Consider the following 56,123-nt stretch of genomic DNA (forward strand, 5'->3'; position numbering starts at 1 on the left):
GCCCCCGCCGGCTTCCGGCGCTGTTGCGCCGCCCCCACCGGGGCCCCCCATCCGGACGCTGCCGACGGAAGCCTACACGCCGTGGCTCACCAGGGTGCTGGCCTTCATCATCGATGTCATCCCGTACGCGGTGGTGGTCGGCATCGGCACCGTGATCATGATCGCCACGCAGCAGACGTCGTGCGTCACCGATATCACGCAGTACGACGTCAACCAGTACTGCGCCAGCCAGCCCTCGATGATCGGTCAACTCGTGCAGTGGTTGGCGCATCTGGCCGGCCTCGCCTACCTGTTGTGGAACTACGGCTACCGCCAGGGCACCACCGGGTCGAGCCTCGGTAAATCGGTGATGAAGGTCAAGGTGGTCAGCGAAATCACCGGCCAGCCCCTCGGTTTCGGGCTGTCCATCGTTCGCCAGCTTGCACACTTCGTCGACGCGATCATCTGTTACATCGGTTTCCTGTTCCCGCTGTGGGACGCCAAGCGACAGACTCTGGCCGACAAGATCATGACGACGGTCGTCCTGCCGATCGAACAGGGCTAGCAATGGCCGGGCTGGCTAGGCTGATCGTCGATGAGCGGAGACGGTAAGCGACACCACGAAATCACCGGCCTAGCCACCAAAGCCATCCACGCCGGCTACCGGCCCGATCCCGCGACCGGGGCGGTGAACGCTCCGATCTATGCCAGCAGCACGTTCGCCCAAGACGGTGTCGGGGGCCTGCGTGGCGGATTCGAATACGCCCGGACCGGCAACCCGACCAGATCGGCGCTCGAAGCCTCGCTGGCGGCCGTCGAAGAGGGCACGTTCGCACGGGCATTCAGTTCCGGGATGGCCGCCACCGACTGTGCCCTGCGGGCGATGCTGCGGCCCGGCGATCACGTCGTCATCCCGAATGACGCCTACGGCGGCACCTTCCGGCTGATCGACAAGGTCTTCACGCGATGGGGCGTCGCGTACACGCCGGTGGCCCTGTCCGACCTGGACGCCGTGCGCGACGCGATCACGCCGCACACCCGGCTGGTCTGGGTGGAAACACCGACCAACCCGCTGCTCTCCATCGCGGACATCGGGGCCCTCGCCGAAATCGGCCAACGGCACTCGGCAAAGGTGTTGGTGGACAACACGTTTGCGTCACCCGCACTGCAGCAGCCGCTGACGCTGGGCGCCGATGTGGTGCTGCACTCGACCACGAAATACATCGGCGGTCACTCCGACGTGGTGGGCGGCGCGTTGGTCACCAACGATGAAGAGCTGGACGACGCCTTCGGTTTTCTGCAGAACGGGACCGGGGCGGTGCCGGGCCCGTTCGACGCCTATTTGACGATGCGCGGGTTGAAGACGCTGGTGCTGCGGATGCAGCGGCACAGCGAAAACGCTTTGGCCGTAGCGGAATTCCTCGCCGGGCATCCCTCGGTGGGCACGGTGCTGTATCCGGGTCTGCCCAGTCACCCCGGGCACGAGATCGCCGCGAAGCAGATGGGCGGCTTTGGTGGCATGGTTTCCGTGCGGATGCGAGCGGGCAGGGCCGCCGCCGAGCAGCTGTGCGCCGGCACCAAGGTGTTCATCCTGGCCGAATCGCTGGGCGGGGTGGAGTCGCTGATCGAGCACCCCAGCGCGATGACCCACGCATCGACGGCCGGCTCGCAGCTGGAAGTGCCCGACGACCTGGTGCGGCTTTCGGTGGGTATCGAGGACGTCGCAGACCTGCTTGCCGACCTCGAACAGGCGTTGTCCTAACTACTGCGCCGATTGTGAATCTGACGACGCGACACGCCGTCGAGCCGTCGCAGGATTCACACTCGCGGCGGGAAGTGGGTTAGGAGTGGTAGGGCTCCGCGCTGACCAGCGTGACCTCGACGGTATTGCCGTTGGGCACGGTGTAGCTACGGGTTTCGCCCACCTTCGCGTCGATCAGGGCGCCACCCAGCGGTGAGTTCGGCGAATACACCTCGAGCTTGCCCTCGTTGACGCCCTCCTGGCGGGTGGCGATCAGGAAGGTCTCGCTGTCGGACTTGTCGCCGTTGTAGTAGACCTTGACCACCGAGCCGGGCAGCGCCACACCGGACTGCTTGGGCGCCTCGCCGACCTTGGCGTTGTTGAGCAGGTCCTGCAGCTGGCGAATGCGTGCCTCTTGCTGACCCTGCTCTTCGCGGGCGGCGTGGTAGCCGCCGTTCTCCCGGAGGTCACCCTCCTCGCGACGGTCGTTGATTTCCGCGGCGATAACGGGGCGATTCGCGATCAACTGATCGAGCTCGGCCTTGAGCCGGTCATGTGATTCCTGGGTCAGCCAGGTGACCTGAGTGTCGGTCATCTCGTCGCGCTCCTCGTCTTTCCGTTCCGCGTATCCGCGTAAGCTTCTGATCCCCGTTGTCGGGGTATTGGGGTCCCACCCCCGTGCTACGTCGCCGTTCTGCTCACGGCCTTTAAGCAGCAATACACGGTCCCAGCAGGAACCGTGCATTCACCCATGTTACCACTGCGGAAACAACTGATGACGACATATTCGCAGTTCTTTATCGTTTGTCGGGCGGGCGCAAATAGCCCGGCACGTCGGTGCCGCAGCCGTAAATGTCCGACATCGCCGGGGGTTGGGAGGACTTCACCGTCGTCGTCACCTGCACCGTGGTCTCGGTAGACGGCGGGACCAGCACCTCGCGCCTACCGGACTCGCTGCCGTCCTTGGCGCGAACCCGCACAATGCAGTCGACAGGTCGCGACGGGTCAGATCGCGTCACGCTGATTGTCACCGACGCCGTCTCGTCATCGATCACCGAATAGCCGCCCAGCGAACCGGTGACGTCGCTGGTGCCAAGCCGTAGGTAGCCGACGACGGCGACCACCAGGCCGACCGCGACGGCCAGCAGGGCCGCCGCGATGACCATCCGGCGGCGCGAGAGCCCAGAGAGCCGCGAACGCCCGTAGCGGGCCTCCGGACGAGCGATGGGGGTTTCGGTCATGGGTGGGTATGCCTGGGCTGAGCGACTGCCGGACCTCGGCCGACGGGATGCAGCGATCGGCACCTGGAATTATAGGGTCGACAACGGCGTTCAGCAGACCGACAAGGGGGCATGTGAGCGAACTGCGGTTGATGGCTGTGCACGCCCACCCCGACGACGAGTCGAGCAAGGGTGCGGCGACACTTGCCCGATACGCCGACGAAGGCCATCGGGTGTTGGTAGTGACGCTGACCGGCGGCGAACGAGGCGACATCCTCAATCCGGCGATGGACCTGCCCGACGTGCACGGGCACATGGCCGAAATCCGCCGCGACGAGATGGCCAAGGCCGCCGAGATTCTCGGTGTGGAACACACCTGGCTCGGCTTCGTCGACTCCGGCCTGCCCAAGGGCGACCCACCACCGCCGCTGCCCGAGGACTGCTTCGCGCTGGTCCCGTTGGAGGTGTCCACCGAGGCGCTGGTGCGCGTCATCCGCGAGTTCCGGCCGCACGTGATGACCACATACGACGAGAACGGCGGCTACCCGCATCCGGATCACATTGCCTGCCACAACGTTTCGGTCGCCGCCTTCGAGGCGGCCGGCGACTACGCGCGTTTCCCCGACGCGGGTGAGCCTTGGCAGGTGTCCAAGCTGTACTACAACCACGGTTTCCTGCGGGCGCGGATGCAGTTGTTCCATGACGAATGCGTCAAGCACGGCCAGGAAGGGCCGTTCAAGGAGTGGCTCGAGCACTGGGATCCCGCGCACGATCCGTTCGAGTCCCGGGTGACGACCCGCGTGGAGTGTTCGGAGTACTTCAGTCAGCGTGACGATGCGCTGCGGGCGCACGCCACCCAGATCGATCCGAACCACGATTTCTTCGCGGTTCCGATCTCATGGCAGCAGCGGCTGTGGCCGACCGAGGAATTCGAATTGGCCCGCTCCCGGGTGCCCGTCCGGCTGCCCGAGGACGACCTGTTCGCCGGGATCGAGAACCACTCGTGAGGACCCTTCTGCTCACGGTGATCGCTGACGGGTCGCCCCGCAACAACGGCCCGGATTTCGGAAAGGCCAGCCCGCTGGGGTTGCTGGTCGTCGTGCTGTTGCTGATCGCCACATTGTTGCTGCTGCGATCGATGAACCGGCAGCTGAAGAAAGTGCCGAAGACGTTCGATCCCGAGCACCCCGAGCCCGATCAGGCCGCCGACGAGGGCACCGACACGGTCGACGAGGCGCCGGAGCGGCGCCCCGGGTGGCCCGACGGATCGGCACCGCCAGGTTCCGGCGATGAGCCCGGCTGAGGGCGCCGGGACCAACACACTCGGGCTGGCCACTAGCCCGTATTTGCGTCAGCACGCCGACAACCCGGTGCACTGGCAGCAGTGGACGCCGCAGGCGCTGGCGGAAGCCGCCGCGCGTGATGTGCCGATCCTGCTGTCCATCGGCTATGCCGCGTGCCATTGGTGCCACGTCATGGCGCACGAGTCGTTCGAGGACGACGAGGTGGCCGCGGCGATGAACGCGGGGTTCGTCTGTATCAAAGTGGACCGCGAGGAACGGCCGGACATCGACGCGGTCTACATGAACGCCACCGTCGCGCTCACCGGGCAGGGAGGTTGGCCGATGACGTGTTTCCTCACACCGGACGGCCACCCCTTCTTCTGCGGCACGTACTACCCGAAAGAGAGCTTCCTGCAACTCCTTTCGGCCGTATCCGAAACGTGGCGAACCCGCCGCGGTGAAGTCGACGAAGCGTCCGAACACATCGCCGGCGAGTTGCGCAAAATGTCGTCCGGGCTGCCGGGGGGCGGCCCGGACGTGGCGCCCGCGCTGTGCGACCAGGCCGTCGCGACGGTGCTGGGTGAACAGGACACCGCGCACGGCGGATTCGGTGGCGCCCCGAAGTTCCCACCGTCGGCGATCCTCGAGGCGCTGCTGCGCCACTACGAGCGCACCGGCTCGTCGGCGGCGCTGCAGGCGGTGACGCACACGGGCAACGCAATGGCCCGCGGCGGCATCTATGACCAGCTGGGCGGCGGCTTCGCCCGGTACAGCGTCGACAACGCTTGGGTGGTGCCGCATTTCGAGAAGATGCTCTACGACAACGCGCTGCTGCTGCGCTGCTACGCGCACTGGGCCCGGCGGACCGGGGATCCGCTCGCGCGCCGCGTCGCCGCGCAGACAGCGCGGTTTCTGCTCGACGAGCTCGCCGACGGCGCCATGTTCACCTCGTCGCTGGACGCCGACGCCGACGGGCGCGAGGGCTTGACCTATGTGTGGACGCCGGGGCAGCTGACCGAGGTGCTCGGCGCCGACGACGGGCGTTGGGCCGCAGAGGTTTTCGCGGCCACCCAATCCGCAACATTCGAACATGGGGCATCGGTGCTGCAGTTGCCCGCTGATCCCGACGATTCGCAGCGGCTGGACCGCGTCCGGGCCGCGCTGCTGGCCGCCCGGCGCACCCGGCCCCAGCCCGGGCGCGACGACAAGGTCGTCACGTCGTGGAACGGGCTGGCGATCACCGCGCTGGCCGAGGCCGGCGTGGCCCTGGACGAGCCCGAATTCGCAAGCGCCGCACGGGATTGCGCGACGGCGCTGCTGGACTTACACGTCGTCGACGGCCGGCTGCGGCGCGCCAGCCTCGGCGGGGTTGTCGGCGACAGCGCCGCCATCCTGGAAGACCACGCGATGCTGGCCACCGGACTGCTCACGTTGTATCAGCTGACCGCCGACGACGTGTGGCTGACCAGGGCGACCGAGCTACTCGACATCGCGCTCGCGCACTTCGCCGACCCGCAGCGGCCCGGCCGGTGGTTCGACACGGCCGACGACGCCGAGCAACTGATGCTGCGGCCCGCCGACCCGCTGGACGGCGCGACGCCCTCGGGGGCCTCGACCGTCACCGATGCGCTGCTGACCGCGGCCCACCTGGTCGACGGCGACCGGGCGCAGCGGTATCTGCAAGCCGCGTCCGATGCGCTCAGCGCGCACTCCGTGCTGCTGGCACGCGCGCCGCGCTCGGCCGGACATTGGCTGGCCGTCGCCGAAACCGCGGTTCGTGGCCCGCTGCAGATCGCGGTCGCCTGCGATCCGTCGAGCTCGCCGCTGCTCGCCGACGCGCGCCGGCTGGCGCCCGGTGGGGCGATCGTCGTTGGCGGCGAAAAGGACTCGTCGGTGCTGCTCGCCGGGCGGGACCGGCTGGGCGGCGCCGACGCCGCCTACGTGTGCCGGGGACGCGTCTGCGACCTGCCGGTCACCTCTGTCGAAGACCTCGCAAAGGCGTTGGCCGCGCCACGGTAGCGTGACGTTTTATGCCGAGCGCCGAACACATCACCGAAACGGTCAACCGCTACATCGAACTGATGGCCAAGGGCAGTGCCGACGACGTGGTCGAGCTGTACGCCGACGACGCCACCGTGGAGGACCCGGTCGGCGGCGAGGTCCACATCGGTCGCCAGGCGATCCACGGCTTCTACTCAGCGGTCAACGATCTGCAGCGGGAGTGCGAACTGGTCTCGCTGCGCGTCGCGGGCAAAGAGGCGGCCTTTCAGTTCCGGCTGACCGTGGCCGCGGGCGAGCACCGGATGCTGATCGAGCCGATCGATGTCATGGTGTTCGACGACCAGGGCAAGGTCGCCGCGATGAAGGCCTACTGGTCGGCGGACAACGTCACCCAGCTCTAAAAGACGACGAACCACATCGCGATGTAGTGGCAGATCGCCGCTACCGCGGTGCAGGCGTGGAAGAACTCGTGGTATCCGAACGTGTTCGGCCACGGGTCGGGCCAGCGCAGCGCGTACAGAATGCCGCCGATGCTGTACAGGGCGCCGCCGACGAACAGCAGCACCATCGCGGCCACCCCGGCGTTGTGCAGGATCGTGCCCGTGTACCAGACCGCGACCCAGCCCAGCAGCAGATACAGCGGCACTCCAACCCAGCGCGGCGCCGACGGCCAGCACATCTTCAGCAGGATCCCGGCCACTGCGCCGCCCCACACGATGGACAACACGGCTCGCCCCGCGGCGGGCGGCATGGCCAGCAGCGCGAACGGGGTGTAGCTGCCGGCGATGAACACGAAGATCATCGAATGATCGGCCCGCTTCATCCATTTCCGCGCGGTCTCGGATCGCCAGTTGACGCGGTGGTAGGTCGCGCTGACTGTGAACATCACGATGGTGGCCGCGGTATAGGCGAATGTCGCGAGGCCGGCCTTGGTCGATCCGACCGCCCACGACACGGCGATCAGCGAGGCACCCGCGGCGACGGCGGTCGCGGCGGAGTAGACGTGAATCCAGCCGCGGAAGCGTGGCTTGGTCAGAACCCGGGCGACGCCGTCGACGAGATGCTGCGCGGCATTGGCCGCGGGACCCTGCGATTCGGGCTCCGGGTGCGTGACCGTGGTCATCTGGCCGCTCATACCGCTAAACATTAGCGGCCGTCGGCGCAGTCGCAGGTCAGACGTGCAGTGAGATTGCCGGAAATGCGGGCGGGAAATTGGCGCAGCTCACAGTAGGGTGAATCTTCGTGGAGGTCATCCCGCCGCGGCTCAAAGAGCCCCTGTACCGCATTTACGAGCTGCGGCTGCGGCAGGGTCTGGCCGCGTCGAAGTCAGAATTGCCCCGCCACATCGCGGTGCTGTGCGACGGAAACCGGCGATGGGCGCGCGATGCCGGCTACGACGACGTCAGCTACGGCTACCGCATGGGCGCCGCGAAGATCGCCGAGATGCTGCGCTGGTGCCAGGCCGCCGGTATCGAAATGACCACCGTCTACCTGCTGTCCACCGAAAACCTGCAGCGCGACCCCGACGAGCTGGCCGCGCTGATCGAGATCATCACCGACGTCGTCGAGGAGATCTGTGCGCCCGCCAACCGGTGGAGCGTGCGCACGGTGGGGGATTTGGAGCTGCTCGGCGACGAGCCCGCCCGGCGGCTGCGGGGCGCGGTGGAGTCCACGCCGGCGGTGGCGCCCTTCCACGTGAACGTCGCCGTCGGCTACGGCGGGCGCCGGGAGATCGTCGACGCGGTGCGGGCGCTGTTGAGCAAGGAACTTGCCAACGGGGCCAGCGCGGAAGAGCTTGTCGACGCGGTGACCGTCGACGCCATCTCCGAAAACCTTTACACCTCTGGGCAACCCGACCCCGACCTGGTCATCCGCACGTCGGGGGAGCAGCGGTTGTCCGGCTTTCTGTTGTGGCAAAGCGCGTACTCGGAGATGTGGTTCTGCGAAGCACACTGGCCCGCGTTCCGCCGTGTGGATTTCCTGCGCGCGCTGCGTGATTACAGCCAGCGCCATCGCCGCCACGGGAAATAACCCGTGACAAACTAGAGGCATGGCTGCGCTGTCGGCGGTGGTGTTCACGCTGAGCGGGTGGCTGGGGTTGTATCTGCTGGCCCGCGATCCGCGTAAGCCGGTGCTCGCGTTGGCGGCGATCGGGCTGTGCGGGTTCGCGCTCGTGGTGGCGCTGGACGCGGTGCGCACCGTCGGCGTTGCGCGCAGCGGATTGCTCAGCCAGATCGAGATCTACCTGGCCGCCGTCCCCAGCGTGGCGTGGTTCGCGGTCCTGCTCGAGCTGTCCCGGCCGTCGGAGGGCTGGCGGGCGCGCACCTGGGAGCTGTTGCTCGTCGGCGGCGTCGGCGCGCTCACGCTGTTCGGCGCGGTGATGGCCGGCAGCGTCGACGGGCCGCTGCGGCCCGGGCATGTGCTGATGATGGCGGTGATCTCGATATCCACCCTGGGCGCGATGGTCGCCGCCGTGCGGCGTCCGCAGCAGCCGGTGCCGGTGGCCGGCATCGTCGTCGTCGCGACCCTGTTCTTCGCGCTGGCCAACGCCATCCTGATCATCCCGCTGGGCCTGGTGCCCAGCTGGCTGGCGCTGGCGTCCACGGGTTTCGATGTGCTGACGCTGGGCGTGGCGGTGGCACTGTGGGATGCATTCGACGAGGGCCAGGCGCTGCGCGCGGACATGCTGCGCTCGTTTGTGGGCTGTTCGGCGGTGGCCGTGCTGTTCGGCGGGCAGGCGCTGATCGGCTTGGCCGTCATCGGGCATGAGACCGCCGCGCAGACAGTGCTGACCGTGCTGCTGTTCACCACACTGGCGATCGCGATCACGGTGCAGGTCCTGGCCGACCCGCTGGCCGGGGTGCTGGACCGGCTGGCGTTCTCGAAATCGCCCACGCTGCGCGCTGATCGGGCCGCGCTGCGGCACACCGGGGCGGCCCTGCCGCTGCGCTCGGCCGATCCGCTCAGGAACCTTCGGGGCGTCGACGACGACACCTTCGCGAGGCTCACCCGCCGGGCGCTGGGCCACTACGCCGACCTGACCAAGTTGGTCGCGAGCCCGCTGACGGCGCTGCCCATCATCGACGAGCGACTGGCCGCGCGCGGCGCGCCCGACCACCCCGTGGAGCGGGCCAACGAACTGAAGGCCGTCCTCGCCGACGGCATCGCGCGGCTCAAACCACGCGACGCGGGGGATTTCGGCACCACCGAGGAGTGGCGCTACTACAACTCGCTGTACTTCCCCTACGTCGTCGGGGTGCGTGCATACGCACAGAACGCCACGGCCGCGGGCCTGGATCCGACCGCCCGGCAGGCCTGGCAGTGGCTGGTGACCGAGGTCCCGCAGCGCTCGCTGCACAACTGGCAAAACGCCGCGGCCCGGCTCATCGCGGCCGACCTGCGCGGGCGCGTCCCCGTCGCCAGCGAGTAGGCGTCGATCAGCGCCGTAGAGCTCGCCGAGCGTAACGGTACGGCGAAAAATCGCCCCAAATTTCGCCGTGGCGTTACGCTCGCGGCTCAGTAGACCCATCTTCACGGCGGTCAGCCTCGAATACGCGGACAGAGGACCGAAACTAGGGAGGCAGTCATGGCATCAAATGTTCCGCCGGCCAAGGTTGTGCGTGGGATCGAACGCGCTCGCCATCACCTCGCTCAGCTGTACCGGCGCCTGGTCCCGCCTTCGGTCGCGATGATCGAGATGATCATGGACGCGTGGTCAGCCCAGGCGATCACCGCGGCGGCGGACCTGGGCATCGCCGACGCGCTCGCGAAAGGCCCACTGACCGTTGATGAACTGGCGGCCGCGGTCGACGCCGATCCCGGCGCCATCGCCCGGCTGCTGCGGGCGCTGATCGGGCGCGGTATTTTCCGTCAACTCCGCGACGGCCGCTACGACCTCACCCCGCTCGGCGCCACGCTTCGTCGCGACGCCGAAGTGTCGATGGCCGGAATGGCCCGATGGGTGGGTTCGCCTCAGCACCGCGAGCACTGGAGCCATCTGACCGAGGCCATCCGGACGGGCCGGACGGTCGTCCCCGGCCTGCGCGGCAAGCCCGTCTTCGACTTTCTGGCCGACGAGCCCGAACTGTCCGAAATCTTCAACGATGCCATGACGGGCACGTCGCAACTCGCGATCGCGCCGGTGATCGCCGCCTACGACTTCGGCCGCCACTCCACAATCGTCGACGTCGGTGGCGGGCATGGTCGACTGCTGGCCGCGATTCTCGACGCGGCACCCCAGGCGCATGGGGTGTTATTCGACCTCCCGCATGTGGTTGCGGGCGCACCGGCCGTATTTCGCGAAAACCGTGTCGAGGATCGAGTGCGGATTGTCGAGGGATCGTTCTTCGACGCCGTTCCCGAAGGTGGCGACGCCTACCTGCTCAAGACCGTGATCCACGACTGGTCCGATGACGAGGCGGCACGCATTCTTCGCAACGTGCGCACCGCGGCTGGGCCGGGCAAGTACTTGCTGCTTGTCGAATTCGTCATCCCCGGTCACCGCCGCGACTATCCCGGCAAATGGGTGGACCTGGAAATGTTGGTCGGGACGGACGCGCGCGAGCGGACCGCCGCCGAATACCGAGACCTGCTGAGCCGTACCGGCTTCGAACTGACGCGCGTGGTCGAAACGGCGTCGCCGTACTGCGTCGTCGAGGGCCGCACGATTTAGGACACGTCGGCGCCACGCGGGAATAGAGCAAGCAGCTGATCACGCCACCAACCCCACGATTTGAGACACGTGTCGAATTTGGTGGCGCCGAGCGGGAATAGTCCGATGAACTACCTGGTCGTACAACCCGTGGCAGTAATTGGCAGTGCCACGCGTCGATATGGCAGTGCGTGGGCGGCACGCTCAAACCTGTTCGACTACCGCCATCGCGAGGAGTAATCATGACCGCTGTATCTGGTATTCCAACCAGGCCCCTCTACGATTCGACCGACTCGCTGCTGCGTTTCGCCATGCGTGCCGATGCCACGTTGACGGGATTGTGCGGTCTCGCGGTCGCCGTCGTCGCCGACCCACTCTCGTCGCTGACCGGCCTGACGTCGCTTCAGGAATACGCCCTGGGCGCGTTTTTCGTGCTCTATGGCCTGGGGGTGTTCGGCCTGGCGGCGGTGCAGGACTTGCGTCGGGTAGGGATCGGCGTGGTCGTCGCCAACATCGTTTACACCCTGGCCGCGATCGTGGCCGCCGGCGTTGTGCCGATGACCGCATTCGGGGTCGCCGCGACGCTGGCCACCGGTGTCTACACGGCGGGCTTCGCCGCGCTGCAATACCTGGGAGTGCGGCGCCTCGCGGCTTAGCCTCCCCTCCCGCCGGTGCGGGGCGCCTCCGCCAGGAGCGCCGCCCCGCTCCGGCCTTTGCGGGTCGTCAGAGCTTGCGCAGGCGCAGTCGGTTGATGGAGTGATCGGCGTCCTTGCGCAGGACCAGGGTGGCGCGGGGACGGGTGGGCAGAATGTTCTCGACGAGATTCGGCCGGTTGATCGAGCGCCAGATCTCGCGGGCCGCCGCGACGGCCTTGGTGTCGTTGAGGGCCGAGTAGTGGTGGAAGTGTGATTCCGGGTCGGCGAACGCCGTGCCGCGCAGCGACAAGAACCGCGACACGTACCACTGCTCGATGTCTTCGATCCGGGCGTCCACGTACAGCGAGAAGTCGAACAGGTCCGACACCATCAGCGTCGGACCCGTCTGCAATACGTTGAGCCCCTCGAGGATCAGGATGTCGGGATGGCGGACCACGTGTTTGGCCCCGGGGATGATGTCGTACTTCAGATGCGAGTACACCGGCGCGCACGCGTAGTCGGAACCGGATTTCACCGAGGTCACGAACCGCAGCAACGCCCGGCGGTTGTAGCTCTCCGGAAAACCCTTGCGGTGCATGAGGTTTCGCCGATCCAGTTCGGCATTGGGGTATAGAAATCCATCGGTGGTGACCAGGTCGACCCGGGGGTGGTGGTCCCAGCGCGCCAGCAGCGCCTGCAGTACGCGGGCCGTCGTCGACTTGCCCACCGCCACGCTGCCGGCCACTCCGATGATGAACGGCACCGGCCGGTCCGGGTTTTGTTGGGGCTCGCCGAGGAATTCCGCGGTGGCGGCAAACAGCCGCTGCCGCGCGGCGACCTGAAGGTGAATGAGCCGGGATAGCGGCAGATAGACCTCTTCGACCTCGAGCAGGTCGAGCTGCTCGCCGAGGCCGCGCAGGCCGATCAGTTCCTCTTCGGTGAGAGCCAGCGGCGTCGACATGCGGAGCGCGCGCCACTGCTTTCGGTCGAACTCCACGTAGGGGCTCGGCTCGCTCAGCCGCGGCATAGTGCCAGTGTCGCAGGGGCCGACGCGCGCCCCACGGCTGGGCTGGCCAAAAACGCGGCTCGATAGACTGGCGGCCGTGACTGCCGCACCCGACGCCCGCACTACCGCATCCCTGATGTCGGCCCCCCTGGCCGAGGTTGACCCCGAAATCGCCGAGTTGCTCGACAAGGAACTCCACCGGCAACGCGACACGCTGGAGATGATCGCTTCGGAGAACTTCGCTCCACGCTCGGTGCTGCAGGCGCAGGGCAGCGTGCTGACCAACAAATACGCCGAAGGCCTACCCGGCCGGCGCTACTACGGCGGCTGTGAACACGTCGACGTCGTCGAGAACATCGCCCGCGACCGCGCCAAGGCGCTCTTCGGCGCCGAGTTCGCCAATGTGCAGCCGCATTCCGGCGCCCAGGCCAACGCCGCAATCCTGCATGCGTTCATGGAGCCCGGGGAGCGGCTGCTGGGTCTGGACCTCGCCAACGGCGGCCACCTGACGCACGGCATGAAGCTCAACTTCTCCGGCAAGCTTTACGACGTCGGTTTTTACACCGTCGATCCGACGACGCATCTGCTCGACATGGACGCAGTGCGGGCCAAGGCGCTCGAGTTTCGGCCCAAGGTGATCATCGCGGGCTGGTCGGCCTACCCGCGGATCCAGGACTTCGCGGCGTTCCGGTCGATCGCCGACGAGGTCGGCGCCAAGCTGTGGGTGGACATGGCCCACTTCGCCGGGCTGGTGGCCGTGGGCCTGCACCCGACCCCGGTGCCCCATGCCGACGTGGTGTCCACGACCGTGCACAAGACACTCGGCGGCGCCCGGTCCGGGATGATCCTGGGCAAGCAGGAGTACGCCAAGGCCATCAACTCGGCGGTGTTCCCCGGCCAGCAGGGCGGACCGCTCATGCACGTCATCGCCGGCAAGGCGGTCGCGTTCAAGATCGCCGGCACGCCCGAGTTCGCCGACCGGCAGCAGCGCACCCTCTCGGGCGCCCGGATCATCGCCGAACGGCTGCTGGCATCCGATGTCGCCAAGTCCGGTGTGTCGGTGGTCAGCGGTGGAACCGACGTCCACCTGGTGCTGGTGGACCTGCGCGACTCGCCGCTCGACGGCAAGGCCGCCGAGGATCTCCTCCACGAGACCGGCATCACGGTGAATCGCAACGCCGTCCCCAACGATCCGCGGCCGCCGATGGTGACCTCGGGCCTGCGGGTCGGCACCCCGGCCCTGGCCACTCGCGGTTTCGGCGACGCCGAGTTCACCGAGGTCGCCGACATCATCGCCACCGCGCTCGCGGCCGGCACCGCAGCGGACGTGCCCGCTCTGCGGCAGCGGGTGACGCGGCTGGCGCGGGACTTTCCGCTGTACGACGGGCTCGAGGACTGGACGCTGGTCGATCGCTAGCCCCGCCCGTACGCGGGGCGCGACACGACCGCACCAATTTCACGAAATCTGTGTATGGAGGTTACAGTTACTTTATGGCACAGAAACCTGTACCTAATGCGCTGACCCTGGAGCTGGAGCCGGTTGTCGAGCAGCTGATGGATCACCACCTCAACACCGAGGACATCTGGTTCGCCCACGACTACGTGCCGTTCGATCAGGGCGAGAACTTCGCCTTCCTCGGCGGGCGCGACTGGGACCCCTCCCAGACGACGCTGCCCAGGACCATCACGGACGCCTGCGAGATCCTGCTGCTGCTCAAGGACAACCTGGCCGCCCATCACCGCGAGCTCGTTGAGCACTTCATTCTCGAGGAGTGGTGGGGTCGCTGGCTCGGCCGGTGGACCGCCGAGGAGCACCTGCACGCCATCGCGTTGCGCGAGTACCTGGTGGTGACCCGCGAGGTCGACCCCACCGCCAACGAGGAGGCCCGCGTCCAGCATGTGATGAAGGGCTACCGCGGCGACATGTACACACAGGTCGAGACTCTGGTGTACATGGCGTTCACCGAACGCACCCACGCCGTCTTCTGCCGCAACCTGGCCGCGCAGATCGAAGAGCCTGTCCTGGCCGGCCTCGTCGACCGGATCGCCCGGGACGAGGTGCGCCACGAGGAGATCTTCGCCAAGCTCGTCGCGCACTGCCTCGAGTACACGCGCGAAGAGACGATTGCCGCGATCGCCGCCCGCGCGGCGGACCTCGAGGTCGTCGGCGCCGACATCGATGCGTACGGGGACAAGGTGCAGCACGTCGCCGAAGCGGGCATCTTCGGTCCCGCCGAGCTGCGGCAGGCGATTTCCGATCGCATCACCGGGTGGGGTGTGGCCGACGAGCCCGCCCTGAAGCAGTTCGTCATCGGTTAACCCAACCTTCGCCCGCCGGCGTACCTTTCGCGGCTCGGATCTTTCGGTCGCGCGGCGGATCTCGGCGCGCCTGCCCGGCAGCGGAGCGGCCACGGGAGTAGCGTCATTCTTCGATGGCCAGCGACAGACTCTGCTGCCAGGGCGGCACCTCCCGTCACGACTACGGCAGGACCGGCCCCGGTCCTGGTGCCGCGTTTCCCGCCGACATGCCTGTGTGGGTCCGCGCGGGCTTTCCCGCTCGAGGAGCGCTTCGTGACCGATACCCGGACCTATGTGATCGACACATCCGTCCTGCTGTCCGATCCGTGGGCGTGCAGTCGGTTCGCCGAGCACGAGGTGGTGGTTCCGCTGGTGGTGATCAGCGAGCTGGAGGCCAAACGCCATCACCACGAGCTGGGGTGGTTCGCCCGTCAGGCGCTGCGCCTGTTCGATGATCTTCGCCTTGAGCACGGGCGGTTGGATCAAGCGATTCCCATTGGCACACAAGGCGGTACGCTGCACGTCGAACTCAACCACACGGACCCGGCGGTGCTGCCCGCCGGCTTCCGCACCGACAGCAACGACTCACGCATTCTGAGCTGCGCCGCCAACCTCGCCGCCGAGGGCCGGCGAGTCACGTTGGTCAGCAAGGACATTCCGCTTCGAGTCAAGGCCGCCGCGGTGGGCCTGGCCGCGGACGAATACCACGCCCAGGACGTCATCGTCTCCGGGTGGTCGGGGATGCACGAGATCGAGACGGCGGCCGAGGATATCGACACATTGTTCGCCGACGGCGAAATCGACCTGACCGAAGCCCGAGACCTGCCGTGTCACACCGGGATTCGTCTGCTCGGCGGCAGCTCCCATGCGCTGGGCCGGGTCACTCCGGCCAAGCGCGTCCAACTGGTCCGCGGTGACCGCGAGGTGTTCGGCCTGCGCGGCCGCTCAGCCGAGCAGCGGGTCGCGCTTGACCTCCTGCTCGACGAGTCGGTGGGCATCGTCTCGCTGGGCGGCAAAGCCGGAACCGGGAAGTCGGCGCTGGCGCTGTGCGCGGGCCTCGAGGCGGTGCTGGAACGCCGGACCCACCGCAAGGTGGTGGTTTTCCGCCCGCTGTATGCCGTCGGCGGCCAGGAGCTGGGCTACCTGCCCGGCAGCGAGAGCGAAAAGATGGGCCCGTGGGCGCAGGCCGTCTTCGACACCCTGGAGGGTTTGGCCAGCCCGGCGGTGCTGGAGGAGGTGCTCTCGCGCGGCATGCTCGAGGTGTTGCCGCTGACCCACATCCGGGGTCGGTCGCTGCACGACTCGTTCGTCATCGTCGACGAGGCGCAGTCGCTGGAGCGCAACGTCCTGCTCACCGTGTTGTCCAGGCTGGGTGCCGGATCGCGGGTGGTGCTGACCCATGACATCGCCCAACGCGACAACCTGCGGGTCGGTCGCCACGACGGGGTAGCGGCCGTGATCGAGAAGCTCAAAGGCCATCCGTTGTTCGCACACATCACCCTGCTACGCAGCGAGCGATCGCCGATCGCCGCGCTGGTCACGGAGATGCTGGAGGAAATCGCCGGGCCGCACTAGCCGGTGCCGCCCGCTGTGCGTGTGCGCTGATGGCGACGTATGCGCACATTCGACGCCGTGGTTGCACACCGGATGCCGGGTAGGCTTCCACCGTGCCGAAACGACCCGACAGCCAGGCCTGGCGGTACTGGCGCACCGTTTTCGGTGTCGTGGCCGCCGGTGCGGTCCTGGTGATCGGTGGACTCACCGGCCATGTCACCCGGGCCGACAACCCGGGCTGTTCGGTGGTCAAGTGCGTCGCGCTGACGTTCGACGACGGTCCGGGTCCGTTCGACGACCGGCTGCTCCAAATCCTGAAGGACAACGACGCGAAGGCCACCTTCTTCCTGATCGGCAACAAGGTCGCGGCCAACCCCGCGGGAGCCAAGCGCATCGCCGATGCCGGCATGGAGATCGGCAGCCACACCTGGGAACACCCGAACATGGCGACGATCCCCACCGACGACATCGCCGGCCAATTCTCCAGGGCCAACGACGCGATCGCCGCCGCCACCGGGCGCACACCGACCATCTACCGTCCGGCCGGCGGGCTGTCCAACGATGCGGTCCGGCAGACCGCGGCCAAGTTCGGGCTGGCCGAAATCCTTTGGGATGTCATCCCTTTCGATTGGGCGAACGATTCGAATACCGCGGCGACGCGATCCATGCTGATGACGTACATCAAGCCGGGCTCGGTGGTGTTGTTCCATGACACCTACTCGAGCACCGTCGACTTGGTATACCAATTCATCCCGGTACTCAGGGCCAACGGCTATCGGCTGGTGACGGTCAGCGAATTGCTGGGCCCGCGGGCACCCGGCAGCAGCTACGGCAGTCGGGAAAACGGCCCGCCCGCCAACCAACTCCATGACATCCCGGCCAGCGAGATCCCGACGCTGCCCAACACGCCCTCGCCCAAGCCGATGCCCAACTTCCCGATCACCGACATACCGGGCCAGAACTCCGGCGGGCCGAATAACGGTGCTTAGCCCCACGCGCCGCTACCGTTAGAGGGTGACCAAGGCGGGCTCCGCGAGCACCGGGCAGCGAAAAAGCGCCCGCAGGTTATCGATTCAATACGCGATCGACCTCGCCCTGGCCTACATCATCGCCGTCGTCGACGCGTCGGCCATCCTGATCCCGCTGCGCGGCCACACGTCCGTCGCGTCGGACGTCGACTTCGCGCAGAAGAACACCACCACGGTGCTGGTGCTGGTGACGGCGGGGATCATCGGCGTCGCGGTGGCCGGTGTGGTGAGCCTGGCGCCCTCGCTGGAGTGGTACGCCGCGGGGAAAGAACCGACGCAGGCCCAACGGGAAGCCACAATGAAACTCGCCGGCCGCCAGACGGCGATCCTGTTGGTCGCCTGGGGCGCGGCCGGCGCAATTCTGATGCTGCTCAATCGGGACGGCGGGGCCGCACTTCTGTTGCCGATAGCGCTCGGTGTGCTGCTGGGCGGGCCGGCCGCCGCGGGCACCGGCATGCTGTTTGCCCAGCGCACCCTGCGGCCTCTCATGGGCGCCGCCACCCGGGGTTCGGAGCCTCGTCTGTTGGTACCCGGTGTGTTCGCCCGACTGGTTCTGATGTGGTTCATGTGCAGCGCGCTACCCATCCTCGTGATCGCGACCCTGGTCGTGCTTCGCTCGTACGGCTGGCTCATCCAGAAGTCCGCGGCGCTGGAGGTGCCCGTTCTGGTGGTGTCGCTGGCGGCGTTGCTGCTCGGGCTGCCGACGATGATCCTTACGTCGCGATCCATTTCCGATCCGCTGTGCGAGGTCGTGGATGCGATGGCCGAGGTTGAACACGGAAACATCGACACCTATGTGGGCGCCTACGAGCGCTCCCAAATCGGGCGCCTGCAAACGGGATTCAATCGGATGGTGGCCGGCCTTGCCGAGCGGGACCGGTTGCGCGACCTATTCGGCCGCCACGTCGGCGCCGACGTGGCCCAGCGCGCCATCGAGGAGGGCGTATCACTGTCGGGAGACGTGGTGGAGGCGGCGGTCCTTTTCATCGACCTGGTGGGCTCCACGCAGCTCGCGGAAAGCCGCCCGCCGCAAGACGTTGCGTCCGTGCTCAACGACTTCTTCCGGATCGTCGTCGACGCCGTCGACGAACATCATGGTCTGATCAACAAATTCGCCGGCGATGCGGCGCTCGCGGTTTTTGGGGCGCCATTGCGGACCGATGACCCGGCCTCGGCGGCGCTGGCGACCGCGCGTTCGCTTGGCACGCAGCTGCGCCGGCTGCCCGTCGATTTCGGCATCGGCGTCTCGGCGGGCCGAGTCTTCGCCGGCAATGTCGGTGCCGAAAACCGCTACGAATACACGGTGATTGGTGACGCCGTCAACGAGGCCGCGCGGCTGGCCGATCTCGCCAAGACCGCCGACCGGCGGATCCTGTGTTCGGTGGAAGCCATCGATCGAGCGGGCGAGGACGAGCGGGCGCACTGGGCCGAATGTTATTCCACGGTGCTGCGTGGGCGCTCCGAAGCCACCCACGTGTGCGCGCCCGTCGCCGCGACTACTTCGAAACCTTGAGCGCCGAAATCACCTGGCCGAGGGTCGCCGCCGACGCCGCATCGCCAATGGGCGTGGCGCCCAAGAAGATCGTGACGGGTTTGGTGTCGACCGCGATGACGACGACGGAGTCGCCCTTCACGTTGCGGGAGGGGTCGGCGATCGTGACGTCGGCGTCCACCCGAGCCGCCTTGGTCCCGTCGACGGTGATCGACGACGTCTTCGTCGGGCCCAGGGTGGGCGACGCATTCGAGTAGCCGGGGCCATTGGCCACGCACTGCATCAGCTTCGACGCCTGCGCGCTGACGTCCATGCTGCTGACGAAGTTGGTGATCGCGACCTCGGCCTGCATCACCCACTGGCTGGCGCCGGGGACCTCTTGGGCGAGGCCCACCGCACCGATGAGGTTCGGGGTCTGGTCGTCCGAGAACGGCATCCATCCGGGTGCCGCGGTGGCCGGGAACGACAGCTTGCCCGCGCTGACCGGGGCGCCGCCCGCCGGCTTGTCACCGCCGGACACGTTGGGGCCACAATCGGTCGCGGTTTGACCGCCCCCGCCGGGCTGCGACGTCGGGGCGCTCGTCGTCGCCAAAGGCGACGTGGCCTGGGGGGACTTGTTGCCGCCGTTTCCGTTGCCGCCGAACACGACTATCAGGGTCGCCACCAACGCGATGACGCCCAGCACCGCGAGGACGGCGACGATGATCCAGGGCGCCTTCGACCCAGGCCCCCGCGGCGGTGGGCCCGGCGGGAAGGGACCGCCCGGCCAGCCCGGCGGAATCTGCTGGCCCGGCTGCGGGTACTGCTGGGGCGCATAGGGACTGGCGTACTGGCCCGGCGGCGGGTAGGGGTAGGGGCTGCCCTGCTGGTAGGGGTACGGGCCGCCTTGGGGCTGGCCGCCTTGTGGCTGGCCGCCTTGGGGCGGGCCGCCCGGGGGCTGGCCGCCCCAATATGGGTCCTGCCCATACGGATTCGTTCCGTAGGGACCACCGGGCGGTACCGTCATCGTCCAACCACCATCCTTTAGTCCGCCGGCTAGGCGTCGTCCTGTACGCGGGCCATCGCCAACACGTCGAGCCGGCGGTCCAGCTCTTCGATCGACAGTTTGTCGCCGATCAGGCCGCGGTCGATGACGGTCTGGCGGATGGTCTTGCGCTCCTTGAGCGCCTGCTTGGCCACCGCGGCGGCCTCCTCGTAGCCGATGGCCGAGTTCAGCGGCGTCACAATCGACGGCGACGATTCGGCCAGCTCGCGCAAATGCTCGACGTTGGCCGACAGACCGGTAATGCAGCGCTCGGCGAACAGCTTTGACACATTGGTCAGCAGCTTGAAGGACTCCAGGATGTTGCGGGCCATCATGGGGATGTAGACGTTGAGCTCGAAGGCGCCATTGGCGCCACCCCACGCGACGGCGGCGTCGTTGCCGATCACCTGCGCGGCCACCTGCGTAACCGCTTCGGGCAGAACCGGATTCACCTTGCCCGGCATGATCGAGCTGCCAGGCTGCAGGTCCGGCAGCTGAATCTCGGCCAGGCCGGTCAGCGGACCCGAACCCATCCAGCGAACGTCATTGGCGATCTTGGTCAGTGACACCGCGATGGTGCGCAGCGCACCGGACGCCTCCACCAACCCGTCGCGGGCGGCCTGCGCCTCGAAAGAGTTAGCCGCGGTGCGTAATTCGCTCAGACCGGTCTTGTCGACCAGCGCCTCGACCACCTTGGCGCCGAAGCCTTCGGGAGCGTTGAGTCCAGTTCCCACCGCGGTGCCGCCGATCGCCAGTTCGCCCAGCCGGGGCAGCGTGGCGCGTACCCGCTCGATCCCGGCCTCGACCTGGCGGGCGTATCCGCTGAATTCCTGTCCGAGCGTGACGGGTACGGCGTCCATCAGGTGGGTGCGGCCGGACTTGACCACGGTGCGCCACTCGCGCGCCTTGGTCGCCAGCGCGCCGTGCAGGGCCTCGAGCGCGGGGATCAGATGCCGCACCGCGGCCTCGGTCGCCGCGATGTGGGTGGCGGTCGGGAACGTGTCGTTCGACGACTGCGACATGTTGACATCGTCGTTGGGGTGCACGGTGACGCCGTTGGCCGCGGCGATCGACGCGATCACCTCGTTGGTGTTCATGTTGGAACTGGTGCCCGAACCGGTTTGGAACACGTCGATCGGGAACTGGTCGTCGTGGCGCCCATCGGCGATCTCTGTCGCCGCGGCGATGATCGCGTCAGCCTTTTCCGGTGCCAGCAATCCCAGGTCTTTGTTGACTTGCGCGCAGGCTCCCTTCAGCAGGCCCAAGGCGCGGATCTGAGTACGTTCCAGACCCCGGTCCGAGATCGGGAAGTTTTCCACCGCCCGCTGAGTTTGGGCGCGCCACAACGCTTTTGCGGGTACCCGGACCTCGCCCATGGTGTCGTGCTCGATGCGGTACTCGGTGTCGGCCATAGATCGGCTTTCCTCGCTTTGGATTGATCAGGGCAGGGGATAGGCGGCAGAGCTGTCGCCGGTGAAGTCGATCGCGGAGTATTCGTTCAGCTTCGAAAGCCGGTGGTAGGCCTCGATCAGCCGCACGGTGCCCGACTTCGAGCGCATCACGATCGACTGGGTGGTGCAGCCGCCGGGGTAGTAGCGCACGGCGTTGAGCAGGTCGCCCTGCGTGACCCCGGTGGCGCAGAAGAAGACGTTTTCGCCCGACACCAGGTCCTCGGTGGTCAATATCTGGTCGAGGTCGTAGCCGGCGTCGAGCGCCTTGCGGCGTTCGGGTTCGTCCTTGGGCGCGAGCTGCGCCTGAATGGCGCCGCCCATGCAGCGGATCGCCGCGGCGGCGATGATGCCCTCCGGCGTGCCGCCAATTCCGGCCAGCATGTCGGTGCCCGACTCCGGCCGGCATGCGGAGATCGCCCCGGCCACGTCGCCGTCGGTGATCAGCCGGATCCGGGCGCCGGTGTCGCGGACATCCTTGATCAACTGGGCGTGTCGCGGGCGGTCCAGGATGCACACGGTCATGTCGCGCACCGACAACGCCTTGACCTTGGCGACCGCGCGGATGTTCTCGGCGATCGGCGCGGTGATGTCCAGCACGTGCGCGGCCTCGGGCCCAACGGCGATCTTGTTCATGTAGAACACCGCCGACGGGTCGAACATTGCCCCGCGATCGGCGACGGCAAGCACCGAGATCGCGTTGGGCATGCCCTTGCTCATCAACGTGGTGCCGTCGACGGGGTCCACGGCGAAATCGCATTCGGGACCGTCCCCGTTGCCGACCTCTTCGCCGTTGTAGAGCATTGGCGCCTGGTCTTTCTCGCCCTCGCCGATGACCACCACGCCGCGCATCGACACCGTGTTCACCAGTTCGCGGATCGCGTCGACCGCGGCGCCGTCGCCGCCCTCCTTGTCGCCACGACCGACCCACCGCCCGGCGGCCATGGCGCCGGCTTCGGTGACCCGCACCAATTCCATGGCCAGGTTGCGATCCGGTGCTTCGCCGCGCGGGCGTGCCTGCGACGAGCGGTCGCCCTCACGTGTCATGGCCGTGATTCTCCCAGAAGCAGATCCGCCCGCTGGAGCTGGGCTCTGGGCGGTGATCACCGACTGGGATACTCACAGGATGACCGAGGAGCTGCAGCCCAACGCCGATGTGGCCGGCGAGCAGGTCCCGGCACCCGGGCCCGTTCCCAGGCCGGCGAAACCGCGGCTGTTGCAGGACGGGCGCGACATGTTCTGGTCGCTGGCACCGCTGGTGCTGGGGTGCATCCTGCTGGCCGGCCTGGTCGGGATGTGTTCCTTCCAGCCGGGCGGGACGAACAAGGGAACGGTCCCGTCCTACGACGCGGCGACGGCATTGCGGGCGGACGCGCAGGCGCTCGGATTCCCCATTCGGCTGCCGCAGTTGCCCGCCGGCTGGCAACCCAACTCCGGTAGCCGCGGCGGTATCCAGGGCGGGCGCACCGACCCATCGACGGGCCAGCATCTGAACGCGGCGACGTCGACCGTGGGATACCTGAGCCCGACCGGGATGTATCTGTCCCTGACCCAGAGCAACGCCGACGAAGACAAGCTGGTCGGCTCGATCCACTCGACTGCATACCCCACCGGGGCGGTCGACATCGCCGGCACCCACTGGGTCGTGTATCAGGGCGCCGGACAAGGCGGCGCGGACGCCGAGCCGGTGTGGACCACCCGGCTCACCGGTCCGGGTGGCGCCACCCAGGTCGCAATCACGGGTGCCGGAAACACCGACCAATTTCGTACGCTGGCCGCGGCGACCCAATCCCAGCCGCCCCTGCCAACCCGATAGGAGGGACCCGCGTGACCGCACCCGAAGCCGACCTGTCCGGCTGGTCCGCGTCACCGTTCACCGGTGGCGGCTACACCCATGACGTCTACCGCAAGGGCGCCGGACCCGGGGTGGTGCTGATTCCCGAGATACCCGGCATCCACCCCGGCGTGCTGGCGCTGGGTAACCACTTGGTGGACAACGGTTTCACGGTCGCCATGCCATCGCTCTTCGGTGAGCCGGGCAGGGCCGCGACGGTGGGCTACACGGCCGCGACCATCGCACGCGCCTGTGTCGCAAAGGAATTCGCGGCCTTCGCGACCAACAAGCCACGACCGGTGTCACTGTTCCTGCGCGCGCTGGCCCGTGACCTCAACGCGTCGACGCCGGGCAAGGGCGTCGGCGTGATCGGCCAGTGCTTCACCGGCGGCTTCGCGCTGGCCGCCGCGGTCGACGACAGCGTGCTGGCGCCGGTGGTTTCCCAGCCGTCCGTCCCGCTGCCGTTGGGCCGGGCGCAGCGCCGCGATACCGGGTTGAGCGAACCGGAGATGGCCACCATCGCCGATCGCTGTGCCAACGATGGCCTGTGCGCGATGGGCCTGCGGTTCAGCGAGGACAGGATCGTGCCGCGGGAACGGTTCGCGGCGATCAAGGAACGCCTCGGCGACGCGTTCGAGATCATCGAGATCGACTCCGGCCCGGGCAACGAAGGCGGTTTCAGCAAGATGGCCCATTCGGTGCTGACCGACGAGGTCCGTGAGGTCGACGGTCAGCCCGCGTACGAGGCACGCAAGCGGGTGGTCGAGTTCCTCACCGCGCGGCTCAGCTAGGGCCGCATGGTGCTCGACGAGCGTGTGGTCGAAACCACGTATGGCCCGGTTCGGGGCGCTGACGCCGGCGGCGCCAGGATGTGGAAGGGCATCCGCTACGCCGCGCCGCCCGTCGGCGACCTGCGCTTCCGGGTGCCGGAGCCCCCGCAGCGATGGGCCGAGGTCGCCGACGCCACCTCCTATGGGCCCGCCTGCCCGCAGCCGTCCTTTCCCAACATGCCGCTGGAGCTGGGGGCGCCCCAGGACGAAGACTGCCTGAGCCTCAACGTCTGGGCGTCGGGGGACACCGCACCCGGCGACGGAAAACCGGTGATGGTATGGCTGCATGGCGGGGCCTACGTGCTGGGGTCCGGCAGCCAAGCGCTCTACGACGGCCGCAGGTTGGTCAGCGGCGGCGAGGTCGTCGTGGTGACGGTCAACTATCGGCTCGGGGCGCTGGGCTTCCTCGACCTTTCGTCGTTCAACACCGCGCGGCGGCGCTTCGACTCGAACATCGGCCTGCATGACGTGCTTGCCGCGCTGCGCTGGGTGCGCGACAACATCGCGGCATTCGGCGGCGATCCGCACAGGGTCACGCTGTTCGGCGAATCCGCGGGCGCCGGGATCGTGACCACTCTGCTCGCCACCCCGGCGGCCCGGGGCCTGTTCACCGGTGCGATCGCGCAAAGCTCGCCGGCCACATCGGTGTACGACCGCGAACGGGCTCGTCAGGTCGCGGTGAGCGTCCTAGACAAGCTGGGAATCGCGCCGTCGGACGTGGACCGGGTGCCCGGCGTGCCGATCTCCGCCCTGCTGGCCGCGTCACAGCGGGTGTTCGACGAAGTGCCCGTGCGCAACCCGGGCACGCTTGCGTTCGTTCCGATCGTCGACGGGGATCTGCTGCACGACTATCCGGTGAAGGCGGCGCAGGACGGCCGCTCGCATCCGGTCCCGTTGATCATCGGCACCAACAAGCACGAGGCGGCGCTGTTTCGGTTGCTGCGCTCGCGGCTGATGCCGATCACGCCGCGCGCGATCACGTCGATGTTCACCCAGATCGCCGCCGAGCAGCCCGACCTGCAGTTGCCCACCTCAGAGCAGATCGGCTCGGCGTATTCGCAATTTCGGCGGGCCAAGGCAAGGTCTATGAGCATCGCCACCGACGTCGGCTTCCGGATGCCGACGGTGTGGCTGGCCGAGGGCCACAGCAGGGTGGCGCCGGTGTATCTGTATCGCTTCGACTATGCCACGCCGTTGCTGAAACTGTTGTTGGTCGGCGCCGCCCACGCCACCGAATTGCCTTACGTATGGGGCAATCTCGGGGCGCAGAAGGATCCCACCTTGAAGCTCGGCGGCACTAAGACCGCCAGGGCGGTCTCGAAAAGGGTACGTACCCGGTGGATCAACTTCGCCACGGACGGTAAGCCCATGGGCCCGGCCGGCGAGCCGGATTGGACGGCCTACCGGGATGACGATCGCGCCTGCCTGATCATCGACAAGGTCGACATCGTCGCCAGCGATCCCGATGCGCACATCCGGGCGGCTTGGGGTAGCGAGATGGTGGGTTTCCGGTAGCGCAGTTCGCGTGGGCCAGAGCGCTGCTAGCCCGTCGCCTTGGCTGCCTCGTCCTTCATCTGCCGGAACAGGTCCACGTAGTAGGGCAGGCATTCCGAGAGCGCCTTCTCCGTGGTGAACAGCGGCTCGTAGCCCAGGTCGCGCCGTGCCTTCTCGGTGGAGAAGTAGTTGTCCAGATACAACCGCTCGACGGCCAGCGGCTCCAGCAGCGGCGCCGGCATCCCGAATCGGAAATGCATTCGCTGCCAACCCGTCATTGCTGCGCGCACCATCGGACCGTTAACCCGGATCCGCGGCCAGTTTTGGCCGCAGGCCTCGACGACCGGGCGCGCGAACTCGAACATGTTGATCGGCTCGGCGTCGTTGATGAAATACGCCTGACCGGGCGCAGTCCCCCCGGGCACCAGATGCTGGGCGGCCAGGATGAAACCGTGAATCAGGTTGTGCACGTAGGAGTTATCCAGGCGCGCCGACTTGCGGCCGATCAGCACCTTGACGTGGCCGGCGATCACGCTCTCGAACAGCTTGCGGAACATCGTCTGATCTCCACGGCCCCAGATGCCGCTGGGCCGGATGGCACACGTCAGCATGTCCCCAATGCCGTTCTGCGACAACACGAACCGCTCGGCGACCACCTTGGTCTCGGTGTACAGGTCGTTGAACCTGCTTGTGTAGGGCAGCGTCTCGTCCCCGCCGGAGATGTTCTTTCCGCCCATCACCACGCTGTTGGACGACGTGTAGACGAAGCGCTTCACCCCTGCCGCCTGCCCGGCGTGCACGAGGTTCTCGGTACCGCCGACATTGACCGCGAAACTGCGCTGCCGGTATTCGTCGGTGACCGACGCGCCGCCCATCAGCTCGATGATCGCCGCGGTGTGGAACACCGTGTCGATCCCGTCGACGGCCGCGGCGCACACGGACGTGTCGGTGATGTCGCCCTGCAGCACCTCCAACTGCGGATGCGGTGGCAGTGGCGACGGGGCGCGATCGAAGGAACGCACCTGGTATCCGCGGTCGAGCAAGGTGGTCACCAGGTTTGCGCCGACAAACCCTGAGCCGCCGGTGACCAGGACTCGGCCGAGTTCGGTTGTCAGTGATGGATCACCCATGCCGCGAAGCATAACTGAAACGTGTTCCAGTTTGGGAAAAAATTTTGGAATCGTTTTCGCCGCAGCGCCGCGTTCAGGCTTCCTCGGCCTGCCCGGCGGCGAGCGCATCCTCGACTCGCTTGCGCGCGCCAGCTAAGTGCTCTTCGCACCTTTTCGCCAGCTGCTCGCCTCGTTCCCATAGTTTCAGCGACGAATCAAGATCCAACCCGCCCTGCTCGAGCAGCCGCACGACTTCGATCAGCTCGTCCCGGCAAGCTTCATAGCCAAGCTGACTAATAGGCGTAATCGGCCGGGCCCCGCCACCGTCGTCCAAGCCGTCTTGCTCAACCATCGGCCAGCCCCTCACTCACCGCCGTTACGGCGCCGTCGGAAACCCGCACCCGCAGGCGGGTGCCCGCGGGCGCGTCTTGGACTGACCGCAGCACCTCCGCCGGCGCCCCACCCGCCGGGACCGTCTGCACCACGGCGTATCCACGGGCCAGGGTCGCCGCCGGGCCCAGCGTGGCCAGTCGCGCGGCCAGGTGGCCCACGCGGTCGGTCTCGGCGGTGATCAGCCGCGTGATGTCGCGGCGAACCGCCGAACGCGCGCGGTGAATCTCTTCGGCGCGCGCCGTCAGGGCGGTCAGCGGCTCGGCCAGCACCGGGCGGCTGCGCAGCTGGGCCAGCGCGCGTTGTTCGCGCGATACCCAATTGCGCAGCGCCTGCGCGCTGCGCCGTCGCATGTCGTGGATCAGCCGTTGCTCCGCGGCGGTGTCCGGGACCACCCTCTTCGCGGCGTCGGTGGGCGTGGCGGCGCGCAGGTCGGCGACGAGATCGCAGAGCGGGTTGTCGGGTTCGTGGCCGACGGCGCTGATCACCGGCGTGCGGCAGGCGGCGATCGCCCGGCACAGGGTCTCGTCGGAAAACGGCAGCAGGTCCTCGACGCTGCCGCCGCCACGGGCCAGCACGATCACGTCGACTTCACGATCGCGATCGAGCTCGCGGAGCGCGTCGACGATCTGCGCGACCGCGTTGGGGCCCTGGACGGCGGTGTTGCGCACCGCAAACCGCACTCCGGGCCACCGCCCGCTCGCCACCGTCGTCACGTCGTGTTCGGCGGCGCTGGCCCGCCCGGTGATCAATCCGATCATGTTGGGCAGGAAGGGAATTGGTCGCTTTAGCCGCGGATCGAAGAGCCCTTCGGCGTCCAGCAGCCGGCGCAGCCTTTCGATGCGCGCCAGCAGCTCGCCGACCCCAACGGCGCGAATCTCGCTGAGCCGCAACGAAAAAGTGCCGCGCCCGGTGTAGAACGACGGCTTGCCGCACACGACCACCTGGGTACCCTCGGCCAGTTTGACCGGGGCACCCAGCACCAAGTCGCGCGGACACGTCACGGTCAGCGACATGTCGGCCGCCGGATCGCGCAGCACCATGAACACCGTCTTGGAGTCATTGCGCATGTTGATCTGGGCCAATTGCCCTTCGACCCATACGGTGCCAAGCCTGTCGATCCAGCCCGCGACGCGGATCGCCACGGCGCGCACCGGGAAGGGGTTCTCCGCGGAGTTCGGCTCCGGATTCGCCGCTCGGGTCACTTCGCGTTCGCGCGGGTGATCCTGTTGGCGAGCAGCGTCTGGAACGGAGCCCGGGCCTTGGTGGCCTGCTCGTAGGCCAGCAGCGCTTCGAGTTCGTCGACGGCCAGCGATTGCAGCCTGGCGCGCAGCTGGGCCAGCGTCAGCGCCGGATAGTCGAGTTCGGCGGCGACCGCCGGTTCCGGAACTCCCGTGTCGGCCGCCGCCGACTTCGTCGATATTCTCGCGGGCTTCATCGGGGGGTCGGCGGCCTCGGGTGCCTCGGTCACCGAGTACAGGGCGAAGCGCCCCTCGGCCCGGCGATCGCCGTTGCCGCCTTCCGGCTGCATCGCGGGAGCCCCGTTCTCAGCGCCGTCAGCCAAATCCTCGTCGAACGTTGCCCACTCCGGATTTTCGTCCTTGGGCGGAAAGATGGATTCCAGGGTGCTGTCGCCCTTGATCACCAGCTCGGCCAGGTTCTGCTGGAAGCGCATCACCAGGTGCGCCGCCTGGCTGGCCAGCGTCATCGGGTACATCAGGATCGTCTTCGGCAGCTTCATGGTCTCCTCGACGGCGACTGTCGCCGCGCCGACCAGTAGCCGAACTCCATACGGTGCAGTAGCCATGGGTCCAAGCCTGCCAGCAGCTGCGGATAACTCCAAGCCCGCCCGCGCGGGCTGGACTATGTGCCCCGTGGCGCGGCGGCCCGTACCCTGAATGTCATGCCGCCGACTGTCGATGTGGGGATTCCCGGCGCTGTGAAGTCGGGGACGCCGGTCGCCGATCCCACCCGTAAGCGGGTGCTCCTGGCGGAGCCGCGTGGCTACTGCGCCGGGGTGGATCGGGCCGTCGAGACGGTGGAGCGCGCCCTGAAGAAGCACGGCGCCCCGGTCTACGTGCGCCACGAGATCGTCCACAACCGCCACGTGGTCGACACCCTGGTCAACGCGGGTGCCGTTTTCGTCCAGGAGACCGACGAGGTTCCCGAGGGCGCCATCGTGGTGTTCTCCGCTCACGGCGTCGCGCCGACGGTCTATGCAGCGGCCGCCGAACGCAACCTGCACACCATCGACGCCACCTGCCCGCTGGTGACCAAGGTGCACAACGAGGCCAGGCGGTTCGCGCGTGACGACTACGACATCCTGCTGATCGGCCACGAGGGTCACGAGGAGGTCATCGGCACCGCCGGGGAGGCGCCCGAGCACGTGCAGCTGGTCGACGGGGTCGGCTCGGTGGACAACGTCACGGTTCGCGACGAGAACAAGGTGGTCTGGCTGTCGCAGACCACGCTGTCGGTCGACGAAACGATGGAGATCGTCGAGCGGCTGCGCCGTCGTTTCCCGAAGCTGCAGGACCCGCCCAGCGACGACATCTGTTACGCGACCCAGAACCGGCAGGTCGCGGTCAAGGCGATGGCGCCCGAGTGCGAACTGGTGATCGTCGTCGGGTCCCGCAACTCGTCGAATTCGGTGCGGCTGGTCGAAGTCGCGTTGGGCGGCGGCGCCGCGGCCGCTCACCTGGTCGACTGGGCCGACGACATCGATCCGACGTGGTTGGCGGGCGTGACCACGGTGGGGGTCACCTCCGGCGCGTCAGTGCCCGAGGTGCTGGTGCGCGGCGTGCTGGAACGCCTCGCCGACTACGGCTACGACGTGGTGCAACCGGTGACGACCGCCCAGGAGACCTTGGTGTTCGCCCTGCCCCGCGAGATCCGGTCGGGTCGCTAGACGTCGTATTCCCAGGAGTCGGCCGGGGGCCGGCCCTGAGACCGGCCGTGCGCCCGTGACCGACCCCGTCGTTCGGGGCGGGGTTCGGCTCTCGGCGCGCCGCGCGGCTGATCCAGCGGAGTTTCCCCGCGGTAGCGCACGCGCGAGATCGGGTGGTGCGTCGAATCCGCGCCGTTCGACCCGCCGCCGGTGCCGCCGCGACGCCGCGGGGCCTCGTAGGAGGGGTCGTAGGGCTCGTACCGGCCGAAACGCTCGGAGGGTCCGGGCGGCTCATACCTGTCGTAATCATCGAACCGACTGCTGCGGGGTGCCGGTCGCTCGTACGGATTACGGCGCGTCCGCGGATCCCGACGGCTTTCCCGCGGCTGGGCGGGCACGTCTGGATCACCCTCGGGCCTGGGACGGCGGCGCGACCGGCGCGGCGGGTCGGCAGGGTCGACGTCGCGGGGTGGGGCAGGGCGCCGACGCCGGGGACGATCGGCCTGCGCCTGGTCCGGGTCTTCCGGGAAAGGCCGGCGGGATCGCGTTCGGGTCGAACGGGTGGAGGAACGATCGCCGCGCGCTGCCCGCCCGGTCTTCGTGGCCGCGTCCCGTGCGCTCGCGCGGGCCCGCCTTGGGCGGGCGGACGCGGCCTCGTCGGCATCGCCGTCCGCCGAACCGAGGCCCAGGTATGAGTTCAGTTTCGCGCTGACGCCGCCAAAGAAAGACTTTCGTTCGGTGGCGCTGGGCCTTTCGTCGGTTTTGTTGGCGGCCAACGTCTTTCGGTTGGACGTGCCGGAATACCACCTGACTAGTCCGATCAGCAGGACGGCGCCGGCCGTGCCCAGCATCAGCGGGAACCGCTCGATGAGCGGATACCCGCAGTTGATCAGCAGGTCTTTCAGGTGGCCGATTTTGCGTCCGTGGAATAGCCAGTAGGCGCCGGGCACGGCGCAGAAAAGTATCAGCGGCGGCTGGATGATTGCCGTGAACAGGCCTTCCTGGCGCACGGCCAGCACCGCCGCCAGGCAGCCCGCTATATAGAGGCCCGCGAAGACGTGCGTGAGCTCCTTGTGTCCCGATCCCGTGTCGATGGCATACCCGATGGCCGTGCCGGTGACAGCGATGACCAGGGCCGCCCACCACGGCACACCTGGGATATTGGGGAGGATCGAGCGGTGGGTAGGTTCCACAGCCGATCGGGCCCGCTCTGCAGACACATGTAGACCGTACCGGCAATGGGACGAAACGCCCGTAAAGACCATGTTGCAGCGGTGGGCGTGGCATGCCGTTGGTGCAGGAACGATCCACCGCGGCCGGCCCTCGCCGCCGAGCCCTACACTTGGTTCCCCGTGAGCCTGAGCCTGGGAATCGTCGGTCTGCCCAACGTCGGCAAGTCGACGCTGTTCAACGCCCTGACCCGGAACAACGTGGTGGCGGCGAACTACCCGTTCGCGACGATCGAACCGAACGAGGGCGTCGTCTCGCTGCCGGATCCGCGGCTGGCCAAGCTCGCGGAGCTCTTCAATTCCGAGCGCATCGTCCCGGCGCCCGTGACGTTCGTCGACATCGCCGGCCTGGTGAAGGGGGCCTCCGAGGGGGCGGGCCTGGGTAACAAGTTCCTGGCGCATATCCGCGAATGCGACGCGATCTGCCAGGTGGTCCGGGTGTTCTCCGACGAGGACGTCACACATGTGGCCGGAGACGTCGATCCCCAATCCGATATCGAGGTCGTCGAGACCGAACTGATCCTGGCCGATCTGCAGACGCTGGAACGTGCGCTGGGCAGGCTGGAGAAAGAAGCCCGCACCAACAAGGAGCGCAAGCCCGTTTACGACGCCGCGCTCGCCGCCCAGCAGGTGCTGGATAGCGGGAAGACACTGTTCGCCGCTGGGGTCGATACTTCGGTGCTGCGTGAACTGAACCTGTTGACCACCAAGCCATTCCTCTATGTCTTCAATGCCGACGAGGCGGTGCTCACCGATGCCGCGCGAGTCGCCGAACTGCGTCAGCTCATCGCGCCCGCGGACGCCGTGTTCCTCGACGCCGCCATCGAATCGGAACTGACCGAGCTCGATGACGAGTCGGCCGCCGAGCTCCTGGAATCGATCGGGCAGACCGAACGCGGTCTGGATGCGTTGGCCCGGGCGGGTTTTCACACGCTGAAGCTGCAGACCTTTTTGACCGCCGGCCCCAAGGAGGCGCGGGCCTGGACCATCCACCAGGGCGATACCGCGCCGAAGGCGGCGGGGGTGATCCACACCGACTTCGAGAAGGGCTTCATCAAAGCCGAGATCGTGTCGTACGACGACCTGATCGCGGCCGGGTCGATGGCGGCGGCGAAGGCCGCCGGCAAGGTGCGGATGGAAGGCAAGGACTACGTGATGGCCGACGGCGACGTGGTCGAATTCCGATTCGGATCAACGTCTACATCGAAAGCCAAGGCATAGACCCTTCCGACTGGACAGGTGTCCAGCTATCCTGACCATCACGTTGATGCAAGGGGAACGGCTGAGATGAGCAAGGTTCCGAGTCGTCAGGCTCGTTTGGCACACGCAGCCAAGCACGCTGAGTTATGGAATCAGGGCAAGAAGGACGAGTGGGTAGCGTCGTGGCGCACCATCTGTCCCGGCGAGGTCCGCATGTTCGACCCGGTCGGCACCGAGGAAAAGCACGGTTTCGCCACTGCCACGTCGGATGCCTTCGACATGTTCCAGTCGATCCTCAAGATCACAATGATCACGGTTCAGGTCAACGGGAACGAGATGGCCTGGGTGTGCGAGAACCACTTCGGCACTGAGCCGAACGTGCAAATGGCATACAGCATCGAGACGTTTGCGTGGGACGACGACGGCAATCTGTTGATAAAGACGTACTATCCGATGCCGGAATCCGTCGGTGCCGAGGCGGATCCATACGCACATCTGCTGGAAGGGCAGCAGTAAATCGGCAGACGGCGACGTGGTGGAGTTCCGCTTCAACGTCTAGTCAGCCGAAGACGACCATCGGGGGCCGGTCCTGCGCGTTTACGCCGCCTCAACGGGTGACGTCGGGGACGGTGATGGAGCACCACCGGGGCCCCTGGGGGCCGGGCTGGGGACGGCGGGAGGAGTGAGCGAGCCGAACTGGGGACAGTAGGCCTGGATCGCAGCTCCCGTGAAGTAGGCAGCATTGAGGGGTGGCCAATTGGTGGCGTTGGTGACCTTGGTGACCAGATCCGCGTTGCTGGTGTTGGGGTTATCGCTGAGGGTGGCGCACACGACGGTTTTCGCGACCTGGATGGCTCTCTCGGGTGCGCCGTAATCCATGCCGGAGGTGTTGAGGTTGGTGATGAATGCGTCGTCGGTGGCGTCGGCGTGCGCGGGCACGGCCAACCCGATGGAAAGCACCATCAACGCTATGGCTCTCACGACCATGGCATCCCCCTGGTTGTTCCGCGGTGTCCCGTGACCAGCGAACTCGCGACGAGATTCCATCGCAGCTTAACTAACACCCGTCGCCGCCGCGCGTCTTGCGGCGCCGACGCCGGGCGCGCCGGCTTGTCGGACCGGGTGCCTAGCATGCCTCACGCAAGCGCTATCGCCGCGCGGCACCGCCGCGGCCCCAGGGAGGTTTCGTGAAGTTCATTTCGACCCGCATCATCACGGGCGACGTCAATCGGCTGGTGGCTTTCTACGAGATGGTCACCAAGGTTTCCGCCGTATGGGGCAACGAGCTGTTCGCCGAGATTCCGACGCCGATTGGCACGCTGGCGATCGGCAGCGACAAGACCGTGCCACTCTTTGGGGACGGATCCGCTGAGCCGGCGGCCAACCGGAGCGCGATCCTGGAGTTCATCGTCGAGGACGTGGATGCCGAGTACGAGCGACTTCGCGAACGCGTGGGCGAGGTCGTGACCGAGCCGACGACCATGCCGTGGGGTAACCGCGCGCTGTTGTTCCGCGACCCGGATGGAAACCTCGTCAACCTGTTCACCCCTGTCACGGAGGAGGCCCGTGCCAAGTTTGGCGTCTGACGATGCCACGCGGAGCCTTTCCTGCGTCGCAGCGTTAAGGTGAAGCGTGGTCGCCGATGGCCATATCGACATGGCCGAGGAACATGAACGCCGGGCCGCCGCGCTGGATGAGCGCGAGAAGGCTCTAGAGCGGCGTGAGGCTGAGGCCGGAAGACGCGAATGGATCGCTGGCCGAAGAGATCGGATCGCTAATCAGCGGGACCGCATCGCGGATGAGCGCGAGCAGCTCGCCGACGAACGCGAGCAGCGCGCGGACGAACGCGAGGGCACGGCGGCGAAACGTGAACGGGAGCGGCTGCAACGCATCACCGAAGGGGTGGAGCGCAGCCAAGCCCGTGCCAGGCGTGAGCAGGCCGACGTGTCGCGTGAGATGGCGGACACCGAGCGGGACTCCGACCACCCCTAAGGCTGTCGACCGCGCTCGTCTCGTCATTCGTATCTGTAAATATACTTTTGTGTAATAAATTTGCTGGATATGCGGTCCAAGCCATTTTTTCGCTTACACGTGATGCCCGCCACAAATTTTGGCTTGCTAAGTATCTCGTTGCTAATGTCCCTGGCCATGTTTGTTCTCGCTACGTTGATGTCGCTCATCAACCAGGTTTCCGGGACGCCGTATATTCCGGGCGGAGATTCTCCGGCCGGGACCGACTGTTCCGGTCTTGCTTCCTGGATTGCCAATGCGGCAAGTGATAGGCCGGTTTTTGGAAGTCGTTTTAACACCGGAAATGAAGAATCCGCTTTATTGGCACGGGGCTTCCAATATGGAACCGCCCCGAACGCCTTGGTCATCGGATGGAACGGTGGCCACACCGCGGTCACCTTGCCGGACGGGACCCCCGTATCCAGCGGTGAGCGCGGCGGCGTGCACATCGGCGGGGCGGGCGCCTACCAGGCCGGATTCACGCATCACATGTTCCTGCCGATGCCACCCGACGCAGAGATGCTCGCGCCTCCGCCGCCGGACGCACCGCCTCCGCCCCCGGACGCTCCGCCTCCGCCTGCGGACGCTCCGCCGCTGCCGGACGCACCCCCGCCGCCGGACGCACCGCCCGTTTTGATCGGCGTTGTGGCTCCCGCGCCGCCGCCTCCGCCGGCGCCCGATTTGCCTCCCCCCGGCGATCCCGGAATTGCGAATTGACCAAAAAACGCATCGCACGTCTGTCGGTTAATGCGGCAGACCGCTGCGCAACATTGGTCACATTGCTTGCATTGCGGGCCTGGGAAAAGTGAAATAGGTCCGAACCACTACGGTTTGTGTGCTACGTCACTATCCGGATGAGCAATTGTCACAGCGTCACCAATACAAAGTCCGCCCCAGGCGTCGATGATGCCGGGGCGGATTTTGCTGTGCGGGCCGACCGCGAACAAAGCTCTATTGGCAGCGACCATCGGCACGGGCGGCACGTATCCTGACGCTGCGCAGGCCCACGAGAGTTCCGAGCGAAGGCGGGAGCGGCCATGATCTTCATCGTCGTGAAGTTCGAAACAAAGCCCGAGTGGACGGACCGCTGGCCGGAACTGGTCGCCGCGTTTACGGCGGCCACCCGCGCCGAAGAGGGCAACCTGTGGTTCGAGTGGTCGCGCAGCCTCGACAATCCGGCCGAGTACGTCCTGGTCGAAGCCTTCCGCGACGCCGACGCCGGCGGCGTCCACGTCAACAGCGATCATTTCCAGCGCGCGATGCGGGAATTGCCGCAGGCGCTGAAGTCCACGCCCAAGATCATCAGCCAGACGATCGACGCGACGGGCTGGTCGAAGATGGGGGAGATGTCGGTCGACTGACCGATCTAGCCGGGCTGTCCGACGGAGATCGCGATTTCCTCGCCCAACTGATAGCCCGGTGCCAGCGGCAAAGTGTCGCCGCTCCAGAACGAGCCAGGGTCGAACGAATGCGCATCCTTGTCCGTGACGAGCAAGCCCATCTCCTCATAGGTGATTGCCACGGTCTCCGCGCAGTACGCGGTCTCCAGGCTCATCTTGCGCTGTTCCCTTCGGCGCTGGGTCTGCTCGCGAACCTTCTTATCCACCAACGGAATTCCTCGCACCCAGTCGTTGATGGTCGGCAGCCGGCCGCGGAACCACCGGCCGGTCAGCCGAGCGGTGGTCGGGAAGGGGGTGCCGTCCATGCGCGCGATGACCCGCAGCAGTTTGTCTTCCTGTTCGCGGGTGGCATAGGGCGTCAGCTGTCGTAGCCAGCACCGTTGCTGGTAGCGATCGGTCCACTGCAGCACGGCCTGCCGCAGATCGTGAAGCTGCACGCCGCGATGGTTGCTGCCCGTCCACATGTCGGTGAGCTTGTCGCCCAGCTCGGCATGCCAGATCAGCGGCGGCAGATCGTCGATGGCTACCGTCATGCCAACGTGGTTCACCGGGGCGTTCGTCAACGTCTGAATTGCGCGATCGGGCCGCGAGCGCCCGCGGAACAACCACAGGTCACCCGTCCTGGTCTCGTTGAGTGCCTGGTCCAGGGTCAGCATGTAATCCCGCCGTCATCGGTCATCGGTGCGCGCCTTTCGGGTTCGCATGCGATCTGGGAGTCGTGACGCCAATGTTTTTGGGCCGCACGTAGATTGCCGGGCCTCCTCTCGGCGAGCGCGAACGCGATCGCGCGGCCGATGCCGCCGCCCGCTCCGGTATCACGGCGGTCGTGTCGCGAAGGGTGTCCATGGCCGTAATAGCCTGTCAACTATGCGCAACATTTGGAAGTGGATCGGCCTGGCCGGCGTCGCCGGCGTCGTCGCCGGCGGTGCGCTGGTGGTGCGCGATCAACGTAAACGGCGGGCCTACACCGCCGATGAGATCCGGGCGAGGTTGCATCAGCGGCTGGCCGAGTCCAACCCCGAGGGTTTTCAATCCCCATCGCGTTCGGTCTGAACGGTGAATAAGCGGTAGCTGCCGGAAAAGCCCTTCAGCTCAACCTCGCTGCCCTCGTCGAAGGTGATGTCGTCGCAATCCCTCAGGGCGTTGTGCACCGGTTCGCTCACCAGGATCTGGCCACCGACGGCGTGTGCGGCGACCCGTGCCGCCATCGCCACGTTGCGCCCGAACAGATCGTCACCGCGGCGCACCGAGCGACCCATGTGGATGCCGATGCGCACCCGAATCTCCTCGTGCCGCTTGCGCTTTGCGTCCCGATGTAGCGCGTCCTGGAGATCTATTCCGCACCGCACCGCCTGCTCGGCGCGGGAAAAGGCGATCATGAATCCGTCGCCCTGGCTCTTCACCACGTGTCCGGAACGCCGTTGCACGAGATCCTGAACCAGCTTGTCGTGCGAACTGATCAGCTTGACCCACGCGCGATCGCCGATGCGCTCGTTGAGCGCGGTGGACTCCTCGATGTCGGAGAACAAGATCACCACGCGGCCGTCCGGCGTGACCCGGGCGAGGTCGGGCCGCTCGACCTCGGCCCAGTCGGCGAGGTCCTCGATCGAACTGCGCACGGCCGCGCCGAAACCCTCCTTGCGCACCAGGTTGGCGGTGTTCCAAACCCGTTTGACGGCCTCGCGACCGCCCGACAGCAGCTGAGTGCGGGCGTCGATGCGCTGTCGCAGGTCGTCGACCTCTTGCCGGCTGCGGGCCAGCAGTTGCCACAGCACCACGAGCGCGATGGCTTCGGCGGCCGCAATCCCGCCGAACGCGTAGACCGCGATATGCAGCGCATCACCCACGCCAGGAATCCTGCCAAACTTCGCGATCGGTTGTCGGGCCTACCGGCACTGTCTAGGGTTGAGCCCGGACGGCCCCGGGTAGTGCATCTCAAGCGAGCCGATAGGTCACTTTTGGGAGGTTCGGTCTTGGCCGACGACGGAGGTGGTTCGTCAAACCTGCTGGTGATCTTCGGAATAACCGGCGATCTGGCCCGCAAGATGACGTTCCGGGCGTTGTATCGGCTCGAGGCCCGCAAGCTACTGGATTGCCCGATCCTGGGCGTGGCGAGCGACGATATGTCCGTGGAGAAGTTGGTCGAGCGGGCGCGCGAATCGATCGGCGACACCGGCGAGAAGATCGACGACGCGGTGTTCGACCGGCTGGCGGGCCGGCTGGATTACCTGCACGGCGACGTCACCGACAGCGCGCTCTACAGCCGCCTGGCCGACATGATCGGCTCGGACTATCGCCCGCTGTACTACTTGGAAATGCCGCCGTCCCTGTTCGCGCCGATCGTGGAGAACCTCGCGAAAGTCGGGCTGCTGGAGCGGGCAAGGGTCGCGGTGGAAAAGCCGTTCGGCCACGACCTGGCCTCCGCGCGCGAACTCAACGCGCGGCTGCGTGCGGTGCTCGACGAAGACCAGATCCTGCGGGTGGACCACTTCCTGGGCAAGCAACCCGTCCTCGAGCTGGAGTGCCTGCGCTTCGGCAACCACGCGCTCGCCGAACTATGGGACCGGCGCACCGTTTCCGAAATCCACATCACCATGGCCGAAAACTTCGACGTCGAGACCCGCGGCAAGTTCTACGACGCGGTAGGCGCCCTGCGCGACGTCGTCCAAAACCACCTGCTCCAAGTGCTGGCGCTGGCGGCGATGGATCCGCCGGTCGGTTCCAGCGCCGACGACCTCAACGACAAGAAGGCCGAGGTTTTCCGCGCGATGCCGGCCTTATCGCCCGACCATTGCGTGCGCGGTCAGTACCGCGGCTACACCGACGTCCCCGAAGTGCCGAAGGATTCCCAGACCGAGACCTTCGTGGCGCTGCGCACCGAGATCGACAACTGGCGCTGGGCCGGGGTGCCGATCTTCCTGCGGACCGGCAAGGGGCTGCCGGAGAAGGTCACCGAGGTGCGGCTGTTTCTGCGCCGCGTCCCGGCGCTGGCCTTCCTCCCGGACTGCCGACCCGCGGAGCCCAACCAGATCGTGCTGCGCATCGACCCCGACCCGGGGATGCGCGTCCAGATCTCCGCGCAGGTGGGCGACAAATGGCGCGACATTCACCTGGACTCGTTGTTCGCCGAGGACCTGGGCGAGCCGGAGCGGCCCTACGAGCGCCTCTTTCAAGCCGCGCTGACCGGCGATCGCCAACTCTTCGCCCGGATAGACAGCATCGAAGAGACGTGGCGCATCGTGCAGCCCCTGCTGGACAACCCGTCCGAAATCCACCCGTATGACCGCGGTTCCTGGGGGCCCGACGCCGCGCGGTCACTGTTGCATGGTCACCACGCTTGGCAGGAGCCGTGGATGCCGCGAAGCACGTCCTCAGCACAGTAAGGAGACCCAAGCAAATGCAGCTAGGCATGATTGGACTTGGCCGGATGGGCGCCAACATCGTGCGCCGCGTGGCCAAGGACGGACACGAATGTGTGGTGTACGACCACAATCCCGACGCGGTCAAGGCGATGGCCGGTGAAGAGCGGACCACCGGGGCGAGTTCCCTCGCGGAGCTCCGCGACAAACTCGACGCACCACGCGTCGTCTGGGTAATGGTTCCCGCGGGCACCATCACCACTGGGGTGATCGAGGAGCTGGCCACCACGCTCGAGCCGGGCGACACCGTGATCGACGGCGGGAACTCGTACTACCGCGACGATATCCGTCATGCGAAGACATTGTCGGACAACGGTATTCACCTTTTGGACTGCGGCACCAGCGGCGGGGTGTGGGGCCGCGAGCGCGGCTACTGCCTGATGATCGGCGGGGACGACGAGGCGTTCGCCCGTGCCGAGCCGATCTTCGCCAGCGTCGCACCCGGCGTGGACGCGGCACCGCGTACGCCGGGCCGCGACGGTGAGGTGGCGCAATCGGAGCAGGGCTACTTGCATTGCGGTCCGTCCGGCGCAGGGCACTTCGTCAAGATGGTGCACAACGGGATCGAGTACGGGATGATGGCCTCGCTCGCGGAGGGGCTGAACATTCTGCGCAACGCCGACATCGGCAAGCACGTGCAGGAGGGCGACGCCGAAACGGCGCCACTGTCGAACCCCGAGTTCTATCAGTTCGACTTCGACATCCCCGAGGTCGCCGAGGTGTGGCGCCGGGGCAGCGTCATCGGTTCCTGGCTGCTGGATCTGACCGCCATCGCGCTGCACGAATCGCCTGAGCTGAAGGAGTTTTCGGGACGAGTCTCCGACTCCGGCGAGGGCCGGTGGACCGCCATCGCCGCGATCGACGAGGGCGTTCCCGCGCCGGTGCTAACGACGGCGCTGCAGGCCCGCTTCGCCTCGCGCAGCCTCGACGACTTCGCCAACAAGGCGCTCTCGGCGATGCGCAAGCAGTTCGGCGGGCACGCGGAGAAGCCCGCTAACTAACCCGCTCGACGAAGGTTACGACGGCTTCGCTGAAGGCGTCGTTGTCGTCGCCGGCGGCGGTGTGCCCCGCGTTCGACAGTTCGACGAACTCCGCATTGGGCACGGTCGCGAGGAAATGCTTGACGCCCTCGGGGCTGACGACGTCCGAGAGCTTCCCGCGTATCAACAAAACCGGGATCGTCAGTCCCCTGGCCGCCTGCTCGAAATTCTCGGTGCGCAGCTCGGGGTCGTCGCCGGGCTTGGTCATGAAGGCCGGGTCCCAGTGCCAGTACCAGCGTCCGTCACGCAGCCGCAGGTTCTTTTTCAGCCCCTCGGGGCTGCGTGGCTTCTCCCGGTAGGGCAGGTAGGCGGCAACGGCGTCGGCGGCCTGCTCGAGCGATTCGAATCCGTCGAGGCCGCTGAACATGAAGTCGCGGATGCGGGCGCTGCCGCCCTTCTCGAATCGCGGTACCACGTCGACGAGGACCAGTCTGGTCACCCGCGCGGGGCCGGCCCGGTGGGCGGCAAGGATGCCGGTCAGCCCGCCCATGCTCGCCCCGATGATCGCCACCGGGCGCCCAATGGCGTCCAGGACACGCATCACGTCCGCGGTCAGCGTCTCGACGTCGTAGTCGGCGTCGGGCGCGCGATCGCTGTCACCATGGCCTCTGGAGTCCAGCGCCACGACGTGAAACCCGTCGTCGGCCAGGATTTGCCCGGTGTTTTTCCAGGAAAACCGATTCTGACCGCCGCCGTGCAGCATCAGGATGGTTGGCCGGTTGGTGGCGCCGCGGTTCCATTCGTCGGCGACCAGAGTGATCCCGCCGGCACCGGAAAATTCGACCGTCGTAGGGCTGCTGCTAACGGCGCTCATGGGCGTCCTCTCGGTAGGTCGTCCTCCGACGTTACCTAGGTTGTCTATTCACCCCCGAGCGGGCCCCGGCGGCGGTGAGTTTCTGACGTCGTCGGGGTCAGTCAAGTACACACCCTGCACTAAGAAGAAGGAGGCGGCATGCCATCGATCACGCCCTCGCTCTGGTTCGACCACAACCTCGAGGACGCGGCCAGGTTCTACACCTCGGTGTTCCCCAATTCACACATCGAGGGCTTCAACCGCACCACCGAGGCCGGACCCGGCGAGCCGGGCACGGTCCTGTCGGGCAGCTTCGTTCTGGACGGCACGCGATTCATCGGCATCAATGGCGGCCCGACGTTCAACTTCAGCGAGGCGGTGTCGTTCACGATCCACTGCAAGGACCAGGACGAGGTCGACTACTACTGGGACCGGTTGAGCGACGGGGGCGAGGAATCGCAGTGCGGATGGCTGAAGGACCGCTTTGGTCTGAGTTGGCAGATCATTCCCGACCGACTCTTCGAATTGATCGGCCACCCGGACCGCGCCCGCGCGGCGGCGGCCACCCAGGCGATGTATGGGATGCGCAAGATCGTGATCGCCGAGCTGGAAAAGGCAGCGGAGCTCATCCCGTAGGCCGCCCGATAGTTCACCCATCGCCGAGTCGCTCCCGTCTTATATCCGCACGGGTTACGTTGGTCCGTGCGGACGCGCCGAACAGGGAGTCAAGATGGGTGAACCAGGCTGGATCGACGTGCCCGGCCCCGGCGGGGATCTGAAGGCGCTGACCTGGGGTCCGAGCGACGGCCCGATCGCGCTGTGTCTGCACGGCTTCCCCGACACCGCCTACGGGTGGCGCAAGATGGCTCCGCGGTTGGCCGCGTCCGGTTGGCGAGTCGTCGCGCCGTTCATGCGGGGATACGCCCCGTCGGCGATCCCGGCCGACGGCAGTTTTCACGTCGGTGCCTTGATGGACGATGCTCTGCGCGTCCGCGCGGCGGCCGGCGGCACCGAGCGCGATGTGGTGATCGGACACGACTGGGGCGCAATGGCGGCCACCGGCCTGGCCGCGATGCCCGACAGCCCGTTCGTCAAGGCGGTGATCATGTCGGTGCCGGTGTCCGCGGCGTTCCGCCCGCTGGGACGGGTGACCGAGCGCGGCCGGCTGGCCCGCCTGCTATCACGTCAGCTGCTGCGCAGCTGGTACATCTTCTACTTCCAATTGCCTTGGCTGCCAGAGCGTTCCGCGTCCTGGGTGTTGCCGCTGTTGTGGCGTCGGTGGTCGCCCGGCTATCACGCGGATGAGGATCTCCGCCATGTCGACGCCGCGATCGGCACGGCGGAGAGCTGGCGTGCGGCGCTGGGACCGTACCGGGCCACGCTGCGCAACACCCGAGCCCCGCAGCGCTACGCCGAGTTGAACCGGCTCTGGACCGAGGCGCCCATCCTGCCGAGTTTGTATCTGCATGGTCGCGACGACGGTTGCATGACATCGGCTTTCACGCACTGGACGGAAAAGGCGCTCCCCGCCGGCAGCGAGGCGGCCATTGTCGAGCACGCCGGTCACTTTCTGCAGCTGGAACAGCCGGACAAGGTCGCCGACTTGGTGCTCGCGTTTGTCGGCCCATCCGGCTGAAGCCGTGTCGGCGCACCGCATGGCGGCCGTCGATGCCCAGTTCTATTGGATGTCGGCCAAGCTGCCCAACGATCAGTTCCTGCTCTACGCATTCGACGGTGCGCCGGCCGATCTGGGGCATGCCGTCGAACAGCTTCGCCGTCGCGCCGATGCTTGCGCGGAGCTGCGGATGAGGGTCGACGACGGCAGCCGAATGACCTACCCGCACTGGGTGCCCGCGGCCGTCGGGCCGGAGCGGGTGGTTTGTCACGACTTGGTCGATCAAAGTTGGCGCGGCTGCCTGGCTGCCGTCGTCGCGCTCGCACAAGACCAGCTCGACATCCGCCGGATGCCCTGGCGGATGCACGTCTTCACGCCGGTGCGCGGGATTCCCGGCGCCGCCGGCCCGGGCTGCGTCGCGGTGATGCAGGTCGCGCATGCGCTGGGCGACGGCGCCCGTGCCTCGGCGATGGCGGCATGGCTCTTCGGCCGGTCCGCGCCGGTGCCCGGGGTGACACGGCCGCGGGCGGGCTTTCTGCCGTGGCGGGCGGTCGAGGCGGCCCGCACCCATCAGCGGCTGGTCCGCGACACCCGCGCGGGACTCGTGGCGCCCGGGGTCGGCTCCCGGCCGCCGCTGCCCACCAATGAACGCCCTGAGGGCGTCCGCTCGGTGCGTACGTTGGTGCGGCACCGCTCGCAGGTGCCCGGGCCGACCGTCACGGTCGGGGTGCTGGCGGCGGTCTCCACGGCGCTGTCCGCGTTCCTGGGCGACGCCGCCGAGTCGCTGGGGGCCGAGGTGCCGATGGCTAAACCCGGTGTGCCGCATGCCCATAACCATTTCGCGAACGTCGTTGTCGGGCTGTATCCCGATCTTGACCCGAACGCGCGCATCGAGCGGATCGCGGCCGACCTGGCCAACGGCCGGCGTCGCATGGAGCACCCGGCCATGCGCTCGGCCGACCGGGCGTTCGCGGCGGTGCCCGCTGCACTGCTGCGCTGGGGCATCTCGCAATTCGATGCCGACGCCAGGCCGACGCAGGTGGCCGGCAACACGGTGGTGTCCAGCGTCAATCGCGGCCCCGCGGATCTGAGTTTCGGAGGTGCGCCGGTGGTGTTGACGGCCGGATACCCGGCGCTGTCGCCGGCGATGAGCCTGACGCACGGCGTGCACGGCATCGGCGATACCGTCGCGATCAGCGTGCATGCCGCGGAGTCGGCCTTTCGGCACGGCGCCGGCGTCGATGCCTACGTGCAACTGCTCGACGCGGCGCTGTGAGCTATTGCGCGTCGCCGGATTTTGCCGCTTGTTCGCGGGTCAGGCCGACGGCGCCGATCAGCTCCTCGTGCAGTTCGAACCACACGGTGTGGTAGGAGTCGATGAGCGGCCTGGTCAACCAGGCGCTCTCGCCGTCCTTGACTTTGCCCAGTGCCGCAAGCAGTTTCGACGAATAGGCCGTCAGCCGCGGTAGCTGCCGGGCGGCGGCGTCGATGATCGGAACCACCCGGGCGTGCACCTCGTCCAGGCGGGCCAGCACCGCGGCGTCGTATTCGGCGTCGTCGTGGGTGTTGGGCTCGCCGCCCGGGCCGCCTTTCAGTTGCCAGTCGGTGACCACCGCCTTGAAATCGGCGTTCACGGAACGAAAGTCGTCGTAGGCGGCGGCCATTGCGGCCGAGTCGATGCCCGTTCGCTCCTCGGCGAGCAGATGCTCCAGCCGGGCGCGGCCGCTGGAACTGAGCTTCAGCGTCGCGCCGTCGACCAACAAGCCCGACGCGGTCAGCCGTTCGATGGTGATGGTGACGCCGTCGAGCTCTTCGCCCAGCGTCTTCGCCAGGTCGGGGGGAGCCACGCGGCCCTTCAGCCGGACCGCTTGCAGCACAGCCAGTTCCGTCACTGGCCCGCCAACTTCAACGCGGTCAGCATGACGATCAACGGGGTCGCCGACACCACGTCGCTGTGCCCGGCGTCCAGGGCCGCGCGCACCGCGGCCTCGGAGGTGTCGTCCAGCCTCGGGTGGTCGCCGGTGGTGTGGGCGCGCAGCGGGGCGGTCGCTCGTGCGATGTCGGCCAGTTCGCGCAGCTCGGGCGTATCGGCCTCCGACCACGCGGAAAGTGTCAGATTGCCTTCGCGCACTTCGCCTTCGTTGCCGTCGACGGTGATCTGCCTGCCGGCCAGCTCCGCCGCGACTCCGCGGCCGCAACCCACCACGGCCACCCGGCCCAGTTCGCGGCTCACCACTGCGGCGTGGCTGGCCGCCCCGCCCACTTCGGTGACGATGCCTTGTGCTGCCAGCATGCCCCGGACGTCTTCGGGCCTGGTGTGATCGCGCACCAGGATGACCGGCTCACCCCGGTCGGCGGCGTCCAGTGCCGCGTCGACGTCGGTGTACGCCTGGCCCGATACCACGCCGGGACAGGCGGGTAGGCCGGTCGCCAGAAGCGGCGCGGCCAAACGTGTTTCGGGCTGCAGCGCTGGACGCAGCAGGGCCGCGACGTGCGCCGGCGTCACCCGTCGCAGCGCCTCGGTGTCGTCGATGAGCCCCTCGCGCCGCAGCTGCAGCGCCAGCCGCACCGCCGCTTGCGCCGAGCGCTCGGCCGCCCGTGTCTGCAGCAGCCACAACTTGCCTTCTTCGACGGTGAACTCGATCTCTTGTACGTCGGATCCGAGCCGCTCCAGGCTGCGGGCGGCGTCCATCAACTCGTCGTAGACGTCCGGTTGCTCGGCGCGCAATGCGGTGATCGGTTCGACGTCGACGAGCCCCGATACCACGTCGTCGCCCTGGCCGCCGGGCAGCCATTCACCGAACGGTTCGTCGGCGCCGGTGATCGGATTGCGCGAAAACACTGCCCCCGCACCGGAATTGGGACCCTGATTTCCGAACACCATGGCCTGCACCACCACGGCGGTCGTTGCCCGGTCGTCGAGTCCGTAGTGGGCGCGATAGGCGACCGCGCGCGGTGAATTCCACGAGGCGAACACGGCTTCGATGCCCGCGCGCAACTGCGCGTGCGCGTCGGCGGTTAAGGGTCCTGAGGTATCGCCCACAGTGCGTTGGTAGGTGGCCGTGAACCGCCGTCGGGTGTCGCGGGCGAACTCGGGCGTCGCCTGCGCGGCGAGTGCCTGCTCCACGGCGTCGTTCATACCCAGGTTCAGGATCGTGTCCATCATGCCGGGCATGGAGTGTGTACCTGCCGAGCGCACACTCACCAGCAGCGGGCGCGGGCCCCGCCCGAAGGTGCGTGAGGTCTCGGCCTCCAGCCGGCTGATCCCGTCCAGCACCTCGTCCCAGATGGCATCCATCGTCGCCGCCGGGTCGGCGTGGTACTTCAGGCCCACCGCGGTGGTGATGCAGAACGCGGGCGGTACCGGCAAATTCTGCCGGCGCATCACGTCGATGCCGTGGCCCTTGTTGCCCAGCAGCTCGCGCGGGAGATTCGCGTCGCCGTCGAGCAACACGACCGCCACGGTGCACCCCCTCGTCAGCGGCCCGCCCCCGGTGGGACCTTCCCAGCAGGCCTCGACGAGTATGTCAGGACCCTCCGCGCAACAGTCCGAAGCCGAAGTTCGTGCCGAACCCGCGACGCAGCGCCAGGTGGATCCAGAGCAGCCCGTAGGGCTCGAGCAGCCGTGCCAACGTCAGGTCGCCGACATCGACGGTCTCGAAGCCGAGCTCGGCGACCAGCCCGGCGGTCACCGACCTGGCCTCGTCGTCGTCGCCGCAGACGAACATCACCGGTTGGCCCGGCAGTTGCGGTGCGTCCATCATCGGGAAACCGATCTGGTTCATCGCCTTGCAGACCCGGGCGCCGGGCGCCCACTTCGCGACCTCTTCCCCGCCCGAGGTGGAGTGCCCGACTTCTAGTGCCGTGACGTCGGGGGTCAGCGGGTTGGTGCAATCGATGAGGACTTTGCCGGTGAGGTCGCCGCAGCCCTGCACCGCCGACTGCGTGGTCTGCCACGGCGTGCACAGCACGACGACTTCGGCGGCGGCCGCGGCGGATTCGTTCGTCTCGACGCCGCCGAGCGCGGCGTATTTCGGGTCGTCGGTGTTGCGGACACCGAATGTGACCTGGTGGCCGCGGTTGCGCCAGGCGGTGCCCAACGTGGTGCCGACATTGCCGGCGCCGATGATCGCGATCTTGATGTCGGACTCCTTTCCGTCCAGGAACGCTACTCGCGAACGCGACTGACCCATGATCTAGGTTTGCAGCTATGAATGTGTATGACGTCGGGTTACTGATCCTGCGGCTGGTGCTGGGACTGACACTCGCCGCGCATGGCTTCAACAAGTTCTTCGGCGGCGGCCGGATACCGGGCACCGCGCGATGGTTCGAGAGCATCGGCATGAAGCCCGGTAAGTTCCACGCCACCGTGGCCGCCACCACGGAGGTCTCCGCCGGACTCGGGCTGGCCGCCGGGCTGCTTACCCCGATCCCCGCCGCGGGCTTCGTGTCGCTGATGCTGGTCGCGGCGTGGACTGTGCATCGCCCCAACGGCTTCTTCATCGTCAAGGAGGGCTGGGAGTACAACCTGGTGCTGGCGGTCAGCGCCGTGGTGGTGGCGACGCTGGGCGCCGGGCGGCTCAGCCTGGATTGGCTGATCTTCGGAAAGAACTGGCTCGACGGCTGGCAAGGCCTGGTGCTGTCGGTAGCGCTCGGTCTCGGCGGGGCCATCGGCCAGTTGCTGATCTTCTACCGGCCGCCTGCAAAGCAAGCCGGGTAAGTCGTCACGCCGGCGTTGGCGAGGCAACCGCCTCGGTATCGAGTGCCATCACCTCGGCCGCCGCGCGTTCGCCGGAGCGGATCGCGCCGTCGATCCAGCCGCACATGATCGCGGAGCTCTCCGTCCCGGCCCAGTGGACGCGGCCGCATGGCTCGCGCAGGGTGTATCCGAACTCGGTGAGCACGCCCGGCGGGGCGTGGCCGATCATCCCGCCGCCGGAGTAGCGCTCGGTGGTCCAGTTCTGCTCGTGGAATTCCAGCGGCGCTTTGGCCTTGCTGCCGAACCGGTCGACGAGTTCGCCGATGACGATTGCTTTTCGTTCGGCCTCGTCGAGTTTTGTCAGCCGGCGCGCCGCGGGGCCTTCGGTGATGACGCACATGATCCCGGGGTTACCAGTGTCCGTGCACGCATCGATGGTCAGGGAGGCCGGGGTTCCCGGTGCGGCCGACTGGCCGGACAGCCCATCGGCGCGCCAGAACGGCTCGTCGTAGATCGCCGAGATCTTGATGACCGCGCCGCTGGGCATCCGCTGATGCAGCAGCGCCCGATCCACCGGGAGCATCGGCTCGTAGACGATCGAGCTGGCGACCGCCAACGGTATCGCCACGATGGCCCGCCGAGCCCGCACCGTCAAACCGTCCGCGCTCACGGTCACGCCCTCGTCGTCTTGGCTGATCTGCCGGACCGGCTGCGAAAGGTGCAGCGCGTCGCCCAGTGCGGCCACCATCGGGCGGTGCAGGGCGCCCATCCCACCCACGGGCCGGGCTTCCTGGGCGCCGCCCTTGACTGAAATGACGAACGTCGCACCCCCGCCGGAGGACCCCATCTGCGTCAGCGCCCACAGCAGCGACGTCTCCGACCCCGCCGAGGTGTAGGTGCCGGCCAGCACCATGTCCAGCATCTCGCGGGCTTGCTTGGACATGGTGTTGTTCGCGATCCATTCACCAACGGTGATGCGGTCCCACTCGGCGGCGTGCTTTGCCTCCCACGGCGCTTCGAGCGGGATCGATTTGCACATCTTGTCGAACGAGAGCAAACCGATGCCAAGGTTGGTGACGGCCCAGGGGCTCATCGTCCACGGGATGGTGCCGCCATAGCGGTGCTTCTTGCCGCCGACGATCATCATCGATTCACCGTCGAGGTGTTGTTTGTATTCCGGCACACCGAATTCGCTCATCATCGCGTAGATCCGGTCCTGGCCAGGCCCGATCCAGGCGCCGCCGCGGTCGATCCACACGCCGTCGTCACGAGTGACGGTGAACGTGCGACCGCCGACCCGGTCGCGCGCCTCCAGCAGGGCCACCGAGCGGCCCGCCTGCTTCAGCCGGAACGCGGCCGTCAAACCGGCGAAACCCGCTCCGACCACGCAAAAATCGACATCGGCCACGACTGGCTCCTCACCTAGCCCCGCCCCAGCAGCAAACTACACCGATAGCGGCGCGCGACGTGGCGTGTTTACCCGGATTTCTCGGGTTGCTCGACGGTTTGACTTCCGGACCGGTTGCGGGCCGCGGCCGCTCACAGGTGATGGGCCCGATTGCCACCGCATCGTTTGGCCGTGTACATCGCGCTGTCGGCGACGTCGATGAGTTTTTCAATGAGTCCGAGTGCGTCGAATGTGCCCATCGGGGGTAGTTCGGCGGTCGCCGTACCGATGCTGGCCGTCAGTCCCAGGGGAAGCTCGGCGATGGCGGCACGCAATCGCGCCGAGATTGGCTCGGCGTCCGGCGACGGGCTAGTGGCGGCGATGAGGAACTCTTCCCCGCCCGCGCGGCAAACCAATGCCGTCGGCGACACTTGCTGCCGCAACACGCCGGCGACGGCGATCAGCGCGCGGTCACCCGCGGCGTGACCGAAGGTGTCATTAATGCGTTTGAACGCGTCGAGGTCGATCATGACCATGGTCAGATGGGTCGTGTCAGCGTGTGGATTGGTCAGTCTGCGGGTGAGCGCGGCGATGAACCCTCTACGGTTGAACAGGCCGGTCAGCGCGTCTTCGTCGGCGCGTACTGCGTATGTCCCCATTGCGCGCGACATCCCGCGCATCGCCAGGGGGACCGACAAGTTGAGCATTGAGATCACCCAAAACGCGGCGATTCCCGTTCCGGTGTCGCTCTCGCGAGCCAGGTGCACGGCAGCCACGACAGAGACTGTGACCGCCAAGCCGACGTTGAACACCAGAAGTCTATTGCTGTGAAACAGCGCGACATATCCGCTATTAATCGCCAGAGCGCTGCAGCCCACTGCCGCCAGGGCGGCGGTTGGCTGGGTCAGGCTCCACCCGGCGATGCATGTCGCGGCGACAACCCCGAAGATTTCCGATTGGATCCGGGTCGGCCAGCGCGTCAACCAGAAGACACTTACCGCAACGACGAACCCTGCCGCGGTCGCATTGATGAGCACGACCCCGGCGGTGCGGTGATGCGTGCTGAGCAGTGAGGTCACCGGGACAAGCGCCGATATCAGGGAGATGACGGCCAGGGTCCACTGCGTCGCGCGAAGCAGCCCGCGGTCGCGCAAGATATCCGTGATCCAGTCGAACTGATCAGCCCGAGCCAGCCACGACGCGAATCGGGACACGCTTCGCACCTCCCTTCGGAGATAGCTCAGCATCAAACTCCGGTCGGGGGAGCAATTGTGACAAATCGGCAAACGTCCAGTTCGAATATTGACCCGCAACCGGCTTTGCATAGGGTGCGGCTCATGTTGGTGCATACCGTTCGGACGCGGCGTAGCTCCGATGACTTTCCGCGCGCCGAACATCTGGCCGCCAAGATCGCCGAGGTCGCCGCCGATCCGGTTGCCGTCGAGCCGGATACCGCGGAGATGGTGGCGAATCGGATCATCGACAACGCCGCCGTCAGCGCCGCGGCCGTGCTGCGCCGTCCGGTCGCCGTGGCCCGCATGCAGGCGCTGGCGCATCCCGCGCGGCCGGGGGCTGCGGTCTTCGGCGTCGGGGGCGGTTATTCGGCCGAATGGGCGGCGTGGGCCAACGGCGTCGCCGTGCGCGAGCTCGACTTCCACGACACGTTTCTGGCCGCGGAATACTCTCATCCCGGCGACAACATCCCGCCACTCGTCGCGGTGGCGCAGCAGCTCGGCGTGCCCGGTGCCGACCTGATGCGCGGCGTGGCGACCGCATACGAAATCCAGATCGGCCTGTCGCGCGGAATCTGCTTGCACGAGCACAAGATTGACCATGTCGCGCATCTCGGACCCTCGGTGGCCGCCGGTCTGGGAACCATGCTTCGGCTGGACACCGAGACCATTTACCACGCGATCGGACAAGCGCTGCACCTGACAACGAGCACCCGCCAATCCCGCAAGGGCCTGATCTCCAGCTGGAAGGCGTTCGCGCCGGCGCACGCCGGAAAGATCGCCATCGAGGCGGTCGACCGGGCGATGCGCGGCGAGCGCTCACCGGCGCCGATTTGGGAGGGCGAGGACGGCGTGATCGCCTGGCTGCTGGGTGGACCCGAGCGCGAGTATCACGTGCCGCTGCCCGCTCCCGGCGAGCCGAAGCGGGCCATCCTGGACAGCTACACCAAGGAGCATTCGGCGGAGTACCAGAGTCAGGCGCCGATCGACATGGCACGGCGGCTGCGCCAGCGCCTAGGCGATCTCGACGAGGTCGCCTCGATCGTGCTGCACACCAGCCACCACACCCACGTGGTGATCGGGACGGGATCTGGGGATCCGCAAAAGTTCGATCCCGACGCGTCACGGGAAACGCTCGACCACTCGCTGCCCTATATCTTTGCCGTCGCACTGCAGGACGGCGCCTGGCATCACGAACGCTCCTACGCGCCGGAGCGTGCCCACCGGCGCGACACCGTCGAGCTGTGGCGCAAGATCTCCACCGTCGAAGACCAAGAATGGACCCGCCGGTACCACTCGACGGATCCGGCCTTCGGCGCCCGGGCGGAGGTGACCCTCAAGAGCGGCGAGGTGATCTGTGACGAGCTGGCCGTCGCCGACGCACATCCATTGGGGGCGCGGCCTTTTCGGCGCCCGCAGTATGTGCAGAAGTTCTCCGACCTCGCCGACGGCATCGTCGACCCCGCCGAGCAGCGCCGGTTTCTGTCCGCGGTGGAATCGCTGGCCGAGCTCGAGGCCGTGGATGCGCTGAACGTGGTGATCGACCCGCGGGTACTGCAGACGGCGCCGGTCATCCCGCCGGGGATCTTCGGCTGAGTTCGATTGTGCTGCCTTGGCTTTGAGTGTGAATCGTGGGTGAATCCGCCCGGCGTGTCGCCGCCGTGGGCTCACACTCGAAGCCGTTTGCGCACACTCGAGCGGTCGGGCTAAGGCGTGGAGGGTCCGCCGTACTGCCACACCAGCGTGTGGTCGCCGGTCATCGTCGGGTTGCACCACATCATCCGGGCATTGACGTCTTTGGTGGTTGCGTGCAATACCCTGCACGTATCTCCGGGTGCCGGTGGGTCGGCGCGAGCGGTACCGCCCGCCGCGGCGAATGCGACCGGTGCCACGGCAGCGATCAGCGCCGCGATGCCGTATCGAAATTTGCTCATGATGGATGTCTCCCCAGGACATGCCGACCCGACCTCACCGTATCCGGCGAAAGAGCCGCAGGCAAAGGATTCTTGCCCCTACCCAAGCCATGCGCCTAGAACGCGTTCTAATCTGTCAAACCATGGGATTTCTCAAGCCTGATCTGCCGCAGATCGACATGGCCGAGTGGAGCAAGGGCACCCGCAGCGAGAAGATCCGCCCGATGGCCAAGCACTGGGCCGAGGTGGGCTTCGGCACACCCGTCGCGCTGCACCTGTTCTACGTCGTCAAAATCCTTCTCTACATCCTTTTCGCGTGGTTGTTTGCCTCGGCCACCAACGGAATCGGCGGGTTCACCAACGTCGCGTCGTGGTGGTCGGAACCGATCGTGTTCGAGAAGGTCGTGCTCTACACGATGCTCTTCGAGGTGATCGGGCTGGGCTGCGGCTTCGGTCCGCTGAACAACCGGTTCTTCCCACCCCTGGGCTCGATCCTGTACTGGATGCGGTTCGGCACCATCCGGTTGCCACCGTGGCCCGATCGCGTGCCGGGGACCAGCGGCACCAAGCGCACCCCGTTCGATGTCGCGCTGTACGCGCTGCTGTTGCTGGTGACGCTGCGGGCGCTCTTCTCGGACGGTACCGGGCCGGTGCCCGAGCTCGGCACGACGATCGGGCTGCTCCCGACGTGGGAAATCGTGACGATCCTGCTCCTCGTCGGCGTGCTGGGGCTACGCGACAAGGTGATCTTTCTCGCCGCTCGCGGCGAGGTGTACGTGACCTTGACGGTGACGTTCTTATTCGGGGGCGTCGACATGATCGTCGCCGCGAAGCTGGTGTTTCTGGTGATCTGGATGGGCGCGGCGACGTCGAAGCTCAACAAGCACTTCCCGTTCGTGATCTCCACGATGATGTCCAACAACCCGCTGATGCGGCCCCGATGGCTGAAACGGCGCTTCTTCGAGAAGTTCCCGGACGACCTGCGGCCCGGGCTGCTGTCGCGGCTGCTCGCTCACCTGAGCACCGCCATCGAGATGTTGGTCCCGCTGCCGCTGTTCTTCTGCCACGGCGGCTGGCCGACCACGATCGCGGCCATCGTCATGGTGTGCTTCCACCTGGGAATCCTGGTGTCCATCCCCATGGGGGTGCCGCTGGAGTGGAACGTCTTCATGATCTTCGGGGTGTTGTCGTTGTTCGTCGCGCATGCCCGCTTGGGCTTGGGCGATCTGAAACACCCTGTGCCGGTAGCGATCCTGTTCGTCGTCATCGCGGGAATCGTCGCGCTGGGCAACATGTTCCCGCGCAAGATCTCGTTCCTGCCGGGCATGCGCTATTACGCCGGAAACTGGGACACCACGCTGTGGTGCATCAAGCCTTCGGCCAACGACAAGATCAGCCGGGGCATCGTGGCGATCGCCAGCATGCCGCAGGCGCAGCTGGAGCGGTTCTACGGCAGCCCGGAAGCCGCGCAGATCCCGATCTACATGGGCTATGCGTTCCGCGGATTCAACACGCATGGCCGCGCGCTGTTCACGTTGGCGCACCGCGCGATGGCCGGCCAGAACGAGGACGACTATGTCATCACCGATGGCGAGCGCATCTGCAGCACCGCCATCGGCTGGAACTTCGGCGACGGCCACATGCACAACGAACAACTGATCACCGCGATGCAGGAGCGCTGTCACTTCGAGCCGGGCGAGGTGCGCGTGGTCCTGCTCGACGCGCAGCCGATCCACAAGCAGACCCAGGAATATCGCCTAGTCGACGCCGCCACAGGCGAATTCGAGCGCGGCATCGTCCGGGTCGCCGACATGGTGACCCGGCAACCGTGGGCCGACGACGTCCCGGTCCAGGTGCTGTCCGGGACTGCCGCGTCAACCTAGGCCGACGCCCGGACTTCCCGCGCGGCGGCGACCATGTTCCGCAGCGACGCGGTGACCTCGTCGACGTTGCGGGTCTTCAGCCCGCAGTCGGGATTGACCCAAAGCCGTTGCGCCGGAACGGCGCGCAGCGCCGCACGCAACGACTCGGCCATTTCGCGTTCGCTCGGCACCCGCGGCGAGTGGATGTCATAGACGCCCGGACCTACGCTGTTGGCGAAGCCGGCGGCGTTCAGGTCGTCCAGTACCTCCATGTGTGAGCGCGCCGCCTCGATGGACGTGACGTCGGCGTCGAGGTCGGCGATGGCGCCGATGACGTCGCCGAACTCCGAGTAGCACAGGTGCGTGTGGATCTGCGTCGAGTCGGCTACCCCGGACGTGGCCAACCGGAAAGCGCCTACGGCCCAACGCAAGTACTCGTCCTGCTCGGCGCGACGCAACGGCAGTAGCTCGCGCAACGCCGGCTCGTCGACCTGGATGACCGCGATACCGGCGTCCTGCAGATCCACGGTCTCGTCCCGAATCGCCAGGGCCACTTGGTTGGCGGTATCGGCCAGCGGCTGGTCGTCGCGGACGAACGACCACGCCAGGATCGTGACAGGCCCCGTCAACATCCCCTTCACCGGCTTGTCGGTCAGCGACTGCGCATACGTGATCCACTCGACCGTCATCGGATGGGTGCGCACCACGTCGCCGTAAAGGATCGGCGGGCGCACGCAGCGGCTGCCGTAGGACTGCACCCAGCCGTTCTGGGTGGCGAAGAAGCCCTCGAGCTGCTCGGCGAAGTACTGCACCATGTCGTTGCGCTCCGGCTCACCGTGCACCAGCACGTCCAGGCCGAGTTGCTCCTGCAGCGCGATGACGTCGGCGATCTCCTTGCGCATCTTGCCGACGTACTCGGCCTCGTCGATCTCACCGGCCCGAAAGGCCGCGCGTGCCTTGCGGATTGCCGACGTCTGCGGGTACGAGCCGATCGTCGTGGTCGGCAGCGGGGGCAGCTGTAGCCGCGCCTCCTGGCTCGCGCGGCGGGCGGCCGCGTCACCGCGATGGGTGCCCGACGCGACGATCGAGTCGATCCGGGCCCGGACTTGTCCGTTGTGCAGCCGCGGGTCGCCGCGACGGGAGGCCACGGCGGCGTTGGACGCCGCGATCTCGTCGGCGACGGTGTCGCGTCCGTCGTGCAGCGCCCGCGCCAGCGTCACCACCTCGGCGACCTTCTCCCGCCCGAAGGCCAGCCAGCCGCGCAGGGCGTCGTCGAGCTCGGTTTCCGGCTCCAGCGAGTACGGCACGTGCATCGTCGAGCACGACGTCGATACCGCGACGTTGGCCGCCGAGCCGAGCAGGGTCGCCAGTTTGCCCAGCGCCGCCTCCAGGTCGGTGCGCCAGACATTGCGTCCGTCGACGATGCCCGCCACCAGGGTCTTGCCGACCAATTCCGGGATGCCGGCCGCGGCCGTCTCGGTGCCGGCGACCAGGTCGACGCCGATCGCCTCAATGGGTGTGCGGGCGAGTCCCGCCAGGGACGCGCCCGGGTCGCCGAAGTAGGTCGCGACGTGGATCGCGGGGCGGTTGCTCGCCGAGCCCAGCGCGTTGTAGACGGCCTCGGCCAGCGCGGGCGCGTCGGGGGAGATGTCGGTTACCAGCGCCGGCTCGTCGAACTGCACCCACTGCGCGCCGTTGTCGGCGAGCAGCGACAGCAGCTCGGAGTAGATCGGGACCAGCTCCCGCAGCCGCCCGATCGGTGCATCCCCGCCGTTGACGCCCTTGCTCAACAGCAGGAAGGTCACCGGTCCGATGACGACCGGACGCGCCGGAATGCCTTGTCCGAGCGCCTCTTTCAGCTCGGAAAGGACCTTGTCCGGGTTCAGCGCGAACCGGGTTGCGGGCTCGATCTCGGGAACCAGGTAGTGGTAGTTGGTGTCGAACCACTTGGTCATCTCCAGCGGCGCGACCTCGTCATTGCCGCGCGCGGCGGCGAAGTATCGGTCGAGCTCGTCGGGCACATTCGCGGCCCTGGCCGGTAGGGCGCCGAGCATGACGGCCGTGTCGAGCATCTGGTCGTAGTACGAGAAGGTGTTCACCGGCACCGAATCCAGGCCGGCGGCCGCCAGGCTTGCCCACATGTCGTGGCGCAATGTGGCGGCGACGGACTCCAATTCCGATCGGCTGGTGCGTCCGGCCCAGTAGCCTTCGGTCGCGCGCTTGAGTTCGCGTTTCGGGCCGATGCGCGGCGAGCCGGTAACCGTGGCGGTGAATGGTTGACTACTTACGAAGTGAGTCACGATGTCGTCCTTCATTCGACGGTTTGGCACACCAACCGCAACGGCCGGGGCCAAACGCCCATTCCAGGAGGCGATGAGCCCGCCGGACGCGGCGCGCCCGGCACAGTCGGCAGGTTTTCG

The 56,123-nt window shown here is 67.2% G+C and carries 57 protein-coding genes and 1 riboswitch (1 of these 58 running past the window's edge); of the genes, 34 read left to right on the forward strand and 23 right to left on the reverse strand.

What is annotated here, in order from left to right; genetic code table 11:
- The coding region (locus A5744_RS05960) for an RDD family protein (protein ID WP_076059363.1) at positions 1–544 on the forward strand (544 nt) is incomplete at its 5' end.
- A 30-nt stretch (positions 545–574) separates the two neighbouring features.
- Positions 575–1,741 (forward strand): cystathionine gamma-synthase, encoded by a 1,167-nt coding sequence (locus A5744_RS05965; protein WP_076059240.1) that lies wholly within the window; start codon positions 575–577, stop codon positions 1,739–1,741.
- A gap of 79 nt (positions 1,742–1,820) precedes the next feature.
- Here the strand turns inward: A5744_RS05965 and greA are convergent, their stop codons facing one another.
- On the reverse strand, positions 1,821–2,315 hold the full coding sequence (greA, locus tag A5744_RS05970; protein WP_066915156.1) for a transcription elongation factor GreA: 495 nt from the start codon (positions 2,313–2,315) through the stop codon (positions 1,821–1,823).
- A gap of 202 nt (positions 2,316–2,517) precedes the next feature.
- Positions 2,518–2,961 carry a DUF4307 domain-containing protein gene (locus tag A5744_RS05975; RefSeq protein ID WP_076059242.1) on the reverse strand — a complete coding sequence of 148 codons (444 nt, stop codon included), beginning with the start codon at positions 2,959–2,961 and terminating at the stop codon, positions 2,518–2,520.
- Between the two features lie 113 nt (positions 2,962–3,074).
- On the opposite strand from A5744_RS05975, the gene mca reads away from it, so the two are divergent.
- The 4 genes from mca to A5744_RS05995 are packed head-to-tail and all read left to right on the forward strand — an operon-like array spanning position 3,075 to position 6,625.
- Positions 3,075–3,947, forward strand: a complete 873-nt coding sequence (gene mca, locus A5744_RS05980) for a mycothiol conjugate amidase Mca (protein ID WP_076059244.1) — start codon at positions 3,075–3,077, stop codon at positions 3,945–3,947.
- On the forward strand, positions 3,944–4,243 hold the full coding sequence (locus tag A5744_RS05985; protein WP_076059246.1) for a hypothetical protein: 300 nt from the start codon (positions 3,944–3,946) through the stop codon (positions 4,241–4,243). Before mca ends, A5744_RS05985 begins: the two co-directional genes overlap by 4 nt.
- Positions 4,230–6,242 (forward strand): thioredoxin domain-containing protein, encoded by a 2,013-nt coding sequence (locus A5744_RS05990; protein ID WP_076059248.1) that lies wholly within the window; start codon positions 4,230–4,232, stop codon positions 6,240–6,242. The genes A5744_RS05985 and A5744_RS05990 overlap by 14 nt, the downstream gene beginning before the upstream one ends.
- 11 nt (positions 6,243–6,253) lie before the next feature.
- Positions 6,254–6,625, forward strand: a complete 372-nt coding sequence (locus tag A5744_RS05995; protein ID WP_076059249.1) for a nuclear transport factor 2 family protein — start codon at positions 6,254–6,256, stop codon at positions 6,623–6,625.
- Here the strand turns inward: A5744_RS05995 and A5744_RS06000 are convergent.
- Positions 6,622–7,359 carry a hemolysin III family protein gene (locus A5744_RS06000; protein ID WP_076059251.1) on the reverse strand — a complete coding sequence of 246 codons (738 nt, stop codon included), beginning with the start codon at positions 7,357–7,359 and terminating at the stop codon, positions 6,622–6,624. The two genes, A5744_RS05995 and A5744_RS06000, sit on opposite strands and share 4 nt — an antisense overlap.
- Positions 7,360–7,466: 107 nt before the next feature.
- On the opposite strand from A5744_RS06000, the gene A5744_RS06005 reads away from it, so the two are divergent.
- The 4 genes from A5744_RS06005 to A5744_RS06020 all read left to right on the forward strand — a co-directional run bounded on the left by A5744_RS06005 (position 7,467) and on the right by A5744_RS06020 (position 11,531).
- A complete protein-coding gene (locus A5744_RS06005; protein ID WP_076059253.1) occupies positions 7,467–8,255 on the forward strand; it encodes a (2Z,6E)-farnesyl diphosphate synthase in 789 nt (262 codons plus the stop codon).
- A 19-nt stretch (positions 8,256–8,274) separates the two neighbouring features.
- Positions 8,275–9,654, forward strand: a complete 1,380-nt coding sequence (locus tag A5744_RS06010) for a hypothetical protein (RefSeq protein WP_076059255.1) — start codon at positions 8,275–8,277, stop codon at positions 9,652–9,654.
- Between the two features lie 156 nt (positions 9,655–9,810).
- On the forward strand, positions 9,811–10,896 hold the full coding sequence (locus tag A5744_RS06015) for a methyltransferase (RefSeq protein ID WP_076059257.1): 1,086 nt from the start codon (positions 9,811–9,813) through the stop codon (positions 10,894–10,896).
- Positions 10,897–11,117: 221 nt separating this feature from the next.
- Positions 11,118–11,531 (forward strand): hypothetical protein, encoded by a 414-nt coding sequence (locus tag A5744_RS06020; RefSeq protein WP_076059259.1) that lies wholly within the window; start codon positions 11,118–11,120, stop codon positions 11,529–11,531.
- Positions 11,532–11,598: 67 nt separating this feature from the next.
- Here A5744_RS06020 and coaA read toward each other — a convergent pair whose 3' ends face one another.
- Positions 11,599–12,537, reverse strand: a complete 939-nt coding sequence (gene coaA, locus A5744_RS06025; protein ID WP_076059260.1) for a type I pantothenate kinase — start codon at positions 12,535–12,537, stop codon at positions 11,599–11,601.
- A 115-nt stretch (positions 12,538–12,652) separates the two neighbouring features.
- Between coaA and glyA the strand changes: the two genes are divergently transcribed.
- From glyA to A5744_RS06050, 5 genes are all read left to right on the forward strand, one after another.
- Positions 12,653–13,933, forward strand: coding sequence for a serine hydroxymethyltransferase (gene glyA / locus A5744_RS06030; RefSeq protein ID WP_076059262.1), 1,281 nt, complete (start codon positions 12,653–12,655; stop codon positions 13,931–13,933).
- Between the two features lie 74 nt (positions 13,934–14,007).
- On the forward strand, positions 14,008–14,835 hold the full coding sequence (locus A5744_RS06035) for an acyl-ACP desaturase (RefSeq protein ID WP_076059264.1): 828 nt from the start codon (positions 14,008–14,010) through the stop codon (positions 14,833–14,835).
- Between the two features lie 252 nt (positions 14,836–15,087).
- Positions 15,088–16,389: a PhoH family protein gene (locus A5744_RS06040; protein ID WP_076059266.1), complete on the forward strand. Its 1,302-nt coding sequence runs from the start codon at positions 15,088–15,090 to the stop codon at positions 16,387–16,389.
- 92 nt (positions 16,390–16,481) lie between these two features.
- A complete protein-coding gene (locus A5744_RS06045; RefSeq protein ID WP_076059268.1) occupies positions 16,482–17,357 on the forward strand; it encodes a polysaccharide deacetylase family protein in 876 nt (291 codons plus the stop codon).
- An 82-nt stretch (positions 17,358–17,439) separates the two neighbouring features.
- On the forward strand, positions 17,440–18,909 hold the full coding sequence (locus A5744_RS06050; protein ID WP_076059365.1) for an adenylate/guanylate cyclase domain-containing protein: 1,470 nt from the start codon (positions 17,440–17,442) through the stop codon (positions 18,907–18,909).
- On the opposite strand, the gene A5744_RS06055 is transcribed toward A5744_RS06050, so the two are convergent.
- From A5744_RS06055 to glpX, 3 genes are read right to left on the reverse strand one after another with little or no spacing between them, the layout of a single operon-like run.
- Positions 18,893–19,894, reverse strand: a complete 1,002-nt coding sequence (locus A5744_RS06055; RefSeq protein WP_076059270.1) for a hypothetical protein — start codon at positions 19,892–19,894, stop codon at positions 18,893–18,895. The genes A5744_RS06050 and A5744_RS06055 overlap by 17 nt on opposite strands.
- A gap of 29 nt (positions 19,895–19,923) precedes the next feature.
- A complete protein-coding gene (locus A5744_RS06060; RefSeq protein WP_076059272.1) occupies positions 19,924–21,324 on the reverse strand; it encodes a class II fumarate hydratase in 1,401 nt (466 codons plus the stop codon).
- 27 nt (positions 21,325–21,351) lie between these two features.
- Positions 21,352–22,407, reverse strand: coding sequence for a class II fructose-bisphosphatase (glpX, locus tag A5744_RS06065; RefSeq protein ID WP_170874436.1), 1,056 nt, complete (start codon positions 22,405–22,407; stop codon positions 21,352–21,354).
- A gap of 79 nt (positions 22,408–22,486) precedes the next feature.
- On the opposite strand from glpX, the gene A5744_RS06070 reads away from it, so the two are divergent.
- Genes A5744_RS06070 through A5744_RS06080 form a run of 3 tightly spaced genes read left to right on the forward strand, consistent with a single transcriptional unit; the run spans position 22,487 to position 25,539 of the window.
- The gene (locus tag A5744_RS06070) at positions 22,487–23,176 is read left to right on the forward strand and encodes a DUF4245 domain-containing protein (RefSeq protein ID WP_076059274.1); all 690 of its coding nucleotides are present in this window, start codon (positions 22,487–22,489) and stop codon (positions 23,174–23,176) included.
- 11 nt (positions 23,177–23,187) lie between these two features.
- Positions 23,188–23,985, forward strand: a complete 798-nt coding sequence (locus A5744_RS06075; protein WP_076059276.1) for a dienelactone hydrolase family protein — start codon at positions 23,188–23,190, stop codon at positions 23,983–23,985.
- A 6-nt stretch (positions 23,986–23,991) separates the two neighbouring features.
- Complete coding sequence (locus A5744_RS06080; protein ID WP_076059278.1) at positions 23,992–25,539, forward strand: carboxylesterase/lipase family protein; 1,548 nt, start codon at positions 23,992–23,994, stop codon at positions 25,537–25,539.
- Positions 25,540–25,565: 26 nt separating this feature from the next.
- Here the strand turns inward: A5744_RS06080 and A5744_RS06085 are convergent, their stop codons facing one another.
- The 4 genes from A5744_RS06085 to A5744_RS06100 form a co-directional block, all read right to left on the reverse strand.
- Positions 25,566–26,660 (reverse strand): NAD-dependent epimerase/dehydratase family protein, encoded by a 1,095-nt coding sequence (locus A5744_RS06085; protein WP_076059280.1) that lies wholly within the window; start codon positions 26,658–26,660, stop codon positions 25,566–25,568.
- A gap of 61 nt (positions 26,661–26,721) precedes the next feature.
- A complete protein-coding gene (locus A5744_RS06090) occupies positions 26,722–26,979 on the reverse strand; it encodes an exodeoxyribonuclease VII small subunit (RefSeq protein WP_076059369.1) in 258 nt (85 codons plus the stop codon).
- Positions 26,972–28,222, reverse strand: a complete 1,251-nt coding sequence (xseA, locus tag A5744_RS06095) for an exodeoxyribonuclease VII large subunit (RefSeq protein ID WP_076059281.1) — start codon at positions 28,220–28,222, stop codon at positions 26,972–26,974. Before xseA ends, A5744_RS06090 begins: the two co-directional genes overlap by 8 nt.
- A complete protein-coding gene (locus tag A5744_RS06100) occupies positions 28,219–28,824 on the reverse strand; it encodes a lipid droplet-associated protein (RefSeq protein WP_076059283.1) in 606 nt (201 codons plus the stop codon). The genes xseA and A5744_RS06100 overlap by 4 nt, the downstream gene beginning before the upstream one ends.
- Positions 28,825–28,920: 96 nt before the next feature.
- Between A5744_RS06100 and A5744_RS06105 the strand changes: the two genes are divergently transcribed.
- Positions 28,921–29,925 (forward strand): 4-hydroxy-3-methylbut-2-enyl diphosphate reductase, encoded by a 1,005-nt coding sequence (locus tag A5744_RS06105; protein WP_076059285.1) that lies wholly within the window; start codon positions 28,921–28,923, stop codon positions 29,923–29,925.
- Here the strand turns inward: A5744_RS06105 and A5744_RS06110 are convergent.
- The gene (locus tag A5744_RS06110) at positions 29,922–31,124 is read right to left on the reverse strand and encodes a DUF6542 domain-containing protein (protein WP_205866290.1); all 1,203 of its coding nucleotides are present in this window, start codon (positions 31,122–31,124) and stop codon (positions 29,922–29,924) included. The genes A5744_RS06105 and A5744_RS06110 overlap by 4 nt on opposite strands.
- A gap of 132 nt (positions 31,125–31,256) precedes the next feature.
- On the opposite strand from A5744_RS06110, the gene ychF reads away from it, so the two are divergent.
- Positions 31,257–32,354 (forward strand): redox-regulated ATPase YchF, encoded by a 1,098-nt coding sequence (gene ychF, locus A5744_RS06115; RefSeq protein ID WP_076059288.1) that lies wholly within the window; start codon positions 31,257–31,259, stop codon positions 32,352–32,354.
- 66 nt (positions 32,355–32,420) lie between these two features.
- Positions 32,421–32,849, forward strand: coding sequence for a hypothetical protein (locus tag A5744_RS06120; protein ID WP_076059290.1), 429 nt, complete (start codon positions 32,421–32,423; stop codon positions 32,847–32,849).
- A gap of 81 nt (positions 32,850–32,930) precedes the next feature.
- On the opposite strand, the gene A5744_RS06125 is transcribed toward A5744_RS06120, so the two are convergent.
- On the reverse strand, positions 32,931–33,320 hold the full coding sequence (locus A5744_RS06125) for a DUF732 domain-containing protein (protein WP_076059292.1): 390 nt from the start codon (positions 33,318–33,320) through the stop codon (positions 32,931–32,933).
- 200 nt (positions 33,321–33,520) lie between these two features.
- On the opposite strand from A5744_RS06125, the gene A5744_RS06130 reads away from it, so the two are divergent.
- The 4 genes from A5744_RS06130 to A5744_RS06145 all read left to right on the forward strand — a co-directional run bounded on the left by A5744_RS06130 (position 33,521) and on the right by A5744_RS06145 (position 35,704).
- On the forward strand, positions 33,521–33,919 hold the full coding sequence (locus A5744_RS06130) for a VOC family protein (RefSeq protein WP_076059293.1): 399 nt from the start codon (positions 33,521–33,523) through the stop codon (positions 33,917–33,919).
- Between the two features lie 70 nt (positions 33,920–33,989).
- On the forward strand, positions 33,990–34,325 hold the full coding sequence (locus tag A5744_RS06135) for a hypothetical protein (RefSeq protein WP_139331257.1): 336 nt from the start codon (positions 33,990–33,992) through the stop codon (positions 34,323–34,325).
- Between the two features lie 156 nt (positions 34,326–34,481).
- A complete protein-coding gene (locus tag A5744_RS06140) occupies positions 34,482–35,060 on the forward strand; it encodes a glycoside hydrolase (RefSeq protein WP_076059371.1) in 579 nt (192 codons plus the stop codon).
- A 320-nt stretch (positions 35,061–35,380) separates the two neighbouring features.
- The gene (locus A5744_RS06145) at positions 35,381–35,704 is read left to right on the forward strand and encodes a putative quinol monooxygenase (RefSeq protein WP_076059297.1); all 324 of its coding nucleotides are present in this window, start codon (positions 35,381–35,383) and stop codon (positions 35,702–35,704) included.
- A 5-nt stretch (positions 35,705–35,709) separates the two neighbouring features.
- Here A5744_RS06145 and A5744_RS06150 read toward each other — a convergent pair whose 3' ends face one another.
- A complete protein-coding gene (locus A5744_RS06150; RefSeq protein ID WP_076059299.1) occupies positions 35,710–36,399 on the reverse strand; it encodes a guanylate cyclase in 690 nt (229 codons plus the stop codon).
- A gap of 211 nt (positions 36,400–36,610) precedes the next feature.
- Here A5744_RS06150 and A5744_RS06155 point away from each other — a divergent pair, with 211 nt between their 5' ends.
- A complete protein-coding gene (locus A5744_RS06155) occupies positions 36,611–36,796 on the forward strand; it encodes a hypothetical protein (protein WP_076059300.1) in 186 nt (61 codons plus the stop codon).
- On the opposite strand, the gene A5744_RS06160 is transcribed toward A5744_RS06155, so the two are convergent.
- The gene (locus A5744_RS06160) at positions 36,772–37,599 is read right to left on the reverse strand and encodes an adenylate/guanylate cyclase domain-containing protein (RefSeq protein ID WP_076059302.1); all 828 of its coding nucleotides are present in this window, start codon (positions 37,597–37,599) and stop codon (positions 36,772–36,774) included. The genes A5744_RS06155 and A5744_RS06160 overlap by 25 nt on opposite strands.
- 117 nt (positions 37,600–37,716) lie before the next feature.
- On the opposite strand from A5744_RS06160, the gene A5744_RS06165 reads away from it, so the two are divergent.
- Complete coding sequence (locus A5744_RS06165) at positions 37,717–39,126, forward strand: glucose-6-phosphate dehydrogenase (RefSeq protein ID WP_076059304.1); 1,410 nt, start codon at positions 37,717–37,719, stop codon at positions 39,124–39,126.
- Positions 39,127–39,140: 14 nt separating this feature from the next.
- The gene (gene gnd, locus A5744_RS06170; RefSeq protein ID WP_076059306.1) at positions 39,141–40,163 is read left to right on the forward strand and encodes a phosphogluconate dehydrogenase (NAD(+)-dependent, decarboxylating); all 1,023 of its coding nucleotides are present in this window, start codon (positions 39,141–39,143) and stop codon (positions 40,161–40,163) included.
- Here the strand turns inward: gnd and A5744_RS06175 are convergent.
- Positions 40,156–41,016 (reverse strand): alpha/beta hydrolase, encoded by an 861-nt coding sequence (locus A5744_RS06175; RefSeq protein ID WP_076059307.1) that lies wholly within the window; start codon positions 41,014–41,016, stop codon positions 40,156–40,158. The genes gnd and A5744_RS06175 overlap by 8 nt on opposite strands.
- 138 nt (positions 41,017–41,154) lie before the next feature.
- Here A5744_RS06175 and A5744_RS06180 point away from each other — a divergent pair, with 138 nt between their 5' ends.
- The 3 genes from A5744_RS06180 (at position 41,155) to A5744_RS06190 (ending at position 43,886) form a co-directional block, all read left to right on the forward strand.
- Positions 41,155–41,631: a VOC family protein gene (locus A5744_RS06180; RefSeq protein WP_076059309.1), complete on the forward strand. Its 477-nt coding sequence runs from the start codon at positions 41,155–41,157 to the stop codon at positions 41,629–41,631.
- 94 nt (positions 41,632–41,725) lie between these two features.
- Positions 41,726–42,631 (forward strand): alpha/beta fold hydrolase, encoded by a 906-nt coding sequence (locus A5744_RS06185; protein WP_076059311.1) that lies wholly within the window; start codon positions 41,726–41,728, stop codon positions 42,629–42,631.
- Between the two features lie 4 nt (positions 42,632–42,635).
- Positions 42,636–43,886 carry a WS/DGAT domain-containing protein gene (locus A5744_RS06190; protein ID WP_076059313.1) on the forward strand — a complete coding sequence of 417 codons (1,251 nt, stop codon included), beginning with the start codon at positions 42,636–42,638 and terminating at the stop codon, positions 43,884–43,886.
- Position 43,887: 1 nt separating this feature from the next.
- Here the strand turns inward: A5744_RS06190 and A5744_RS06195 are convergent, their stop codons facing one another.
- Genes A5744_RS06195 through A5744_RS06205 form a run of 3 tightly spaced genes read right to left on the reverse strand, consistent with a single transcriptional unit; the run spans position 43,888 to position 46,803 of the window.
- On the reverse strand, positions 43,888–44,502 hold the full coding sequence (locus tag A5744_RS06195; protein WP_076059315.1) for a MarR family transcriptional regulator: 615 nt from the start codon (positions 44,500–44,502) through the stop codon (positions 43,888–43,890).
- On the reverse strand, positions 44,499–46,091 hold the full coding sequence (locus tag A5744_RS06200) for a pyruvate, phosphate dikinase (protein ID WP_170874437.1): 1,593 nt from the start codon (positions 46,089–46,091) through the stop codon (positions 44,499–44,501). The genes A5744_RS06195 and A5744_RS06200 overlap by 4 nt, the downstream gene beginning before the upstream one ends.
- A gap of 46 nt (positions 46,092–46,137) precedes the next feature.
- Entirely contained in the window at positions 46,138–46,803 is a 666-nt protein-coding gene (locus A5744_RS06205; protein ID WP_240562980.1) for an NAD(P)-binding domain-containing protein, read from the reverse strand.
- Between the two features lie 17 nt (positions 46,804–46,820).
- Here A5744_RS06205 and A5744_RS06210 point away from each other — a divergent pair, with 17 nt between their 5' ends.
- On the forward strand, positions 46,821–47,330 hold the full coding sequence (locus A5744_RS06210) for a DoxX family protein (RefSeq protein ID WP_076059318.1): 510 nt from the start codon (positions 46,821–46,823) through the stop codon (positions 47,328–47,330).
- 4 nt (positions 47,331–47,334) lie between these two features.
- Here A5744_RS06210 and A5744_RS06215 read toward each other — a convergent pair whose 3' ends face one another.
- The gene (locus tag A5744_RS06215) at positions 47,335–48,717 is read right to left on the reverse strand and encodes an FAD-dependent oxidoreductase (RefSeq protein WP_076059320.1); all 1,383 of its coding nucleotides are present in this window, start codon (positions 48,715–48,717) and stop codon (positions 47,335–47,337) included.
- A 131-nt stretch (positions 48,718–48,848) separates the two neighbouring features.
- Positions 48,849–50,093, reverse strand: a complete 1,245-nt coding sequence (locus tag A5744_RS06220; RefSeq protein WP_083679213.1) for a GGDEF domain-containing protein — start codon at positions 50,091–50,093, stop codon at positions 48,849–48,851.
- On the opposite strand from A5744_RS06220, the gene prpD reads away from it, so the two are divergent.
- Positions 50,034–51,524: a 2-methylcitrate dehydratase PrpD gene (gene prpD, locus A5744_RS06225; RefSeq protein ID WP_139331255.1), complete on the forward strand. Its 1,491-nt coding sequence runs from the start codon at positions 50,034–50,036 to the stop codon at positions 51,522–51,524. The two genes, A5744_RS06220 and prpD, sit on opposite strands and share 60 nt — an antisense overlap.
- A gap of 110 nt (positions 51,525–51,634) precedes the next feature.
- Here prpD and A5744_RS06230 read toward each other — a convergent pair whose 3' ends face one another.
- Positions 51,635–51,862: a hypothetical protein gene (locus A5744_RS06230; RefSeq protein WP_076059325.1), complete on the reverse strand. Its 228-nt coding sequence runs from the start codon at positions 51,860–51,862 to the stop codon at positions 51,635–51,637.
- A gap of 122 nt (positions 51,863–51,984) precedes the next feature.
- Here A5744_RS06230 and A5744_RS06235 point away from each other — a divergent pair, with 122 nt between their 5' ends.
- A complete protein-coding gene (locus A5744_RS06235; RefSeq protein ID WP_076059327.1) occupies positions 51,985–53,724 on the forward strand; it encodes a DUF3556 domain-containing protein in 1,740 nt (579 codons plus the stop codon).
- Here the strand turns inward: A5744_RS06235 and metE are convergent.
- Positions 53,721–56,003: a 5-methyltetrahydropteroyltriglutamate--homocysteine S-methyltransferase gene (metE, locus tag A5744_RS06240; RefSeq protein ID WP_240562981.1), complete on the reverse strand. Its 2,283-nt coding sequence runs from the start codon at positions 56,001–56,003 to the stop codon at positions 53,721–53,723. The two genes, A5744_RS06235 and metE, sit on opposite strands and share 4 nt — an antisense overlap.
- Positions 56,004–56,093: 90 nt before the next feature.
- A riboswitch (cobalamin riboswitch) is annotated at positions 56,094–56,123 on the reverse strand; it runs 171 nt beyond the window's last position.

The organism is Mycobacterium sp. IS-1264 (assembly GCF_001954195.1).
Taxonomy (GTDB): domain Bacteria; phylum Actinomycetota; class Actinomycetes; order Mycobacteriales; family Mycobacteriaceae; genus Mycobacterium.

Excerpts from the sequence above, each read along its gene's own strand:
- A5744_RS06145 (WP_076059297.1), top strand. The coding sequence starts at position 35,381 with ATGATCTTCATCGTCGTGAAGTTCGAAACAAAGCCCGAGTGGACGGAC.
- A5744_RS05995 (WP_076059249.1), top strand. The coding sequence starts at position 6,254 with ATGCCGAGCGCCGAACACATCACCGAAACGGTCAACCGCTACATCGAA.
- coaA (WP_076059260.1), bottom strand. The coding sequence starts at position 12,537 with ATGCCGCGGCTGAGCGAGCCGAGCCCCTACGTGGAGTTCGACCGAAAG.
- A5744_RS06155 (WP_076059300.1), top strand. The coding sequence starts at position 36,611 with ATGCGCAACATTTGGAAGTGGATCGGCCTGGCCGGCGTCGCCGGCGTC.
- A5744_RS06230 (WP_076059325.1), bottom strand. The coding sequence starts at position 51,862 with ATGAGCAAATTTCGATACGGCATCGCGGCGCTGATCGCTGCCGTGGCA.
- A5744_RS06000 (WP_076059251.1), bottom strand. The coding sequence starts at position 7,359 with ATGAGCGGCCAGATGACCACGGTCACGCACCCGGAGCCCGAATCGCAG.
- A5744_RS06055 (WP_076059270.1), bottom strand. The coding sequence starts at position 19,894 with ATGACGGTACCGCCCGGTGGTCCCTACGGAACGAATCCGTATGGGCAG.
- A5744_RS06125 (WP_076059292.1), bottom strand. The coding sequence starts at position 33,320 with ATGGTCGTGAGAGCCATAGCGTTGATGGTGCTTTCCATCGGGTTGGCC.
- A5744_RS05975 (WP_076059242.1), bottom strand. The coding sequence starts at position 2,961 with ATGACCGAAACCCCCATCGCTCGTCCGGAGGCCCGCTACGGGCGTTCG.
- A5744_RS06080 (WP_076059278.1), top strand. The coding sequence starts at position 23,992 with ATGGTGCTCGACGAGCGTGTGGTCGAAACCACGTATGGCCCGGTTCGG.
- A5744_RS06135 (WP_139331257.1), top strand. The coding sequence starts at position 33,990 with ATGGCCGAGGAACATGAACGCCGGGCCGCCGCGCTGGATGAGCGCGAG.
- A5744_RS05965 (WP_076059240.1), top strand. The coding sequence starts at position 575 with ATGAGCGGAGACGGTAAGCGACACCACGAAATCACCGGCCTAGCCACC.
- A5744_RS06150 (WP_076059299.1), bottom strand. The coding sequence starts at position 36,399 with ATGCTGACCCTGGACCAGGCACTCAACGAGACCAGGACGGGTGACCTG.
- prpD (WP_139331255.1), top strand. The coding sequence starts at position 50,034 with ATGTTGGTGCATACCGTTCGGACGCGGCGTAGCTCCGATGACTTTCCG.
- A5744_RS06205 (WP_240562980.1), bottom strand. The coding sequence starts at position 46,803 with ATGGGTCAGTCGCGTTCGCGAGTAGCGTTCCTGGACGGAAAGGAGTCC.
- A5744_RS06105 (WP_076059285.1), top strand. The coding sequence starts at position 28,921 with ATGCCGCCGACTGTCGATGTGGGGATTCCCGGCGCTGTGAAGTCGGGG.
- A5744_RS06140 (WP_076059371.1), top strand. The coding sequence starts at position 34,482 with ATGTTTGTTCTCGCTACGTTGATGTCGCTCATCAACCAGGTTTCCGGG.
- A5744_RS06180 (WP_076059309.1), top strand. The coding sequence starts at position 41,155 with ATGCCATCGATCACGCCCTCGCTCTGGTTCGACCACAACCTCGAGGAC.
- A5744_RS06175 (WP_076059307.1), bottom strand. The coding sequence starts at position 41,016 with ATGAGCGCCGTTAGCAGCAGCCCTACGACGGTCGAATTTTCCGGTGCC.
- A5744_RS06035 (WP_076059264.1), top strand. The coding sequence starts at position 14,008 with ATGGCACAGAAACCTGTACCTAATGCGCTGACCCTGGAGCTGGAGCCG.
- A5744_RS06090 (WP_076059369.1), bottom strand. The coding sequence starts at position 26,979 with ATGGTTGAGCAAGACGGCTTGGACGACGGTGGCGGGGCCCGGCCGATT.
- A5744_RS06060 (WP_076059272.1), bottom strand. The coding sequence starts at position 21,324 with ATGGCCGACACCGAGTACCGCATCGAGCACGACACCATGGGCGAGGTC.
- glyA (WP_076059262.1), top strand. The coding sequence starts at position 12,653 with ATGTCGGCCCCCCTGGCCGAGGTTGACCCCGAAATCGCCGAGTTGCTC.
- A5744_RS06235 (WP_076059327.1), top strand. The coding sequence starts at position 51,985 with ATGGGATTTCTCAAGCCTGATCTGCCGCAGATCGACATGGCCGAGTGG.
- A5744_RS06020 (WP_076059259.1), top strand. The coding sequence starts at position 11,118 with ATGACCGCTGTATCTGGTATTCCAACCAGGCCCCTCTACGATTCGACC.
- glpX (WP_170874436.1), bottom strand. The coding sequence starts at position 22,407 with ATGACACGTGAGGGCGACCGCTCGTCGCAGGCACGCCCGCGCGGCGAA.
- greA (WP_066915156.1), bottom strand. The coding sequence starts at position 2,315 with ATGACCGACACTCAGGTCACCTGGCTGACCCAGGAATCACATGACCGG.
- gnd (WP_076059306.1), top strand. The coding sequence starts at position 39,141 with ATGCAGCTAGGCATGATTGGACTTGGCCGGATGGGCGCCAACATCGTG.
- A5744_RS06185 (WP_076059311.1), top strand. The coding sequence starts at position 41,726 with ATGGGTGAACCAGGCTGGATCGACGTGCCCGGCCCCGGCGGGGATCTG.
- A5744_RS05990 (WP_076059248.1), top strand. The coding sequence starts at position 4,230 with ATGAGCCCGGCTGAGGGCGCCGGGACCAACACACTCGGGCTGGCCACT.
- A5744_RS06220 (WP_083679213.1), bottom strand. The coding sequence starts at position 50,093 with ATGTTCGGCGCGCGGAAAGTCATCGGAGCTACGCCGCGTCCGAACGGT.
- A5744_RS06070 (WP_076059274.1), top strand. The coding sequence starts at position 22,487 with ATGACCGAGGAGCTGCAGCCCAACGCCGATGTGGCCGGCGAGCAGGTC.
- A5744_RS06210 (WP_076059318.1), top strand. The coding sequence starts at position 46,821 with ATGAATGTGTATGACGTCGGGTTACTGATCCTGCGGCTGGTGCTGGGA.
- A5744_RS06015 (WP_076059257.1), top strand. The coding sequence starts at position 9,811 with ATGGCATCAAATGTTCCGCCGGCCAAGGTTGTGCGTGGGATCGAACGC.
- A5744_RS06120 (WP_076059290.1), top strand. The coding sequence starts at position 32,421 with ATGAGCAAGGTTCCGAGTCGTCAGGCTCGTTTGGCACACGCAGCCAAG.
- A5744_RS06100 (WP_076059283.1), bottom strand. The coding sequence starts at position 28,824 with ATGGCTACTGCACCGTATGGAGTTCGGCTACTGGTCGGCGCGGCGACA.
- A5744_RS06010 (WP_076059255.1), top strand. The coding sequence starts at position 8,275 with ATGGCTGCGCTGTCGGCGGTGGTGTTCACGCTGAGCGGGTGGCTGGGG.
- A5744_RS06085 (WP_076059280.1), bottom strand. The coding sequence starts at position 26,660 with ATGCTTCGCGGCATGGGTGATCCATCACTGACAACCGAACTCGGCCGA.